General features: G+C 65.9%; 58 protein-coding genes and 3 pseudogenes (2 of these 61 cut by a window edge). 30 read left to right on the top strand and 31 right to left on the bottom strand.

What is annotated here, in order from left to right:
• The 5 genes in view from NO364_RS03280 to NO364_RS03300 are tightly spaced (at most 59 nt apart) and all read left to right on the top strand, a layout consistent with a single transcriptional unit that may run on beyond the window.
• Nucleotides 1-227, top strand: the 3' end of a protein-coding gene (locus NO364_RS03280; protein WP_257628516.1) for a 16S ribosomal RNA methyltransferase A. 622 nt of this gene lie to the left of the window's left edge; 227 of the gene's 849 nt are visible here — the last part of the coding sequence; its start codon lies off the left edge, out of view; it ends in the stop codon at nt 225-227.
• Nucleotides 220-1341, top strand: coding sequence for a mechanosensitive ion channel family protein (locus tag NO364_RS03285; RefSeq protein ID WP_257628517.1), 1122 nt, complete (start codon nt 220-222; stop codon nt 1339-1341). The genes NO364_RS03280 and NO364_RS03285 overlap by 8 nt, the downstream gene beginning before the upstream one ends.
• Nucleotides 1338-1934 (top strand): HemK2/MTQ2 family protein methyltransferase, encoded by a 597-nt coding sequence (locus NO364_RS03290; RefSeq protein WP_257628518.1) that lies wholly within the window; start codon nt 1338-1340, stop codon nt 1932-1934. The genes NO364_RS03285 and NO364_RS03290 overlap by 4 nt, the downstream gene beginning before the upstream one ends.
• Before the next feature lie 59 nt (nt 1935-1993).
• A complete protein-coding gene (locus NO364_RS03295) occupies nt 1994-2983 on the top strand; it encodes a 5-methyltetrahydropteroyltriglutamate--homocysteine methyltransferase (protein WP_157688645.1) in 990 nt (329 codons plus the stop codon).
• On the top strand, nt 2980-4038 hold the full coding sequence (locus NO364_RS03300; protein WP_157688644.1) for a methionine synthase: 1059 nt from the start codon (nt 2980-2982) through the stop codon (nt 4036-4038). Before NO364_RS03295 ends, NO364_RS03300 begins: the two co-directional genes overlap by 4 nt.
• A gap of 65 nt (nt 4039-4103) precedes the next feature.
• Here the strand turns inward: NO364_RS03300 and NO364_RS03305 are convergent, their stop codons facing one another.
• From NO364_RS03305 to NO364_RS03315, 3 genes and pseudogenes are all read right to left on the bottom strand, one after another.
• Nucleotides 4104-4844: a hypothetical protein gene (locus NO364_RS03305; RefSeq protein ID WP_157688643.1), complete on the bottom strand. Its 741-nt coding sequence runs from the start codon at nt 4842-4844 to the stop codon at nt 4104-4106.
• A 51-nt stretch (nt 4845-4895) separates the two neighbouring features.
• A pseudogene (locus NO364_RS03310) lies at nt 4896-6567 on the bottom strand (ammonium transporter).
• A 1-nt stretch (nt 6568) separates the two neighbouring features.
• Nucleotides 6569-8512, bottom strand: a complete 1944-nt coding sequence (locus tag NO364_RS03315; protein WP_157688642.1) for a primary-amine oxidase — start codon at nt 8510-8512, stop codon at nt 6569-6571.
• 230 nt (nt 8513-8742) lie between these two features.
• Between NO364_RS03315 and NO364_RS03320 the strand changes: the two genes are divergently transcribed.
• Nucleotides 8743-9528, top strand: coding sequence for a TrmB family transcriptional regulator (locus NO364_RS03320; RefSeq protein ID WP_257628519.1), 786 nt, complete (start codon nt 8743-8745; stop codon nt 9526-9528).
• Between the two features lie 126 nt (nt 9529-9654).
• Nucleotides 9655-10986 (top strand): hemolysin family protein, encoded by a 1332-nt coding sequence (locus tag NO364_RS03325; protein ID WP_257628520.1) that lies wholly within the window; start codon nt 9655-9657, stop codon nt 10984-10986.
• 68 nt (nt 10987-11054) lie between these two features.
• Here NO364_RS03325 and NO364_RS03330 read toward each other — a convergent pair whose 3' ends face one another.
• From NO364_RS03330 to NO364_RS03340, 3 genes are read right to left on the bottom strand one after another with little or no spacing between them, the layout of a single operon-like run.
• Nucleotides 11055-11771, bottom strand: a complete 717-nt coding sequence (locus tag NO364_RS03330) for a hypothetical protein (RefSeq protein ID WP_257628521.1) — start codon at nt 11769-11771, stop codon at nt 11055-11057.
• On the bottom strand, nt 11768-12085 hold the full coding sequence (locus NO364_RS03335) for a 2Fe-2S iron-sulfur cluster-binding protein (RefSeq protein WP_157688638.1): 318 nt from the start codon (nt 12083-12085) through the stop codon (nt 11768-11770). Before NO364_RS03335 ends, NO364_RS03330 begins: the two co-directional genes overlap by 4 nt.
• Nucleotides 12086-13489 carry a selenium-binding family protein gene (locus NO364_RS03340; protein ID WP_257628522.1) on the bottom strand — a complete coding sequence of 468 codons (1404 nt, stop codon included), beginning with the start codon at nt 13487-13489 and terminating at the stop codon, nt 12086-12088. It abuts the gene before it with no gap.
• Between the two features lie 151 nt (nt 13490-13640).
• On the opposite strand from NO364_RS03340, the gene NO364_RS03345 reads away from it, so the two are divergent.
• Nucleotides 13641-14357 carry a helix-turn-helix domain-containing protein gene (locus NO364_RS03345; protein ID WP_157688636.1) on the top strand — a complete coding sequence of 239 codons (717 nt, stop codon included), beginning with the start codon at nt 13641-13643 and terminating at the stop codon, nt 14355-14357.
• Here NO364_RS03345 and ndk read toward each other — a convergent pair whose 3' ends face one another.
• From ndk to NO364_RS03370, 5 genes are all read right to left on the bottom strand, one after another.
• Nucleotides 14358-14822: a nucleoside-diphosphate kinase gene (gene ndk / locus NO364_RS03350; protein WP_157688635.1), complete on the bottom strand. Its 465-nt coding sequence runs from the start codon at nt 14820-14822 to the stop codon at nt 14358-14360.
• Nucleotides 14819-15016, bottom strand: coding sequence for a 50S ribosomal protein L24e (locus tag NO364_RS03355; RefSeq protein WP_157688634.1), 198 nt, complete (start codon nt 15014-15016; stop codon nt 14819-14821). The genes ndk and NO364_RS03355 overlap by 4 nt, the downstream gene beginning before the upstream one ends.
• On the bottom strand, nt 15016-15240 hold the full coding sequence (locus NO364_RS03360) for a 30S ribosomal protein S28e (protein WP_049936843.1): 225 nt from the start codon (nt 15238-15240) through the stop codon (nt 15016-15018). Before NO364_RS03360 ends, NO364_RS03355 begins: the two co-directional genes overlap by 1 nt.
• A 6-nt stretch (nt 15241-15246) precedes the next feature.
• A complete protein-coding gene (gene rpl7ae / locus NO364_RS03365; protein ID WP_157688633.1) occupies nt 15247-15609 on the bottom strand; it encodes a 50S ribosomal protein L7Ae in 363 nt (120 codons plus the stop codon).
• A 189-nt stretch (nt 15610-15798) separates the two neighbouring features.
• The gene (locus NO364_RS03370) at nt 15799-16737 is read right to left on the bottom strand and encodes a ring-cleaving dioxygenase (RefSeq protein ID WP_257628523.1); all 939 of its coding nucleotides are present in this window, start codon (nt 16735-16737) and stop codon (nt 15799-15801) included.
• Between the two features lie 132 nt (nt 16738-16869).
• On the opposite strand from NO364_RS03370, the gene tmcA reads away from it, so the two are divergent.
• The gene (gene tmcA / locus NO364_RS03375; protein ID WP_257628524.1) at nt 16870-19119 is read left to right on the top strand and encodes a tRNA(Met) cytidine acetyltransferase TmcA; all 2250 of its coding nucleotides are present in this window, start codon (nt 16870-16872) and stop codon (nt 19117-19119) included.
• Nucleotides 19120-19126: 7 nt separating this feature from the next.
• Here tmcA and NO364_RS03380 read toward each other — a convergent pair whose 3' ends face one another.
• Nucleotides 19127-19867 (bottom strand): GNAT family N-acetyltransferase, encoded by a 741-nt coding sequence (locus NO364_RS03380; RefSeq protein WP_157688630.1) that lies wholly within the window; start codon nt 19865-19867, stop codon nt 19127-19129.
• 262 nt (nt 19868-20129) lie between these two features.
• Here NO364_RS03380 and NO364_RS03385 point away from each other — a divergent pair, with 262 nt between their 5' ends.
• A complete protein-coding gene (locus NO364_RS03385; protein WP_157688629.1) occupies nt 20130-21341 on the top strand; it encodes an outer membrane protein assembly factor BamB family protein in 1212 nt (403 codons plus the stop codon).
• 37 nt (nt 21342-21378) lie between these two features.
• Nucleotides 21379-21711, top strand: coding sequence for a DMT family transporter (locus tag NO364_RS03390; protein WP_257628525.1), 333 nt, complete (start codon nt 21379-21381; stop codon nt 21709-21711).
• Nucleotides 21712-21733: 22 nt separating this feature from the next.
• Here the strand turns inward: NO364_RS03390 and NO364_RS03395 are convergent, their stop codons facing one another.
• The 5 genes from NO364_RS03395 to NO364_RS03415 all read right to left on the bottom strand — a co-directional run bounded on the left by NO364_RS03395 (nt 21734) and on the right by NO364_RS03415 (nt 26567).
• The gene (locus tag NO364_RS03395; protein ID WP_257628526.1) at nt 21734-22036 is read right to left on the bottom strand and encodes a DUF8011 family protein; all 303 of its coding nucleotides are present in this window, start codon (nt 22034-22036) and stop codon (nt 21734-21736) included.
• A gap of 143 nt (nt 22037-22179) precedes the next feature.
• A complete protein-coding gene (locus NO364_RS03400; protein WP_257628527.1) occupies nt 22180-22425 on the bottom strand; it encodes a hypothetical protein in 246 nt (81 codons plus the stop codon).
• Between the two features lie 704 nt (nt 22426-23129).
• Nucleotides 23130-23459 (bottom strand): 4Fe-4S dicluster domain-containing protein, encoded by a 330-nt coding sequence (locus NO364_RS03405; protein WP_157688625.1) that lies wholly within the window; start codon nt 23457-23459, stop codon nt 23130-23132.
• Between the two features lie 49 nt (nt 23460-23508).
• The gene (locus tag NO364_RS03410; RefSeq protein WP_257628528.1) at nt 23509-24822 is read right to left on the bottom strand and encodes an aminotransferase family protein; all 1314 of its coding nucleotides are present in this window, start codon (nt 24820-24822) and stop codon (nt 23509-23511) included.
• 38 nt (nt 24823-24860) lie between these two features.
• Nucleotides 24861-26567, bottom strand: coding sequence for a glutamate--tRNA ligase (locus tag NO364_RS03415; protein WP_257628529.1), 1707 nt, complete (start codon nt 26565-26567; stop codon nt 24861-24863).
• A 154-nt stretch (nt 26568-26721) separates the two neighbouring features.
• On the opposite strand from NO364_RS03415, the gene NO364_RS03420 reads away from it, so the two are divergent.
• Nucleotides 26722-27444: a fumarylacetoacetate hydrolase family protein gene (locus NO364_RS03420; protein WP_257628530.1), complete on the top strand. Its 723-nt coding sequence runs from the start codon at nt 26722-26724 to the stop codon at nt 27442-27444.
• Nucleotides 27445-27462: 18 nt separating this feature from the next.
• Here the strand turns inward: NO364_RS03420 and NO364_RS03425 are convergent, their stop codons facing one another.
• Nucleotides 27463-28419 carry a D-2-hydroxyacid dehydrogenase gene (locus tag NO364_RS03425; RefSeq protein ID WP_157688621.1) on the bottom strand — a complete coding sequence of 319 codons (957 nt, stop codon included), beginning with the start codon at nt 28417-28419 and terminating at the stop codon, nt 27463-27465.
• Nucleotides 28420-28515: 96 nt separating this feature from the next.
• Here NO364_RS03425 and NO364_RS03430 point away from each other — a divergent pair, with 96 nt between their 5' ends.
• From NO364_RS03430 to NO364_RS03440, 3 genes are all read left to right on the top strand, one after another.
• Nucleotides 28516-29889 (top strand): NAD(P)/FAD-dependent oxidoreductase, encoded by a 1374-nt coding sequence (locus tag NO364_RS03430; protein WP_157688620.1) that lies wholly within the window; start codon nt 28516-28518, stop codon nt 29887-29889.
• 743 nt (nt 29890-30632) lie between these two features.
• The gene (locus NO364_RS03435) at nt 30633-31985 is read left to right on the top strand and encodes an APC family permease (protein ID WP_257628531.1); all 1353 of its coding nucleotides are present in this window, start codon (nt 30633-30635) and stop codon (nt 31983-31985) included.
• 285 nt (nt 31986-32270) lie between these two features.
• Nucleotides 32271-32906 carry an IS6 family transposase gene (locus tag NO364_RS03440; RefSeq protein WP_257628532.1) on the top strand — a complete coding sequence of 212 codons (636 nt, stop codon included), beginning with the start codon at nt 32271-32273 and terminating at the stop codon, nt 32904-32906.
• Nucleotides 32907-33133: 227 nt separating this feature from the next.
• Here the strand turns inward: NO364_RS03440 and NO364_RS03445 are convergent.
• Both NO364_RS03445 and NO364_RS03450 read right to left on the bottom strand, forming a co-directional pair.
• A pseudogene (locus tag NO364_RS03445) lies at nt 33134-34303 on the bottom strand (ISH3 family transposase).
• A gap of 127 nt (nt 34304-34430) precedes the next feature.
• On the bottom strand, nt 34431-34847 hold the full coding sequence (locus tag NO364_RS03450; protein WP_199243748.1) for a cupin domain-containing protein: 417 nt from the start codon (nt 34845-34847) through the stop codon (nt 34431-34433).
• Nucleotides 34848-35334: 487 nt separating this feature from the next.
• On the opposite strand from NO364_RS03450, the gene NO364_RS03455 reads away from it, so the two are divergent.
• A complete protein-coding gene (locus NO364_RS03455; protein WP_157688617.1) occupies nt 35335-35664 on the top strand; it encodes a hypothetical protein in 330 nt (109 codons plus the stop codon).
• Here NO364_RS03455 and NO364_RS03460 read toward each other — a convergent pair whose 3' ends face one another.
• Nucleotides 35665-36873 (bottom strand): inorganic phosphate transporter, encoded by a 1209-nt coding sequence (locus NO364_RS03460; RefSeq protein ID WP_257628533.1) that lies wholly within the window; start codon nt 36871-36873, stop codon nt 35665-35667.
• A gap of 401 nt (nt 36874-37274) precedes the next feature.
• Between NO364_RS03460 and NO364_RS03465 the strand changes: the two genes are divergently transcribed.
• The 4 genes from NO364_RS03465 to NO364_RS03480 all read left to right on the top strand — a co-directional run bounded on the left by NO364_RS03465 (nt 37275) and on the right by NO364_RS03480 (nt 38927).
• On the top strand, nt 37275-37568 hold the full coding sequence (locus NO364_RS03465; RefSeq protein WP_257628534.1) for a DUF433 domain-containing protein: 294 nt from the start codon (nt 37275-37277) through the stop codon (nt 37566-37568).
• Nucleotides 37558-37914 carry a DUF5615 family PIN-like protein gene (locus tag NO364_RS03470; protein WP_257628535.1) on the top strand — a complete coding sequence of 119 codons (357 nt, stop codon included), beginning with the start codon at nt 37558-37560 and terminating at the stop codon, nt 37912-37914. The genes NO364_RS03465 and NO364_RS03470 overlap by 11 nt, the downstream gene beginning before the upstream one ends.
• A gap of 358 nt (nt 37915-38272) precedes the next feature.
• Complete coding sequence (locus NO364_RS03475) at nt 38273-38761, top strand: type II toxin-antitoxin system death-on-curing family toxin (protein WP_157688615.1); 489 nt, start codon at nt 38273-38275, stop codon at nt 38759-38761.
• A gap of 25 nt (nt 38762-38786) precedes the next feature.
• The gene (locus NO364_RS03480) at nt 38787-38927 is read left to right on the top strand and encodes a hypothetical protein (RefSeq protein ID WP_199243746.1); all 141 of its coding nucleotides are present in this window, start codon (nt 38787-38789) and stop codon (nt 38925-38927) included.
• 41 nt (nt 38928-38968) lie between these two features.
• On the opposite strand, the gene NO364_RS03485 is transcribed toward NO364_RS03480, so the two are convergent.
• Nucleotides 38969-39211, bottom strand: coding sequence for a hypothetical protein (locus NO364_RS03485; protein ID WP_157688614.1), 243 nt, complete (start codon nt 39209-39211; stop codon nt 38969-38971).
• A 178-nt stretch (nt 39212-39389) separates the two neighbouring features.
• Nucleotides 39390-40544 (bottom strand): galactonate dehydratase, encoded by a 1155-nt coding sequence (gene dgoD, locus NO364_RS03490; protein WP_157688613.1) that lies wholly within the window; start codon nt 40542-40544, stop codon nt 39390-39392.
• Nucleotides 40545-40787: 243 nt separating this feature from the next.
• On the opposite strand from dgoD, the gene NO364_RS03495 reads away from it, so the two are divergent.
• The 3 genes from NO364_RS03495 to NO364_RS03505 all read left to right on the top strand — a co-directional run bounded on the left by NO364_RS03495 (nt 40788) and on the right by NO364_RS03505 (nt 42072).
• A complete protein-coding gene (locus NO364_RS03495) occupies nt 40788-40937 on the top strand; it encodes a hypothetical protein (RefSeq protein ID WP_157688612.1) in 150 nt (49 codons plus the stop codon).
• Between the two features lie 279 nt (nt 40938-41216).
• Nucleotides 41217-41597, top strand: a complete 381-nt coding sequence (locus NO364_RS03500) for a DUF5820 family protein (RefSeq protein ID WP_157688611.1) — start codon at nt 41217-41219, stop codon at nt 41595-41597.
• Between the two features lie 25 nt (nt 41598-41622).
• The gene (locus tag NO364_RS03505; protein WP_157688610.1) at nt 41623-42072 is read left to right on the top strand and encodes a UPF0179 family protein; all 450 of its coding nucleotides are present in this window, start codon (nt 41623-41625) and stop codon (nt 42070-42072) included.
• Here NO364_RS03505 and NO364_RS03510 read toward each other — a convergent pair.
• On the bottom strand, nt 42015-42881 hold the full coding sequence (locus NO364_RS03510; protein ID WP_257628536.1) for a M14 family metallopeptidase: 867 nt from the start codon (nt 42879-42881) through the stop codon (nt 42015-42017). The two genes, NO364_RS03505 and NO364_RS03510, sit on opposite strands and share 58 nt — an antisense overlap.
• An 89-nt stretch (nt 42882-42970) precedes the next feature.
• On the opposite strand from NO364_RS03510, the gene NO364_RS03515 reads away from it, so the two are divergent.
• Nucleotides 42971-43465, top strand: a complete 495-nt coding sequence (locus NO364_RS03515; RefSeq protein WP_257628537.1) for a DUF309 domain-containing protein — start codon at nt 42971-42973, stop codon at nt 43463-43465.
• Nucleotides 43466-44012: 547 nt separating this feature from the next.
• On the opposite strand, the pseudogene NO364_RS03520 reads toward NO364_RS03515, so the two are convergent.
• Nucleotides 44013-44432: pseudogene (locus NO364_RS03520) on the bottom strand (RraA family protein); the annotation flags it as partial.
• 62 nt (nt 44433-44494) lie between these two features.
• On the opposite strand from NO364_RS03520, the gene NO364_RS03525 reads away from it, so the two are divergent.
• Nucleotides 44495-44722 (top strand): hypothetical protein, encoded by a 228-nt coding sequence (locus NO364_RS03525; RefSeq protein WP_257629159.1) that lies wholly within the window; start codon nt 44495-44497, stop codon nt 44720-44722.
• A gap of 140 nt (nt 44723-44862) precedes the next feature.
• Here NO364_RS03525 and NO364_RS03530 read toward each other — a convergent pair whose 3' ends face one another.
• Complete coding sequence (locus tag NO364_RS03530; protein WP_157688607.1) at nt 44863-46806, bottom strand: archaea-specific SMC-related protein; 1944 nt, start codon at nt 46804-46806, stop codon at nt 44863-44865.
• Between the two features lie 81 nt (nt 46807-46887).
• Nucleotides 46888-47499 carry a rod-determining factor RdfA gene (gene rdfA, locus NO364_RS03535; protein ID WP_257628538.1) on the bottom strand — a complete coding sequence of 204 codons (612 nt, stop codon included), beginning with the start codon at nt 47497-47499 and terminating at the stop codon, nt 46888-46890.
• 197 nt (nt 47500-47696) lie between these two features.
• Here rdfA and NO364_RS03540 point away from each other — a divergent pair, with 197 nt between their 5' ends.
• Nucleotides 47697-48125, top strand: a complete 429-nt coding sequence (locus tag NO364_RS03540; protein WP_257628539.1) for a helix-turn-helix domain-containing protein — start codon at nt 47697-47699, stop codon at nt 48123-48125.
• Between the two features lie 74 nt (nt 48126-48199).
• On the opposite strand, the gene NO364_RS03545 is transcribed toward NO364_RS03540, so the two are convergent.
• The 3 genes from NO364_RS03545 to NO364_RS03555 all read right to left on the bottom strand — a co-directional run bounded on the left by NO364_RS03545 (nt 48200) and on the right by NO364_RS03555 (nt 50726).
• Complete coding sequence (locus NO364_RS03545; RefSeq protein WP_420191778.1) at nt 48200-49204, bottom strand: zinc-binding dehydrogenase; 1005 nt, start codon at nt 49202-49204, stop codon at nt 48200-48202.
• Nucleotides 49205-49295: 91 nt separating this feature from the next.
• Nucleotides 49296-50096 carry a DUF2249 domain-containing protein gene (locus NO364_RS03550; RefSeq protein ID WP_257628541.1) on the bottom strand — a complete coding sequence of 267 codons (801 nt, stop codon included), beginning with the start codon at nt 50094-50096 and terminating at the stop codon, nt 49296-49298.
• A gap of 144 nt (nt 50097-50240) precedes the next feature.
• Entirely contained in the window at nt 50241-50726 is a 486-nt protein-coding gene (locus NO364_RS03555; RefSeq protein WP_157688602.1) for a pyruvoyl-dependent arginine decarboxylase, read from the bottom strand.
• A gap of 92 nt (nt 50727-50818) precedes the next feature.
• On the opposite strand from NO364_RS03555, the gene NO364_RS03560 reads away from it, so the two are divergent.
• Nucleotides 50819-51325 (top strand): gamma carbonic anhydrase family protein, encoded by a 507-nt coding sequence (locus tag NO364_RS03560; RefSeq protein WP_157688601.1) that lies wholly within the window; start codon nt 50819-50821, stop codon nt 51323-51325.
• 65 nt (nt 51326-51390) lie between these two features.
• Here NO364_RS03560 and NO364_RS03565 read toward each other — a convergent pair whose 3' ends face one another.
• Nucleotides 51391-53004, bottom strand: coding sequence for a long-chain-fatty-acid--CoA ligase (locus NO364_RS03565; protein ID WP_257628542.1), 1614 nt, complete (start codon nt 53002-53004; stop codon nt 51391-51393).
• 104 nt (nt 53005-53108) lie between these two features.
• Here NO364_RS03565 and NO364_RS03570 point away from each other — a divergent pair, with 104 nt between their 5' ends.
• The 3 genes from NO364_RS03570 to NO364_RS03580 form a co-directional block, all read left to right on the top strand.
• Nucleotides 53109-53285 carry a DUF5786 family protein gene (locus tag NO364_RS03570; RefSeq protein WP_157688599.1) on the top strand — a complete coding sequence of 59 codons (177 nt, stop codon included), beginning with the start codon at nt 53109-53111 and terminating at the stop codon, nt 53283-53285.
• Between the two features lie 218 nt (nt 53286-53503).
• Entirely contained in the window at nt 53504-54847 is a 1344-nt protein-coding gene (locus NO364_RS03575) for a ribonuclease J (protein ID WP_157688598.1), read from the top strand.
• A gap of 102 nt (nt 54848-54949) precedes the next feature.
• Nucleotides 54950-54987: the 5' end (the start) of a DUF7524 family protein gene (locus NO364_RS03580; RefSeq protein WP_157688597.1), read on the top strand. The gene runs 544 nt beyond the window's last position; the window shows 38 of its 582 coding nt (coding positions 1-38); its start codon is at nt 54950-54952; the stop codon falls past the right edge of the window.

Raw genomic sequence — 54987 nt, forward strand, 5'->3', positions numbered from 1 at the left:
CGTTCTTCCTGCGGTTCGTGAAGGCGCTTTTCACGCAGCGTCGGAAGACGCTTCGAAACGCCGTCCGCAACACCGCCCACATCTCCGGGCTCGCGGACCCGGACGCGGTGGTCGCGGCCGCCGACGAGTCGCTCATGTCGCGCCGGGCGGGGGACGTGGCCCCCGACGAGTTCGCGGCGCTCGCGACGCTCGCCGCCGACGTGGGGCGGGGTGACGACGATGATTGACGCGCTGGCGTCCGTCGAGTCGTCGCTTTTCACCCGCCTGCTCGTGACGGCGCTGGTGGTCGTCGTCGTCCTCGGCGCGCGGTACGGCATCAACCGCTGGCGGCGCCGCGACGGCTGGAGTTCCGGGCGACGAACCGAACTCCTGCTGTCGGTGGTGCTGGCGGCCGTGACCGGCGGCGGGATCCTCGTTCTGGTCGACCTCTGGGAACTGGTCGGTCCGCTCGCGCGGTCCTACCGGAACCTGGGGCTCCAGGACCTCGCCGGTCGGATGCTGCTGGCCGTGGTGATCCTGGCGACGACCTACGCGCTGACGGATCTCGTGGGGCGGATCATCGGCGAGTTCACGGGCACCCGGTCGAGCATCAGCGAACACCAACGCGAGATCATCTACCGGCTGACACAGGTCACGCTCTACACGCTGGCGATACTCGTCGTCGTCGGGTTGTTCACTCGTGACCTCGGGAGCCTGCTGGTCGGGGCCGGCTTCCTCGGTATCGTCGTCGGGATGGCCGCCCGACAGACCCTCGGGGCGATGCTCGCCGGGTTCGTCCTCATGTTCTCCCGGCCGTTCGAGATCGGCGACTGGGTCCAGATCGGCGACCGCGAGGGCATCGTCACCGAGATCACCATCGTCACCACGCGCATCCAGACCTTCGACGGGGAGTACGTGATGCTCCCGAACGACGAGGTGAGCGGCCAGCCGATCATCAATCGGACGCGCAAGGGGCGGCTCCGCATCGAGGTGGAGGTCGGCGTCGACTACGACGCCGATCCGGAGCACGCTGCCGAGGTGGCCCGCGAGGCGGTCACGGAACTCGATCAGGTCCTCAACGTGCCGACGCCGCAGGTGGTCGGCAAGCGGTTCGGCGACTCCGCCGTCGTCCTCGGGGTCCGGGTGTGGATCGACAACCCCAGCGCCCGGCGGATGTGGCGCGCGCGCACGGCCGTCATCGAGGCGGTCACCGACGCCTACGCGGCCGAGGGGATCAAGATCCCGTTCCCGCAGCGGGAGCTCATGGGTCGCACCGAGGAGGGCGGATTCGCCGTCGCCGAGAGGCGAGAGACGCCGGCGCCGACCCCCGACGGCGGTCCGGGCGACGGGGCGGCGGAATGACCGACGACGGCCCGGACACCCTCGCGGACCTGGCGGACCGCCGAGGGGCGGAGCGGGCGGTGTACCAGCCGGCGGAGGACTCCCGCCTGCTCGCCGAGGCGGCCGTCGAGCACGCTCGCGGTCGGACGCTCGAAGTGGGGACGGGATCGGGTTGGGTCGCCGAACGGATCGCGACCGAGACGACGGCGACGGTGATCGCCAGCGACCCCAACCCCGCCGCGTGCCGGGAGGTACGCGACCGGGGGGTCCCCGCCGTCCGCGCCGACCTCGTCGCTCCGTTCCGGACCGACAGCCTCGACACCGTCGCTTTCAACCCGCCGTACCTGCCCACCGACCCCGACAACGAGTGGGACGACTGGATGGAGCGTGCCCTCTCCGGCGGCGAGTCGGGGCGGGCCGTCATCGATCCGTTCCTCGACACCGTCGGCCGCGTCCTCCGGCCCGACGGGATCGTACTCCTCCTGGTCAGCAGCCTCACCGGGTTCGAGGCCGTCGTCGACCGCGCCGAACGAAACGGCTTCGCCACGACGACGGTCCGCCAGGAGTCCTACCCGTTCGAGACGCTGTCGATCCTCCGTCTGGACTTCGAATAACCATAGGACATATTTTGGTTTAGCAAATATTAAGCGACAGCATGACCTAGTCGGTCGTGATGACCGAACTGGTCGCCACGACACCCGGACTGTATCCGTTGCCCGACTGGGCGAAAGACGAACTTGCCGAGCTGAAGGGTCACCAGAAGGGCGACCTCATCGGCGGCGACGAGGGGCCGGAAATCGTCGACGCCTACGACCGCGCGCGGGCTGAGGTCGTCGAGACGCAGGTCGACGCGGGTCTCGACCGCGTCGTCGAGGGACAGCTTCGCTGGGACGACATGCTCGCCCACCCGCTGACGATCAACGACGCCGTCGAGACCGGCGGGATCGTCCGCTACTACGACAACAACAACTTCTACCGCGACCCGCAGGTACGTGACGAACTCGTCCCCTCGGGCGACGTGGCGGCCGAACTCGGCGCGGTCGAGGCGGAGGGCGACCTGCAGGCGGTTCTCCCGGGCCCGTACTCCCTCGCCGACCTCGCCACCGACGACCACTACGGCGACGCGGCCGACTTCCTCGATGCCGTCGCCGATCTCCTCGCGGGCGAGGTGGACGCCTTCCCCGCCCACGAGACGCTGTTCCTGCTGGAGCCGTCGCTGGTCGAGGCGCCGCCGGACGACGACCGGCAGGCCCACGCGAGCGAGGCCATCGACCGCGTGGCCGCGGCGACGGACGCCGACGTGGTCGTCCACACCTACTGGGGCGCCGTGCCGGAGAAGACCTACGCACACCTCATGGACGCCGACGTGGACGCCATCGGCTTCGACTTCGTCGCCGACGCCGACGCGTCGCTCTACAACATCAACGAGTACGGCACGAAAGATCGGATCGCGATGGGGCTGGTCGACGGGCAGAACACGCTGGTCGAATCGCCCGAGACGGTCCGCGACCGGGTCGAGTGGGTCGACGAGCGAACCCACACCGACTTCGAGCGGGCCTACCTCACCTCGAACACGGAGCTGTTCTACCTGCCGGTGAACAAGTTCGAGGCCAAACTCGAAGCGCTCGGTGACGCCGCCGCGCTCGCGGAGGTGGACGCATGAACAACCGCGAGCAGTTCCGTCCCGACGACCACCCCACCGACCACTTCCTGCTCACCTCCATCGTCGGCAGCTACCCCAAGCCGAAGTGGCTCAACCGGGTGGCCGACCTCGCGGACGACCCCGACTCGAAGTTCGACGAGGACCACCTCCACGAGGCCCACGACGACGCCTGTCGCGTCATCGTCGACGAACACGAACGGGCGGGCCTCGACACCGTCTCCGACGGCGAGATGCGCCGCAACGAGATGGTCGAGTTCTTCGCGGACCGCATCGAGGGCTACGAGTTCAACGGTCCCGTGAAGGTGTGGGGCCACAACTACTTCGACAAGCCCTCCGTCGTCGACGACGTCGAGTACGCGGAGTCGTGGCTGGTCGACGAGTTCGAGTTCACCCGATCGGCCGCCTCCAAGCCGGTGAAGGTGCCGATCACCGGCCCCTACACGCTCGCGTCCTGGTCGTTCAACGAGGCCTACGACGACGACGCCGAACTCTCCTACGCGCTGGCGGACCTCGTCAACGAGGAGATCGAGGCGCTGGTCGACGCCGGCGCGCGCTACATCCAGATCGACGAACCGGCACTGGCGACGACGCCCGACGACCACGCCATCGTCGGCGAGTGTCTGGAACGCATCGTCGCCGGCGTCCCCGACGAGGTGCGTATCGGCCTCCACGTCTGTTATGGCGACTACTCGCGGATCTACCCCGAACTGCTGGAGTATCCCATCGACGAGTTCGACCTCGAACTCTGTAACGGCGACTACGAACAGATCGACGTGTTCACCGACCCCGAGTTCACGACCGACCTCGCGCTCGGTGTCGTCGACGTTCACACCACGGAGGTCGAGACCGTCGAGGAGATCAAGGAGAACATCAAGCAGGGGTTCAAGATCGTTCCCCCCGAGCGCCTCACCGTCAGCCCCGACTGCGGCGTGAAGCTCCTCCCCCGCGAGGTCGCGTACCAAAAGATCGAGAACATGGTCACGGCCACGCGGGAGATCGAAGCCGAACTCGACGCCGGCGAAATCGATCTCGGCCCGGAAGTCAGCGCGGACTAGTCGCGTTCTCGACTCTCCACCGTCGGCCCGTCGGGACGACCGCCGCACCGGAATCTCCCCGCGGATCACGCGGGCGTCGGCACCGACACCGTGTGACGGCGGTACGCCTCCCTAGCACCGACGGCGATGAGAACGCCGCCCACGAACCCCAGGACGCCCACCTCGGCGACCGGCGGGACGCTCCCCACCACGCGCCAGCCGGCGGCGACGCCGACCAGGAACCCCACCTGGACGAGCAGGATCGCGGCGAGCGTCCACGGGCGGTTCACGTCGGCGTACAGCGTGCCGACGGCGGCCGTCTCGGCCGCGGCGTGGATCGCGAACACGGCCGCCCCGATCAGTCCGAGCGTCGCGTCGGCGGCGTAGACGGTAGCGAGGACGACGCCTTCGAGGCCGCGGTGGAGCGTCACCGCGCCCAGCGTCGCGTCCGCGCAGGCGCCACAGTCCGTGAGGGCGTTCCCCCGTGTCGTGGCGACGAGCGTGGCGCCGACACCGACCGCGAGGACGGCGAACGGGCCGCCGTCGAGGGCGAGGGTCGCGGAGAGGCCACCGAGGACGAGCAGGAGGAGGGGGACGACCGCACGGACGGGGCGGCGGCCGGCGACGACGAGGACTAGACCGCCGCCGAGCAGACTCGCCCCGACGGAGGCGCCGACGGCGACGGGAAAAGCCAGTCCGACGCCGGTAGACGAGGGGGTCCCGTGAGCGGCCGCCGGCGCGGCCAGGAGGGCGATTCCGAGGACGATGCCGGCGGCTCGGACGGGGCGTCGTGCGGGTGGGGTCGATGGTGGCTCGTCGGTGGGCACGGGTACGGTGAGGAGTGTGGTCGTGGGGCGATGCGGGCGTCGCGGACGGTGTCAGACCGCCTCGTTGCCCTCCTTGCCGGTGCGGACCTGAATGGCGTCCTCGACAGGCAGGATGAAGATCTTGCCGTCGCCGGGTTCGCCGGTGTGTGCCGCGTCGCGGATCGCGTGGGCGACGTCCGAGCCGTCCACGTCGGCGACCACACACTCGACTTTGGTCTTCTGGAGGAGGTCGACGGAGTACTCCTCGCCACGCCACTGGCCTTTCTTCGCGGGCTGGGAGCCGCGGCCGGAGACGTTCGAGACGGTGATCGAGGGCGCACCGGCCTCGGCGACCGCCTGTTTCACCGCCCCGAGTTTGTCGGGACGGATGTAGGCGATCACCATCTCGACCTCAGTCATCGTCGGAGACCCCACTGCCGTCGGTCGCCGTTTCGGGCGTCCGTCCCGGCGCGGTGCCGACCGAGTTGTCGCCGAACTCGGGGTAGGTCACGATGCCGTGCTCCGAGGAGTCGAGCCCCTCGCGTTCGTGTTCGTCGCTCACCCGCGCCCAGCCCAGGGCCTTCAGCAGGCCGTAGATGACGAAGGTGATCACTCCCGCCCAGAGCGCGAGGACGACGATGCCGGCGACCTGCACGCCGAGCTGGGAAACCGAGAACGCCGACGTGGTGTCGACGAAGGGATACGCGAGCGCACTCAGCGCGCCGGCGGAGCCGTGGACCGGGAAGACGGCACAGACGTCGTCGATGCCGAACTTCTCCAGCAGGTCGAAGACGAGGACGACCTGCACGCCGGCGAGGAAGCCCACGACGAGCGTCGCCTGCCAGCTCGCCACGGCCGCGATGGAACAGACGCTGACGAGCCCCGCCAGCAGCCCGTTGGCCGTCATGAGGCTGTCGACCTTGCCGCTCCGGAGGACGCTGACCGCCGCGGCACCGATACTGCCGGTCCCCATGACCAGCGCGGTGTTGATCGCGACGCGGCCGGCGTACGCGTAGTCGGCGAGGGCGAGTTCGCCGGCGTCGGTGACTTGGAAGACGTTGACGGCGGTCCCGACGTTGAACCCGTACCAGCCGAAAGCCAGGATGAGCGTCCCGAGGATCGCGTAGGGCAGCGAGTGGCCGGGGATGACGTTCGCGGAGCCGTCGTCGTTGAACTTGTCCACCCGCGGGCCGACCATGTACGCGGCGACCAGGCCACAGACCCCGCCGGTCATGTGGACGACCGCCGCGCCGGCGAAGTCCTGGAAGCCGAGGGTGGCGAGGAAGCCACCGCCCCAGGTCAGTCCCGTCGCGACCGGGTAGATGAGCGCGCCGACGAAGACGGTGAACACGAGGTAGCCGCGGAGTTGCGCGCGCTCGGCAACGGCGCCCGAGACGATGGACGCCGCGACCATCGAGAACGCGGCACCGAAGAGGATACTCGCCCACGCCGTCGAGCCGGCACCGTAGTGGGCGAACGGCGCGGAGAAGCCGCCGCCGGAGGTGACCCCGGCGACGATGGCGGACACGCCGACGCCGACGATGAAGTACGCGAGGACGCCGATCCCCCACGTGAGAACGTTCTTCGTCAACTGGTTGGCGACGTTCTTCGAGCGCACCTGTCCCGATTCGAGCATGCCGAAGCCGGCGTGCATGAAGAACACGAGGAAGGTCGCGACCATCACCCAGAGAAGGTTGACCCCCTCGGCGATGACCTCCGGATCGGCCTGTAGTATGACCGACATCTCAGTCGTCACCTACCGACGTCAGGTCGTGTTCGGTGTGACACGGCTCCGGCGGCAGCGAGATGGAGGGGTTGCTGTCGAGGAAGCCCTCCGGTTTGAGGTGGAAGCTCGCGATCTCGACGGGCAGGACCGGCCAGTCCTCCGCACGCGTGACGTGGTTGACGCCGAGAGTGTACCAGCAGACCACGTCCTCGCCGTCGAGGTCGCGATCCTTCTCGGTCCACTCGGACAGCCCCGTCGTCTCGTCGTTCTGATTGGGGTAATCGCCGGCCGCGAACCGTTCGTCCTCGTCGTACTGGGTGGCCCAGAAGTTGTTCTGGATGAACCCGGCCCGCTTTTTGGTGCTGGAGGTGGACCTCGCGGGCGAGTTGACGTTGGTGTGTGGCTCCAGCTTGTAGCCACAGGGTCGGCCGTAGGAGTTCGTCGTCTCCGTGCTCTCGACCCGCCAGTACTTGCCGTTCAACGGGTCGATGTCGTCACGGGCCTCCATCTCGGACCCCATGATCGTCTCCTTGGCCTTGAACCCCTTCTTGCGGTCGCTGCCGACGGGTTCGTTGTGGACTTCCTTCACCCGGTTCGGCGTGTCGTCGATGTCGAAATCCAGCCGGAAGTTGAAATGGTGCTGGTGGATGGACGTCTTGACCTGCGGCGCGACGAGTTCGTACTCGCCGTTGGTGTCCGTGGCGTCCTCGTCGGCGGGCACCATCCCGTTGGAGTCGATGCCCGTGAGACGGACCTCCCCTTCGATGGAGCCGTCGGGGTAGAAGTACCAGTAGAACCCGTAGTCGTAGTTGTAGACGGTGGCGATGAAGGAGATGACGAGGCGCCGGCGCCGCCGGACCTCGGTGTGCTCTTTGCGCCACTCCGTGTGCTTCCAGAGGACGCCGTCGTCCTCCTCGTGCATACAGATGGCGTTCGGCATCGTCTTCGGATCGCCGTTGGTGTCGTTCATGGCCACGTCGAAGTAGTGCATCTCGCCGAGGCAGTCACAGCCCTCGGTCAGCACGTTCGCCATCCGCCCGACGTGGAACTCACCGATGTCGAACGCCTCCTTCCAGGAGTGGTTGGGGTCGCTGTCGCCGTAGGGGACCGCCATCTCCGAGGCGGAGGCGCGGTGGAGCACCTTCCGCTTCTCGCCCTCGTCCTCGAAGGTAACGTCGTGGAAGACGAGTCCCTCGCGGGGCGTCCAGCCGACCTGGAACTCCCAGTCGAGCCACTCGACGGTCTGACCCTCCACCTCGAAGCTCGGCCCCTCGGGCTGCACGACGTCGAGGTGTTTGAAGTCGTTCCGCGTGTCGACCCGATCCGCCCGGAAGTCGGCGTCCTCGGACGGCAGCGGGCTGTCCTCGTCGACGACGCCGTTGTCCTCGATCTTCACGACCTCCATCTCGTCGAGGTCGACGAAGGCGAACAGGCCCTCGATGGGACGGGCGTAGCCGTTGTCCTCCTCCTCGGTCCGGATCCAGGAGATGGCGCGGACGAGACGCCGGTCGTCGTACTCCTCCGGCTCGAACCCACTCGCCGGCCACGGATCCACGATGGCGAGGTCGAAGTCCTCGACGCCCCGTTTGGCCGCCGCCTCCTGCCAGTCCGGATCGTTGATCACGACCTGTTCGGCCTGGTCGACCTCCGGGGGCGTGATCGCGGGCTGAACGTCCTCGATGTGTGTCACCTCGAGCAGTTCCTCGCCGGTTATCGAGACGCTCGCCTCGTAGGTTTCACCGTCCTGCCGGACGATGAGGAACGCCTCGCGGTCGAAGTGGTCGCCCTCCTCGAAGGCTCGGACGAACTCCTTTTCGGGTTCGTCGAGGACGACGTTGTGATACACCGCGTCGTCGTCGACGTCCCACTCGGCTTCGAGGATGTCGGTGGCTGCGGCGATTTCGTCCGTCGTCAGGGGATCGAGCGGATGCGAGACGCTCGTCTCGTTGAGATCCACCGCCATTACTCGAACCTCAAACTGAGCCCGGTTTTTGGTGTTCGTACTTTTTTCTTTTTTCGGTCTTGGTAGTCGAACATGGCTTTCTCCACGGTGAAAAGCACCCGGTCTGAAGGTATTATATCTACTTCACCACTCCCCAGTGGTGAATACAAGTTATATTAACACAATTATATTCTCGATCGTCGGCGTCGCTGGGGACAACAGGCAAGTGGGTCGGGAGTCGAGTGACCCGTGTGAGCTCCGAGCCGGAGATCTACCTGCGGGAGATGGGATTGTCGGAGTACGAGGCGGCGACGTACGTGGGCCTGTTGCGCGGCGGCACGTCGACGGCCAAGGAGATTACCTCGCTCACCGGCGTCCCGCAGTCGCGCGTGTACGACGTGCTCGACTCGCTCAACGCCAAGGGGTTCGTCGTCGTCCAGGAGGGCCGCCCGAAGAAGTTCGGTCCGGTCGATCCGAACCAGGCAGTGTCGCAGTTCCGCGATTTCAAGCGCCGGGAGCACGTCCGCAAACTCGACGAGATTCAGGGGCTCGGCAACGACTTCCTTGACGCCGTCGAGGAAGCGGACTACGGACAGGAGCGCGACGACGAGGTGGACATCAGTTGGTCGTATCCGAACCGCCACCACATCCTCGAGAAGCTCGAACGGCTGGCCGACTCCGCCACCGACGAGATGCTCATGATCACGACACCGGAGAGTTTCGAGCGAATCGCCAACCACCACGCCGAACTCCTCGGCGAGAAAGCCGAGGCGGGTGTCGGGATCCGCGCACTCGTCTCGGACGAGCGCGACCTCGACCCCGCGGTCGGCGACCGGGTGGCGGGGATGATGGAACTCCGGTTCGTCCAAGACATCCGCGGACGGCTCTACACGTACGACGGCGAGAACGTCCTCCTGGCGTTCAAGGCGCCGAACGACGACGGATACGTCGGTATCTCGACGACGAGCCCCCACCTCTACGCGACGCTCTCGCAACTCTTCGACCTCCTGTGGGACGACGGCGAACCGATGTCCTGAGACGGACTGCCCTCACCGTGTCCCGGCCGTCACCGATCACGTGGCAGCGACGTTTTTAGTGACTCCCCGGGGACATGCCGGTATGGATACGCCGAACACGAACGCCGCCGGCTACCGGGACCGTCGATGGTAGAGTTCGCTCTCTCCGTCGGACGGCTCCTCGTCGCGTTGGTCCTCGTGGTGTTGAACGGGCTCTTCGTCGCCGCGGAGTTCGCCTTCGTTCGGGTTCGGGCCACGTCCGTCGAACAGCTCGTCGCCGACGGAACCCCCGGCGCGAAGGCCCTCCAGGACGTGATGACCGACCTCGACAACTACCTCGCGGTGACGCAACTCGGGATCACCCTCGCCTCGCTGGGACTCGGGTGGGCCGGCGAACCGGCCATCGCGTCGCTCATCGAGCCCGCCCTCGGGTCGGTCCTCCCCGCGACGCTCGTCCACCTCGTCGCCGTCGGTATCGGCTTCGCGATCATCACGTTCCTCCACGTCGTCTTCGGCGAACTCGCCCCGAAGACGTTCGCCATCGCCCGGACCGAGCGGCTCTCGCTGTTGCTCGCACCGCCCATGAAGTTCTTCTATCTCCTCTTTTATCCGGGCATCGTCGTCTTCAACGGGGCGGCCAACGCGTTCACGCAGTTGCTCGGCGTGCCGCCGGCTTCCGAGTCCGACGAGACGCTCGGCGAGCGCGAGATCCGACGGGTCCTCGCCCGCTCCGGCGAGGAGGGCGACATCGACGTCGAGGAGGTGGCGATGATCGAGCGCGTGTTCGAACTCGACGACACCACCGTGCGGGAGGTCATGGTTCCGCGGCCGGACGTGGTGAGCGTGCCGGCCGACGCCACGCTGTCCGACCTCCGCGAGACCGTCTTCGAGTCGGGTCACACGCGCTACCCCGTCGTCGAGGCCGACGACCCGAACCAGGTGGTCGGGTTCGTCGACGTCAAGGACGTACTGTACGCGGGCGAAGACGCCGAGGACCAGGCGGCGACGGCCGGCGACATCGCACGGGAGGTCATCGTCGTGCCCGAGACGACGGCGATCAACGACCTCCTGTTGCAGTTCCGGGGGGAGCACCGCCAGATGGCCGCCGTGATCGACGAGTGGGGATCGTTCGAGGGGATCGCGACGATCGAGGACGTCGTGGAGGCCGTCGTCGGCGACCTGCGCGACGAGTTCGACGTCGACGGGCGCGAACCGGCGATCCGCCGTCGAGGTGACGGCGGGTACGACGCCGACGGCGGCGTCGCCATCGCGACGGTCAACGACGTCCTCGACGTCGACATCGAGCACGGGGCGGTCGAAACGATCGGCGGCGTGGTACTCAGCCGAATCGACCGTGCGCCCGAAACCGGCGACCGCGTCGAGATTGCGGGACGCGTCGTCGAGGTGACCGGCGTCGACGGCACCCGGATCTCGACGGTTCGGATCCACGAACGGGACGCCGAGTCGGCCGACGAGTGAGCCGGCGGGCGCCCGCCCCAGCGACGAGCAGCGGGAACGTCTCGGAGTCGGGCGCCCTCGGCATCGACTCAGCCCGTGACGGCCGACCGCCGCCCGGCGTAGCGGAGATACCCCTCCCGAGCGCCGACGGCGAGGAGAACGCCACCGACGAGTGCTAGCAGTCCCGCCTCCAGCGCCACGGGGACGGCGTCGACGACGCCCCATCCCGCGGCTACGCCGCCGACGAATCCGACCTGGAGGAGACAGATGGCCCCGAGTGCGTACCGGCGGGTGGGAGCGTAGAGCGAGCCGATTGCGGCTGTCTCCGCTATGGCGTGGACCGCGAGGACGGCCGCACCCGCGACACCGAGGGCCGCGTCGGCGACGTAGAGGGTGGCGAGGGCGACACCTTCGAGGCCGCGGTGGAGCGTCACGGCCCCCAGCGCGGCGTCCGCACAGCTGCCACAGTCCGTGAGGGTACGCCGCCGGGCGATGGCCGCGAGTCCCACGCCGGCGGTGACGCCGAGGACCGCACTCGCCGGGACCCTGTCGAGGGCCAGCGCGACCGAGAGGCCGCCGAGGACGACGAGCAACGGGTGGACGAGACGCCGAACCGGAACGTTCCACCGACCGGCGACGGCGAGGACGAGGACGCCACCGAACAGGCTGGCGCCGACGGAGGCAGCGACGACGAGCGGGAAGTCGAGGCCCGCCGCGGCGGTCCCGACGCCGTGTGCGGCGACGGGCGTCGAGAGGGCAACGCTCGCGAGGCTGACGGCCACCACGCGACGGGGGGTGCGGTTCATTTCCACGGGTTCGGAACGAGGTCCGCCTGAATCTCGGCACCGACTTCGATTCGACAGTCCGAGCGCGGTTCGGCCACACAGAGCAGGACGTAGCCGTCGCGCCGGTGTTTGGGTTTCAATCCCCGGGGGCGTTCGACGTGAACGAGGTCGCCGTCCAGCAGCCGGCCGGTGCAGGTGCCACAGGCACCGTACAGACAGCCGTAGGGGACGCCGAGTCCCGCACGCTCGGTCGCGTCGATCACCGTCTCGCCCTCGGCGACGTCGACCGTCGCGTCCTGTCCGTCACGCCACTCCAGGGTGACCTCGTGGGACATCTACTGCCAGACGTCGCTGGTGCAGTCCCCGCCGGGCCAGCGAATCTCGTGGGCGCGGGCCGGGCCGCCCGGGGCGTCGCCGAAGTCGACGAGGAAGTCCTCGTCGAGTTCCATCCGTCCCTCGTCGGGGTAGACGTCCGCCTTCAGCATCACCGACCCCTCCTCGGCGATGTCGGGGTAGAACTGGTTGTCCCACGAGGAGAACAGGGACGTGGTCCAGTAGACGCGCTTGCCGTCGCGCGAGAGCTGGAGCATCTGGGGTGCTCCCCGGATCTCCGTCCCCTGCACCTCCTGTCGGTCGCTGAAGTTGCCGCCGGCCCAGATCCGGTCGACCAGTCGAGGGTTGCCGAAGTCGCTCACGTCGTACATCCGCATGTCGCCGTGCAGCCAGTTCGAGAAGAACAGGTACTGATCGTCGAGCGAGAGGACGATGTCCGTCACGAGACCGGGGACGGGCATGTCCCAGTCGGGGTGCTCGCGGGACTCGACGTCGATGACCTTCTCCCACTCCCAGTGGCCGTCGCTCTCCTCCCAGAAACGAAGGATGTTCGAGGAGAGCGCCGCGCCGACGTAGCCCTGCGTCTCCTCGGGGTCGTGGGGCATCCGGATCTCCAGCGGAATCTGCCCCTCCTCGCCGAAGTTCAGGGTCTGCTGGTGTTCCTTGTTCTCCCAGTCCCAGATGTGGATGCTGTCGCCGTACTTGCCCTCCTCGACGTCGTCGAGGTCGAAGCCGGGGTAGTAGGTCTTCGGCGCCGCCCACTCCGTCGAGATCATCACGTTGTGGCGGGGCTGGTACCAGTAGTCGTAGTTCATCTCCATGTCGCCGCGGTCGGCTTCCCAGTGGCCGTCGATGGAGAAGTCGCTCTGGTCCAACTGGAGGAAGCCACCGGGGAGTTCGCCGTCGGCGTCCCCGAGCATACTGATGACGACCTTCCCTCCCGGCACGCAGTGGACGGTGTGGGGTGCCGAGAGGTCGTATTCGAAGATCTCCTCGGGCTCGATGACGTTCTCGATCTCCATGTTCCGCGGATCCTCGGCGTCGAGGATGTGGATACGGGAGGACCGCTGTCCGGGGACGATGAGGTGATCACGCATCAGCCCCTCGGTGTGACACGACGACGAACAGGTGTTCCAGCCGAAGTGGTGGAGTTCGTCGCCCTTGTTCGGCATCTCGACGGTGTCGACCAGTTCGCTGTACGTGTCCGATTCGGGGTCGAGGTCGACGACGCCGATGAAGTCGGAGCCGTCGACGTCCATCCCGACACGGAGTGCGATGACGAAGGCGGTCTTCTCGCGCTCCGACTCGGTCCGCATCGCCCCAGGCGTCGGATACCCCGGTCCTTCGACCTCGTGGTGTTCGTGTCCGTGCTCCTCTGCCGTGCCGCTGGGTTCGTCAGTGCTCATGCCAGACACTATCATACACTGTACGAACATAAATAATGATTGAGTTGTCGAGCGACAACACGTGTCGGTCAGCCTTCGAGAAGTCTTATGGGCTGGCCGGCGTACCACGGGGTGTGTTAGCGGTGTCCCACGACGGCCGGGAGGGTAGATGATGCGCGAGTTCGCGTTCGATATCGTCTACGAGACGGGTGCCGATCCGGTGATGGACGTGTTCATCGAATATCCGACACTCGTCGGCGAGGCGTTGCACGGCTGCGTGACCGAGGACAGTTTCTGGCGCGTCGAGCGACTGACCGGCCCGACGGCGGCGCTCGATTCGGTCGAACGACTCCGCCTCGACGAGACGGTCCGGACGGCGTCGGTGACCGAGACGAACTGTACGGCCACGCGGACCCACGACGTGCTGGACCGCTCGGAGGACGAGCGGGTGATCTACACGCACCTCGACGGAATCGAGGACGGCGACTCCGTCCAGACGCTCTCGGCTCGATATTTACCCAGCGGGTCGCTCTTCTGTACCACACGACGGGAGGCACGACATCGCTGGCGCATCTTCCTGCAGTCGGACGAGAAGGTGGGTCTGCTCTACGACGCCCTGAGCGCGAATCTGCGATCCGGGCTCTCCTTTCACATGAGTCATCTCGGCGAGGCCGAAGAGTGGGGACACGATTCGTTGGGATCGGTCTCGCTCCCTCCGGATCAGCGACGGGCGATGCGGGCCGCTCTCGATCACGGCTACTACCGGACGCCACGCGAAATCACGCTCGACGAGCTGGCGGGGAATCTGGACGTACCGCGGTCGACGCTCTCCTACCGGCTGCGTCGGGCGGAAGAACGACTCGTCACGGGCTATCTCGGCGAGACGTAGCTACTCGTACAGCCAGGTCTCGTCGACCTTCTCGTAGTCGGCGAGTTCGTCCTCGTCGAAGAAGAGGTCGATCTCGCGCTCGTTCGCGCCCTCGTCCTCGTGGTCGGAGCCGTGGATGACGTTCCGACCGAGGTCGAGGCCGAAGTCGCCGCGGATGGTGCCCGGTGCGGACTCCGCGGGATCGGTCTCGCCCATCATGTTACGGACCTGCCGAGTGGCGTCCTGTCCCTCCCAGACCATCGCCATCACCGGGCCGGAGGTGATGAAGTCGACGAGGCCGTCGAAGAAGGGCTTGCCCTCGTGTTCGCCGTAGTGTTCGTGGGCCAGTTCGTCGGAGATCCGCATGAACTTCGCGCCGACGAGCTTGAGGCCGCGGTCCTCGAACCGCGAGATGATCTCGCCGATGAGGCCGCGCTGGACCCCGTCGGGTTTGACCATCACGAAGGTGCGCTCGGCGTCGCTCATTCCTCACCCTGGCCGCCGGCCGCCTGCCCGTCCTCGGTCCACTCGAGGTCGCGGGCCTCGCGCCCGAGGAAGTAGTTCTTCTCGGCTTTGGAGTCCACGAAATGCAGGATCGTGCCGTCCGTCCTGACGTACATGGTCCCCGTACCGGGTTCGATCTCTTCGCCCGTGTAGTCACAGGTGCGTGTATCGACCATTACTGCCCTCCGATGGAGTCGGCGTCGCGCTGTGTCTCGCGCAACTGGAGCACGTCGCCCTCGCGGACGGGGCCCAGCACGTTGCGCGTGATGATTCGACCCTGGTTCGATCCCTCCTGGATGCGACATTTGACCTGCATGGCTTCGCCGTGCATGCCGGTCTTGCCGACGATCTCGATTACCTCGGCGGGCATCGAGTCGCTGGCACTCTCTTCGGCGCTCATGGTCGCTTACCGGAGGTCCTCGACCTTGGTGCTGATGTCTTCGACCTGTTCCTCGGCGTCGCCCGCGTCGACGATGGCGGCCGCGGCGCTCCCGACCTCGAGCCCCGCCGCGTGACCGACGTCGTCCTGTGTCTCGACGAAGACGTAGGGGATGCCCTTCTCGTCGGCGAGTTCGGGCAGGTGCATCACGATCTCTTCGGGTTGGACGTCCTCCGCGATAATGACGAGGTCGGCGTTGCCGCGTTCGACCGCCTTCGTCGTCTCGTTGGTTCCTTTCTTGACACTACCGGTGTCTCGCGCTACTTCGAGCGCCTCGATGGCGCTTTCGGCGAGGTCCGCCGGAACATCGAAATTGACGTAAACTGACATGATTTGTACCTCCCACCCGTCGGCTCGCGCACCTCACCAGCCGTGGCGGCCGGCCGCCGGCCGCCGGAGTTCCCTGATGGGGAGGCGCATCATCAACCGCGGGCAGGCTGTACGAGCGATTAGCAGGGGACCCCATAAAAGCGCTTTCAAAGCCGAGAGGCAGTGTGAGGGCGGCACACGGTAGGTGGCTTACGCGAGTTCGTCCAGTTCCAGCGGCGGCAGCGACGCTTCGATTTCGTCGCGGCGCCCCTCCAGCCACTCGGGCAACACGAGACGCTCCCCCAGGTGTTCGAGGTCCTCGTCGACCGTGTATCCCGGTTCCTCCGTCGCGTACTCGAAGAGGACGCCGCCGGTCGTCCGCGTGTAGACCGACTCGAACCACTTGCGGTCGATGATCTCCGTCGGCCGCAGCCCGTGGTCCATGAGGACCTGCCGCCACTCCGGCTGGGTCGCCTGGGTCACCTGGAAGGCGACGTGGTGGACCGTCCCCGCGCCGGGCCGGCCGCTCCGCGCGTCCGGATCCTCGACGACGTCGACGACGTAGCCGAGGTCGCCGTCGGCCACGTAGCGCCGCCGGTCGCCCTCGTCGCCGGCCGCCTCGAAGCCCATCGTCTCCAGCAGCGTCGCCGTCCGGTCGGCGTCGGAAAGCGAGAGGGTGACGCCGAAAAAACCCCGGATCGCGTGGTCGGCGGGTACCGGTCCCTCGGGAGGGTCCCCCGCCGGGGCGTCGGCCCGCGCCACCAGTTCCAGCGGCAGACCGTCGGGGTCGCGAAACGGGATCACGACGTCGCCGAACCGTTCCCGCGGTTCGTCGGCGTCGACGCCTTCGGCGCCGAGTCGGTCGACCCAGTAGTCGACGGCGTCGCCCGGGATCAGGAACGCGACGGCGCTCGCCTGTCCGTTGCCCACCCGCCCGGGCCGCGCGTTCGGGTACGGGAAGACGGTCATGCTGGTCCCCGGGGAGCCGCCGTGGTCGCCGTAGAACAGGTGGTACACCGACGTGTCGTCCTGGTTCACGCTCCGCTTGACGAGGCGGAGACCGAGGGTTTCGGTGTAGAACCGTGCGTTCCGAGCGGGGTCGCTCCCGACGGCGGTGACGTGGTGGATTCCCGGGATGTCGCCTGGCATACGCCGTCGTACGTGTCGGCTGGAGTTAACGACTCCGTAACCGCGACGTCACCACGTGACACGACCGTCACCGGCCGCCCTCGACCGGCCGGGAGGGCAAGGCCCTTGGTCGCCGCCGGGGTACGGCCGGGCATGGATCTCGCGAGCGTCGTCGCTCCCCTCCGGGCCGAGGCCGAGCGGGCGAACGAGCGCCGACTGCTCACCCTGTCCGGCGACCGGACGGCCGGGCTCGACGCCGCGGCCGCGGCCGTCGCCACGCTCGGCGACGACGCCGACGTGACCGTCGTCACCGCCCGCGAGGGCGTGAGCTGGGCGGAGCGACTCGACCCGGCACACGCGTCGCGGCTCCTCGGCACCACGCGCGATGCCGTCGTCCTCGACGCCCACGCGGGCGTCTCGGCGAACGTCCTCGGGCGGGTCGTCGGGGCCGTCGACGGCGGCGGCCTCCTCGTCCTCGTCACGCCGCCGCTCGACGACTGGCCGGGTCGCCGCGACGACGCCGACGAGCGCCTCGCCGTACCGCCGTTCACCGTCTCGGACGTGACGGGCCGCTTCCGGCGCCGACTGGTCGACCTACTCTACGCCCACCCCGGCGTCGCCGTCGTCGACGTGGACGCCGGCCGGGTCGAGCGCGACGGACTGACCGATCCGCCGCCGGCGCGGCCCCGGTCGACGCCGACTACCCCCACCGACGCCGCCTTCCCCGACGCCGCCTACCGGGCGTGTCTCACGGCCGACCAGGCCGAGGCCCTGGCGGCGCTCGAACGCCTCCGGGACCCCGACGCCGCCGTCGTCGTCGAGGCCGACCGGGGGCGGGGGAAGTCCGCGACGGCCGGCCTCGCCGCCGGCTGTCTGGCCGCCGAGGGCCGGGACGTCCTCGTCACCGCGCCCGCCTACCGCAACGCAGCCGAGGTGTTCGACCGCGCGGCGGCGCTTTTCGACGCCCTCGACGTCGCGGTCGAACGCGACGACGACGGCCGCCGCCTCTCGACCGCATCCGGGCGGGTCCGGTTTCGCGACCCTGCGGCGGTCGTCGACTCCCTCGGCGTCGGTGCCGAGGGCGACGCCCCCGACGCTCTGATCGTCGACGAGGCCGCCGCCCTGCCGGTTCGACGCCTCGAAGCCTTCCTCGACGGCCCCGCCGTCGCCTTCGTCACCACCGTCCACGGCTACGAGGGGGCCGGCCGCGGCTTCGACGTGCGGTTTCGCGACCGGCTCGCGGCGAGCGACCGCGCCGTGACCGACGTCCGCCTCGACGACCCGATCCGGTACGCTGCCGGCGACCCCGTCGAGGTGTGGGCCTTCCGTGCGCTCCTCCTCGACGCCCGGCCGGCCGTGGACCAGGTCGTCGCGGGGGCGACGCCCGCCGACGCCACCTACCGAGCGCTCGACCCCGAGACGCTGCTCGCGGACGAGCACCGTCTCCGGGAGGCCTTCGGGCTCCTCGTGCTCGCCCACTACCGGACGGAGCCCGACGACCTGGCCCGCCTGCTCGACGCCCCCAACCTCACCTGCCGGGCGCTGCTGGTCGACGGTCACGTCGCCGCCGTCGCCCTGCTGGCCCGGGAGGGCGGCCTCCCCGCGTCGCGCCGCGAGGCGATGTACGAGGGCGCGCGGGTGCGAGGGAACATGATCCCGGACGTGTTGACGAGCCAGCTCCGCGACCTTGAGGCGGGGCAGCCGGTCGGCTACCGCGTGTTGCGGATCGCCACCCACCACGCGCTCCGCTCGGCGGGGTTCGGCACGCGGCTCCTGTCTGCCTGTCACGACGAGTTCGACGACGAGGTGGACTGGTTCGGCGTCGGCTACGGGGCGACGCCGCGGCTGGTCCGCTTCTGGGAGCGGAACGGCTACCGGACGATCCACTGCTCGACGACGCGCAACGCCGCCAGCGGCGAACACTCGGCGGTCATGCTGCGACCGACCGGTCCGGACGGGGAGGCGCTCCACGACCGCCACGCACGGCGGTTCTCCCGGCGGATGCGCGACGGGCTGGGGGATGCGCTCCGTTCCCTCGACCCCGACGTGGCGCGTGCAGTCCTGCGGGCCACCGACGCCGCCCCGGCGCCCGACCTCTCGCCCCACGAGTGGCGGGTCGTCGCCGCCGCGGCCTTCGGGCCGGGGCTGTACGACGCCGCGCCCGGTGCCTTCGCGGACCTGGCGCTCGCGCACCTGACGGACCCGGACGTCGACCTGTCCCCCCGGGCCGAGCGGTTGCTGGTGCGCAAACCCCTGCAGGGGTGGTCGTGGGAGCGGGTCGCGGCCGACCTCGACTACGTCTCCACCCGGGAGTGCATGCGGGCGCTCGGGGCGGCGTACCGGCCGCTGGTCGAACGGTACGGGACGGACGTCGCGCGGGCGGAGCGGCGGCGTTACGAGTGAACGCAGGTCACGCGCAGTCGAGGAACGACGCCAGCATCACCTCGTCGACGTACTCGTCGCCGATCCGGTAGTGGTCCTCCCGGACCGCCTCGGTCTCCCAGCCGTGGGCCTCGAGGAACTCGATGGCGGCCTCGTTGGTCGCGGGGACGCTGTTGTACAGTTTCTCGAAGTCGTGTTCGCACGCCCACCGGATCCCCCGGTCGAGCAGCGCGCTCCCGATGCCGTGGTCGCGGTAGGTCGGCAGGAGCCCGACCGTCAACACCGCGGTGTGGGCCAACTTCGCCGTCTCGGGCAGGTCGAGGTGGACCCACCCGACGACGTCCTCGTCGACGCAGGCGACGAACACCATCCGCGACCGCACCTCGTTGTGCCGGAGGATAACCTCCTCGTGGTCGAGCAGATCCGCAACCGTCTCCGCTTCGATGTAGGTCCCCTCCTCGGCCACCGACCGGATCACGCCGATCAACCCCGAGAGGTCCCGCTGCTGGGCCGCCCGGATGGTGTAGGTGAGGTCCGCCGCGTCGTGTTCCTCCACGTCCTCCTCCCGGTAGGCCACCCGCAGCGTCTCGCCCTCGCGGCGGATGTACCCGTCGCGGCGCAGGATGGTGACGTGGTGACCGAAGGCCTCCGGATCGAGGTTCAGCGCCCGGCGTGCCCGGTCCGCCCGGACCTCCCCGTGTGCCTCGACGTAGTCGTAGATGTCCCGGCGGTCCTCGTGGTCGAAGTTCAGTTGCTCGGTCAGTTCCATGATGACGTGTTACACACTACCGTACTTAATCGTTCGTGACGGCTCGGATCCCGTGGTCCGCCAGGTGCACCGGTGCGCTGACGCCCGTCCGGGGCTCCGTTTCGTGACCTGCAATCCGATTTGGGATATAATAGCCGGAGAGGCCATTCCCCCGTATGGACTGGGCCCTCCGGATCCGGAAAGACGTGCCATCCTGGGTACTGAAGCTCGTACTGGTCGTTTCCATCCTGACTGTCGCCGGTCTCCAGCAGTTCGACGTGATATGAACCGACGGGCGTTCCTGTCGACGACGGTCGTCGGTGCGAGCGTGCTCTCGGGCTGTCTCTCGATGCTCCCGTCCTCGGACCCGGATACGCCCCTGCCGGACGCGCCCACCGGAGCGTGGACACAGTACGGCGCCGACGGGGCGAACACGCACGCGACGAACGCATCCGGACCACCGAGGGGGAACCTGGCGTGGACGTCGGAGGCTTTCACGCGCTGGCAGCCCGCGGTCGCCGACGGGACGGTGTACACGACGAACTTCGATCCCAGCCACGACGGGAGCGCCATCGCACTCGACGCACGGGACGGCACCGAACGGTGGCGAACCACCCTCGACGCCAGCGGGGACAACGGGACCGTCGTCGTCGGCGATCGCTGTATCGTGGCGTACGACACGGACCTCGTCGCGCTCGATACCCGGACGGGCGAGCGGGTCTGGACGGAATCGACGAACGGGTTCGAACGGCTCGCCGCCGACGAAGCCACCGGGACCGTCCTGGTCACGTCCGATATCGGTATCGAAGCGTTCGGGGCCGCGAACGGGGAGAAACGGTGGGAAACCCACACGGTAGGCCGTCTCACCCACGCGCCCGCAGTCTACGACGGGCGTGTGTTCGCCGTCGGGTACGTCGACGGAGCGCCGTCGCTCGTCGCCGTCTCGCTGGCGGACGGCTCGGACCACTGGCGGCGCGAACTCGCGTCCGCACCCGAGTCCGCCGCGCCGGTCGCGACCGGGAATGGGGTGTTCGTCTCCGACGACCGAACGCTCGTCGTCCACGACGGGGAGACCGGCGACCGGGTGCGCGAACTCCGTTCGTTCGGTGATCCCGACCCCGTGGCCCCCCGGACGGTCGCCGTCGACGACGGGACCGTCTTCCTCACCGGTTCGTTCGGCGCCGCCGCGATCGACGGCGAAACCGGAGCAAAACGGTGGCGCCGCGACACGTCGGTGTCCAAGCCGGGGATCTGCGTCGGGCAGGAAACGGTCGCGTTCCCGGTCGGCGACCCCGAATTCGCCCCCGGGAAGGAGACGATCGGCGCGTTCGATCGCGACTCGGGAGAGTTGGCTTGGCACTACGCGTTCGATCCCGGATTCCACCACCAGGTGACGTCACCGCCGGTCCTGGTCGACGGGGCCGTGTTCTTCACGGCCACCCACATCGACGGTCTCGGGGCCATCGGCGACGTGCCCGCACGGGATCGACGATAGTCGAAACGACTACCGGACCGGGAACCGACCCCGTCGTATGAACCCGTACGTGGTGCTCGGAACGGCCATTCTCGCCGAGGTGATCGGGACGACGGCGCTCAAACTCTCACAGGGCTTCTCACGCCCGCTGCCGAGCCTTGGCGTCCTCCTCGGGTACGGCGTCGCGTTTTACTGTCTCTCGCTTGCGCTGGAGGATCTGCCGGTCGGTGTCGTCTACGGAACGTGGGCCGCCATCGGCATCGTCGCCATCGCGGCCATCGGCGTCGTCGCCTTCGACGAATCGGTCGACGTCGCAGGGATCGTCGGTCTCGGTCTCATCGTCGTCGGCGTGTACTGTCTCAACGTCGTCTCCGGGATGTCGGCTCACTAGTCCCGCGAACCGAGCGCGCTCCCTACCGAGAACCGAGAACGACGTCGGGGGCGAAGACGGTGAGGCCGAGCAGACCGATCAGCCAGAGAATCGCGGTGACACGCAGTCCGCCTGCGATCCGGCGGCGGTCGGTTGGAAGGGACTCGGCCAATCCGGACAGCACGAACCCCACCGCCATGACGAGCGAACTGAGGGAGGACCCACCGAGTAGAACGTCGTAGTAGAGGTAGATGCTCGACATGGCGAACGCGCCAGCGAACATCACGAGCGCATGGAGTCTACCGGAGGGTTCGCTGAAGACGACGGTTCCGACTTTGGAGGGCACGGAACCACCTACTCTCCCGACGACGTAAATATCGTCGCCCGGGTGATCCGCGGTGCTCGCCCTCTTGCATCGACTTCCGACCGGATCGATACGAGCTGAACGGTTCACGGACGAGAGCGGCGATCAACGGACGGGCCGAACGCTCAGGAACGACATCGGCCGTCCGGCCGCTCGTCGTACCGGCGGTAACGAACACCACCAGCGATCGATAGCTCCGTCGTATCCGGTGGGTTGATTGTCACGTCCGGTCGACGCCAGGGAACGAGTATGAAGCGCCGTACCGCCGGGATCTTGGTGGTGTGTCTCGGTCTCCTCTTCCCCGTCGTGTACCCGTTCACCACGGCCACCACGCCACGAACCCTCACGGTGAACGGTTCACCGTCGGACACGCGGACGCGTACAGCGCGACGGGGAGCATCGCCGTAGAGGGGGAGGTGAAACTGGCGTTCCAGGGGGTCGTTGCCTCGGACGGTGCGTGGTATCGGAAAGTCAGAGAGGACGCCGTCGTCTCGGAGGAGTGTTACGCTCCGAGGGACGGAACGCTCTATCGACGGTACACGATAACGGAAGAGGGGCGTGCCGGACAGCTTCGAGGGCGGATCACCGACGACGAGGACGGGGTGCTCGGTCGAGAGCGTCGGGAGGGGGACCGCGTGACGTTCGTCGTCGGATACGTGGACGACGGCCGTCCGTCGTCCGGGACGGTTCGCTACGAGCCACGATCCGGCTGGTACGACGGACGGCGAACGTATCGAATCACGGACGCGTCAGGCACCGTCCGAGCGACAGCCGATACGCACGTGGTGAGATCAGCGAACGTATCATAGGAGGAGACCACCCCTGCGGGGTCATACGCGGCGTACATCCTGGCTAGGTCGACCAGCGATGACCCGGCGGCTCGCCGGATCACGTACGAATTCGACCCGAGTGACGCCGACCCCGATCGACCGAATTGGGTCGACGAAACCGAGGCGGAGTAGCGGCTCGGCTCCCCGCTGGTCGGTAGTGAGACGAACGGGAACGCGTCCCCGCGTCTTCGCGGGGGCAACGGACGGTGCGCCGAGTATCTCCCTAGCCAGGACCGCCCCGTCGTTCAGACGCGGTTCTCGCGGCTCGGATCCACGTCGATGGCGTCGACCGGGCAGACATCGACACAGAGCATACAGTCGATACACTGGTCCTCGTAGGTCGGGTGGGCCTTGATTTCGCTCTCGGGGTGGTCCGGCGTGTCGACCCACTCGAAGACGTCGACGGGACAGTCCTCCAGACAGGCGCCGTCGGCGAGACAGATGTCGAAGTCGACGGCGACGTGCGTGCCGTGGATGCCGCGTTTCTCCGGCGGTTCGACGGGACCCCAGACGGCGACGCCGTCCCGCTCGTCAACCCGCTCGCGGGTCCGCTCGAAGTTCGGATCGATGGCCATACCCCGTCTCGGCGCCCGGGACGGATAAACCTACGACCGAACGCGCGACCTACTCGAAGACCGCGGCGACGGCGGCGTCGAGGGCGTCGACGGCGGTGTCGATCTGGTCGTCGGTCACCGGCAGCGGCGGCGAGACGATGATCTGCGTTCGCGGGCGACCGCCGCCGACGAGGACGCCCTGGCGTTCGGCCTCGTCGATCACGTCGTCGACGGGGTTGTCGCCCGACTCGACCCAGGGGTGATGGAAGGGCTCGTCCGTCTCGGGGTCGGTGAACTCGACGGCCCACAGCAGACCCCGTCCCCGTACGTCGCCGACGGCGTCGTAGGTCTCCAGTTCGCGGAGTCGGGATTCGAGGTGGTCGCCCCGCGCCCGCGCGTTCTCGATCAGGCCGTCGTCGTAGGCGTCCATGGCCGCCACGCCCGCCGCACACGCCACCGGGTGACCGGCGAAGGTCTGCCCGACGTCGATGCCCTCGTCGTGAAGGTGACCCGCGATCTCGGGGCTCGCCACGACGCCCGCGAGGGGGACGTACGCGCTCGTAACTCCCTTCGCGAAGGTCAGCAGGTCCGGGACGACGTCCTCGGTCTCGATGCCGAACCACTCGCCACACCGACCGAAGCCCGTGATCACCTCGTCGGCGATCAGCAGGACGTCGTAGCGATCACAGATCTCCCGCACCCGCTCCCAGTAGTCCGCCGGGGCGGGGTAGGCGCCGCTCGTCCCGCCCACCGGCTCCATCAGGACCGCCGCGACGGAGTCGGGGCCCTCGTTTTGGATGACGTACTCTAGGTGGTCGGCGGCCTGGCGCGCGATGGCCTCGGGGGTGTCGCCGTCGAACGGCGAGCGGTGGACGATAGGCGGGAGGAACTTCGCCGCGCCGCCCGTCTCGACCTGCCGCCCCATCGCGTTTCGCGTCTCGGGATCGCCCGTCAGCGACGCCGCCCCGTAGGTGGCGCCGTGGTAGGACTGATAGCGTGTGAGCACCTTCCGACCGCCCGTGTACTCCCGGGCGAACTGGACGGCCGACTCGTTGGCCTCGCTCCCGGAGACCGAGAAGAAGACGTCGCTCAGCTCGCCCGGCGCGACCTCGGCGATCCGGGTGGCGAGGATCGACCGTACGTCGCTCCCCTTCGCGGACGAGACGTAGGGGATGGTCGATGCCTGTTCGGTGATCGCCTCGACGATCCGTTCCTCACCGTGCCCGGCGTTGACACAGTAGAGTTGCGAGACGAAATCAAGATACGCGTTGTCTCGGTCGTCGTGGACGGTGACGCCGTCGCCGTCGACGAGCGTCATAACGTCGTCGTCCCCGTACCAGTGTGGGATTGCGTCGGGACGAGCCTCGGCCGTTGGCTGAGCCATACCTCACGTTCGTTAGGGGGAAAATAAACGTTCGGTCGTTACTCGTGGGCGAAGTACGCCACCGCGTCGTCGTCGAGGGCGTCGATCCGGGCGAAGCCCACCCGCTCGAACTGCACCACGTCGTCGACGGCGGCGTCGGCGAGCGCGGGTTCCGCGACGCCGATCACGTCGCCGTCCGGCGTCCGCAGTCGGAGCGGGACGCCGCCCTCGGCGGGCACCCAGTGGATCACCGGCACGTCCTCCTCCCGGACGGCGGCGATGTCGTCGCCGACGTACTCGAAGCCCTCGTCGACGCGGCGGACACAGCCGAAGCCCTTGAGCCAGACCCGCTCGCCGGCCGCGGGAACGTCGGCGGGTTCGATCAGGACCGCGCCGGGAACGGGAACCTCGCGGCGGCCGCGCTCCTCGTGTTCCGGGTGGACGGGCGGCCGGCCCGCGTCCGGCCCGCCGTCGACGGCCACCTCGACGCCGTCGCGGACGAAGAAGTGGCGGTCCGCGTCGTCGTCGATCAGGTCGCGGTTGTTCGCGTACACCGCGCTCATCGACAGCTCGACGTTGCTCGTGGAGGTGCCGAGTTCGATCATCGCGTCGACGATGGCTTGGCCGCGGATCCCCCGGCGTCGCAGGCTCGCGAGCGTCGGCGCCCGCGGGTCGTCCCAGCCGTCGAGCTTCCCGTCGTCGATCAGTTCCTTGATCGTCGACGTCGAGAGGCTCACGTCGTACTCGTCGACCTGGACGTGCCCCCAGTGGACGACTTCGGGGTACTCCCAGTCGAAGTAGTCGTAGACGAACCGCTGGCGCTTCGCGGAGTCCTGCAGGTCGATGCCGCGGATGATGTGCGTGACGCCCGTGAGGTGGTCGTCGACGCCGGACTGGAAATCGAGCATTGGCCAGCAGCGGTAGTCGGCCGCCTCCGGCCGGGGGTGCGGGCGGTCGATCATCCGGAAGGCGACCCAGTCACGCAGCGCCGGGTTCTTGTGGGTGATGTCGGTCCGCACCCGGAGGGTCATCTCGCCCGCCGAGTACTCGCCGTCGACCATCGCCTCGAACTCCTCGCGGGTCCGCTCGGGCTCTTTCCCGCGGTGGGGACAGGGCTCGCCCGCGTTCTTCAACTCGGAGAACTCCGCCCCCGGACAGGAGCAGGTGTAGGCGCCGCCCCGGTCGATCAACTCGCGGGCGTGGTCGTAGTAGGTCTCCAGGCGGTCGCTAGCGCGCAACACCGCGTCGGGTTCGAAGCCGAGGTAGTCGATGGCGTCGAGGATGGCGTCGTAGGCCTCCAGGTCCGGACGCTTCGTCTCGGGGTCGGTGTCGTCGAACCGGCAGATGAAGCGGCCGTCGTAGCGCTCCTTGTACGTCCCGATGACGGCGGGCATCCGGGCGTGTCCGAGGTGCCATGGACCGTTCGGGTTCGGGGCGGCGCGCATCACGACGCCGTCCTCGACGTTCGACAGGTCCGGAAGCGGGTGGTCGTCTCCCTCGTCCTCGCGCTCCAGTTCGTCCAGCTTCTCGGGCGCCAGGTCGGCGAGTTCGTCGCGTCGCTCAGCGTCCGAGAGCCCGTTGACCTCGCTGACGACACCCCCGACGACGCCGGGAATCTCGTCGGCGTGTTCGCGAAACTCGGGGTTCTCGCCCATGAGCGGGCCCATGACCGCGCCGACGTCCGCGTCGCTCTCGTATTTCACCGCGTTGAGGAGTGCGTGCGTCCGCGCCGCTCGTTCGACGCGGTCGCGCAGTTCGGAGTCCATTACCTCACGGTTCCGGCCGACGCGTAAAAACTGACGCGGATCGAGGGCCGCAGGTAGGGGTACGTTGGACGTTACCGATTGTCACAGTAAACGCTTTCGACGCCCACCGCCGGCGTTCCACAAGCGGTTTGTCGATCGGCCGGGACGGGAGCGTATGAAACTCGCGCGCATCGCGGTGGACGGTGAGGTACACGAGGGCGAGTACCGGGACGGTGTCGTCGCGACCGACGACGGGGAGTTCGTCGTCGGCGAGGACGGCCCCCTGGCCCCGCCGTGCGACCCCTCGGCGCTCTACTGCGTCGGGCGCAACTTCGCCGAGACGCTCGACCAGATGGAGTACGACGTGCCCGACCAACCGGCCTTCTTCATCAAGCCGCCGGCCTCGGTCGTCGCCCACGAGCGACCGGTACCCTATCCCACCTTCTCCGAGGAGGTTACCTACGCCGGCGAACTCGCGGCCGTGATCGGCGAGCGGTGTCACCGCGTCGACCCCGCGGACGTCCCCGAGGTGCTGCGGGGCTACACGATCATGAACGACCTGGACGCGCTCGATCAGCCCGGCCGCACCGCGCGGAAGGCCTTCGACGCTTCCGGTCCCCTCGGCCCGTGGATCCAGACCGACCTCGACCCGCACGGGATCGACATGCACACCGACGTGAGCGGCGAGCGTCGACAGGAGGCGAACACGGAACTCATGCTGTTCGATCCCTACGAGGTCGTCTCTTTCCTCTCCGAGCGGTTCACCTTCCGTCCGGGCGACGTGATCGCCTTCGGCAGTCCGGCCAACCCCGGCACCGTCGACCCCGGCGACGTCGTCGAGATCACCTACGAGGGCGTCGGCACGCTCCGCAACGAGATCGCGCCGCCCGAGCGCTGACGCCGGCCCGGCCGTCGCTCAGACGACTCGGTTCTCCAGGCCCTCGACCGACCCCGTCTCCTCCATCCGGCGCAGGTTCCCGGCGAGGATGTCGGCGAGGCGGTCGTAGTACTTCGGCGTGTTGCCGGCGTTGTGCGGCGTGATCCGCACGTTGTCGAACGCCCACAGCGGGTGGTCCGCGGGCAGGGGTTCGGGATCGGTCACGTCGAGTGTCGCCCCCCGGATGTCCTCGTTCCGCAGCACCGTCACCAGGTCGTCCGTGTCGACCACGGGGCCGCGCGCGACGTTGACCAGTAACGCGTCCGCGCGCATCGAGGCCAGCGCGTCGGCGTCGATCAGTCCACGTGTGGTGTCGGTCAGCGGGCACGCGAGGATCACGTAGTCCGCCCGGGCGAGGGCGTCGTGAATCCGGTCGAACCCGACCACCTCGTCGGCCGGGCCGCCCTTCTCCGGCGTGTACCGGACCCCGATAGTCTCCACGCCGAAGGGGTGGAGGCGCTCGACGAGTGCCTCCCCGATGGCGCCCAGCCCGACGACGGCCGCCGTGCTCCCCTGGAGTTCGCGGACTGGGTAGGCCTCCCAGTGGGCGCGCTCCTGGCGCTCCCGGGCGAGGCGGAACCGGCGTTCGTGAGCGATCAGCGATCCGATCACGTACTCCGAGATGTTGGGGCCGTGGACGCCGGCCGCGTTGGTGACGGCGACGCCCGCGTCGGCCAGCGCGTCCGTATCGAGGTGACCGGTGCCGGCGTAGGTGCAGGCGAAGAGGTCGAGGTTCTCCGCGACCGACAGCCACTCCGCTTCGAAGTCGATGCCGGTCACCACCCGCGCACGGGCGAGCAACTCGCGCTCCTCGTCGGGCGTGGTGGCGACGGCCACCTCGTGGTCGGGGAGGCACTCGCGGAGCCGCTCGCCGTAGGATTCGGGTGCCATGCCGTGGACCTTCTGTCGGAGGACGACGACGTCAGGATCTGTCATGGACGGCGTTGCTCGCGCCTCCGTTATAGACCCTCGGGGGACGGCACGGCCGTCGCGTTCCGGGCGTTTAATACAGTCGCCCGTCGGATGGTGGGTATGGAACACGTCGACGTAGCCGTCGTCGGCGGCGGGCCCGCCGGATCGGCCGCGGCGCACGCGGCGGCCGAAGCCGGCGCGTCCGCACGCGTCTTCGAGAAGGGCGTTCCCCGCGACGACCGATCCGGACTCGGGCCGGACTCGACGGACGCCGCCGGCATCCTCGATTACTGGGTCGACATCATGGGCATCCATCCCGACGAGTTTCCCGACGACGTCTTGCTGTCGGAACTCGACCGCGCGGAGTTCGTCGGCCCCACGGAGTCCTGTGTCCTGCACAGCACGGGCATCGACTCCTCGTACGACACCTTCGGCTACACCTTCCACCGCGCCCGCTTCGACGACTGGCTCCGGGAGCGCGCCGAGTCCGCGGGCGCCGACTACCGCGTCGGCGTCTCCGTCCGCGACGTGGAGACGACCCTGGACGACGACCCCAGACACACCGTCAGGCTGGCCGACGGCGACGAGGTGACCGCCGACTCCGTGATCCTCGCCGACGGCCCACAGCGCACCGTCACCAACCGCGTGCTGGATCGGTACCTGCCGTACCCGGTGACCGACCGCCTCGGGACGACGACGGCAAACCACATCGCGTACCAGGAACACCGACGCCTGCCCCCGGCCGTCGCCGAGGACCTCCGCGGCGCCATCGCGTTCTGGTGGGGGTATATCCCCGGACACACCGCCTACCCGTGGATCTTCCCCAACGACGACGACGTCGCCCGGATCGGGCTCACGATGCCGATCGGTCTCGACCTGGACGCGGTGACCGACCCCGAGTCGTACGCCCTGCTCCGCCCCGACGACGAGACGGTCCCCGGCGGGAGCGAGTACCTCCGGCGCCTCCTCGAACACGAGTACGGCGACGAGTACGACGTCCCCGGGGACTTCCCGCTGGTCGAGGACCGGGGCAAGTCCGGCGGCACCGAAACCTACCCCATCTCCTCGACCCGACCGATCGACTCCCCGGTCGAGGCGGGCATCGCCGTCGTCGGCGGGGCGATGGGCACCACCTCGGCTTTCCACGAGGGGGGCGACCACGTCGCCGTCCGAACCGGTTCCATCGCGGGCGATCTGGCGGCGCGGGGCGACCTCTCGCGGTACAACGACGCCTGGAAGGACGCCATCGAGGACGAGATTCTGCGGAACGTGACGATGGCGGACATGGTCGCCGACTACGACCCGGACGACTGGGACCGCATCTTCCGCACCGGCCGCAAGATGCTCGCCAGCGAGAGCGGCTACCGGATGTTCGAACGGAAGTTCGGTGCCGGGTGGAACGCCATCAAACTACTCGTGGGCTATCGGTGGCGGAAGCGGCGCCTCCGGCGGGGCGGCTACGTCAACGTCCCCGCGGCCGACTACGTCTACTGACGCCGTGCCGCAAGAGGTTACCCGCTGGGCGCCCTCCTTCCACGTGCGTGCCTTCAGTCCCCGCCCGAGCATACCCACCAGGGCGCGATGACCGCGCGGCGAACCCGGGCACGCGACACGGGCTGCCGTCGCACAGCCGACCCAACCCCGCGACCGCCCGGCACGAGGGTTAGCCGGCCGACTCGGCACGCCGCCAGGGATGAGGCCGGACGTTAGTGTTCCGGGCGTACATCGACCTTTTGCAGCGCTCGCTCCGCTCGCTTGCAAAAGCTCGATCAAAAGCCTGCGTCAGTGGCTTCGCCCCTTCCTTGGCCTCGCGCTCGCATTCGCTCGCGCGAGTGAACTGGCGTCTTTGCGAGCGTAGCGAGCAAAGGCTCGGGAGACGACCGAAGGGAAGTCTCCCGGCGACCTACCGGACTCTACGAGCCACTCGGTCGCCAGATGCTGGTGCTCCAGTCCATTTTACTCGTTGAGGCAGGTTCTTCTTTATTGACGGCCCCGTTCTCGCCGAATTTCGGAAATTATCGATGGTGACCGGGCAGGAATGAGGTCTGGCGGGAGTTCTCAGGACTATCAAGTCGGAATGTTCATCCTGGATACAGTGCGGAGTTCAGAAGTCCCCGTATATCGCTGTATGTCGATGAACAAGAACTTGCGTGCAGTATCACTAACTAGTCCACAATCTTTTCGCTACCCCGCTTGTTACAGTCTAACGGTACGTTTTAATCGAGGTCATGATCTCTATGAAAACACTCCGCTCTCTCCTGACTCGCAGTCGTCCTGGGAAACTCGGACTCATCGAGGTCATAGCGATGGGTGTCGGCGGAATGGTCTCGGGCGGGATCTACGCCGTCCTCGGCGTTGCAATGCAGCAAGCCGGTAATGCAGTCCCGTTGTCGTATCTCATTGCGGGCGTCATCACTCTCCTCACTGCCTATTCCTATCTTCAACTCACGCTGCACTTCGGGGAACACGGTGGCGTCTTTTCATTCGCCGAGCACATCGTCGACAACCCGACTATCGCCGCGTACGTCGGGTGGGTTCTCGTCATCGGATACGTGGGTGTAATGGCGATGTACGCGTTCGCCTTCGGTGCCTACACGCTCACTGCCGCGAGAGCTATCGCAGGGATCGAACTCCCGCAACTCCTGCGGCCGATTATCTCGACCCTGGTCGTCGCTGCGTTCGTCGGTCTCAACCTCCGGGGCGTCCACGAGACTGGCCTCTTTGAAGATATCGCAGTGTACATCAAAATCATTATTTTGCTGTCGCTCGCAACCCTTGGAGTGATTTTTTATGATGGGAATGTGGCAGCACTCGACTTCTTCAGCAAAGGCGTCGTCAGCCCAATCGCAGGATTTGCCATCATATTCGTCTCCTACGAGGGCTTTCAACTTCTGGTCTATGACTACGAAGACATCGAGAACGTAGAACGAGTGTTGCCGATCGGGATGTACGTCGCCATCGCTATTTCGATACTGATCTACGTCTCAGTGTCGTTCATGGCGACACTTCACCTTACGCCAGAGCAACTTCTCGCCCATCAGGAAGTTGCACTCGCCGAGGCCGTCTCCAACATCCCCGTTCTCGGGGGTACTGGATTTGTTCTCGTCATCCTTTCGGCAATGAAAAGCACCTCGTCGGGTATCAACGCGACCTTGTTCGGTACCTCGCGGCTTGTCCATGAGATTGCGACAGAAGGTGCCCTCCCGCGCGTGTTTTCGTTCCGGAACCGAGAGGGAATCCCCGTCTACTCGTTGCTGATTATCGGTAGTCTGACGGCAGCACTCGCAGCCTTGGGAACTCTCAAACAGATCACTGAGTTCGGATCAGTGGCGTTTTTGATCTCGTTTGCAGTCACGAATTACACGAACATCGTGCTCGCCGACGAGACGGGGTCGAACCGCCTCATTCCAGTACTCGGTCTGGTCGGCACGGGAGTTGCGCTTCCGGTTGTTCTCTATCACCTCTATCAGTCTGACGTGGAGATTCTGCTCTGGATCGTGGGGATATTCGCGGTAGTCTTCCTCATTGAGTTCCTCTATATCGAGCGGAGTTCGTTTACGCCCGATTTAGACAGTGGGGGGAGAGACTGATCTAAACGATGGGATTTCAAAATGGCGGGACGACATCGTTCAGTATGGACTCACACCTTCACTTCCACCGAGCCTACTAGTAGAAACTCGGTCGGTAGTGTTCCGGTCGTACATTTTGAGTATACTATTAGCATTATTTGTGAATAATATGAATAACATCAACTACAGTCTATTATCGAAACCGGATTTCTCGCGGAGAGTCCCTTCGTCGCTGTATTTTCATGGAAACAGTCGATGAGGTAGCGTTGCGATAAGGAACGAGGCGGTCAAAGATTTGAGTGGATTATGCTCTCGTTCGACCGCCTCAGTGGCGATAGCGGTTGCATCGAGTTAGAATTTCCGGAGCGAGAGGCGACACCCGAGCCGGCGATGAAGCTCGGTATCCGACTCCATTTGGCTGGACTATCACTTTCGGATACAGTCTTGATTCTTGAGATGTTGGGTGTCGATCGTCATCGAAGCACCGTGCATCGATGGGTGCAGAAGGCCGATTTACAGCCGACAGGTGGTGCTGAGCCGAATCACGTTGCGGTCGATGAGACTGTGATTCAACTCAATGATGAGCGATATTGGCTGTACGCTGCTGTCGATCCCGATACCAACCGCCTGCTTCATGTTCGGCTCTATCCGACGAGAACCACTGCGATCACCTCGATGTTTCTCTCAGAATCACGTGAGAAACATCAGGTAGACGACGCAGTTTTTCTCGTCAACGGTGCACCGTGGTTGCAGGCAGCCTGTCACCGACACGGGCTACGATTCCAGCATGTTACACATGGGAATCGGAATGCCGTCGAACGTGTCTTCCGAGAAATCAAACAACGAACTAACCAATTTTCAAATACGTTTAGTCACGTCGAACCGAGTACCGCTGAAAACTGGTTACAAGCGTTTGCCTTCGCATGGAACCAGCTTATCTAGACACTACCCGATGATAGCGGCCCTAGAATGATGTCTGTCGGGAGTGCTATGTTCAGTACCTCACAAAGCATCGCCAGTTAGCGTGACCGGAGCCACCTGTTCTGTTGTGGTGAGTCATCGATTGCGGTTGAGCACCGCTGATCGAAGGCGGAGCTGTCGCTGTCGGCGGCGGTCAGCCGCCGACGCGACAGCGTTGCTACTTGCGATGACGCTTGCTCGGTCAGTGACTACCGGTAGAACCGGTCGTCAGGAGGTCGGTTCGCGGGGACGGCCCGACGCACCGAGAGGGCCGTCCACGCAGCCCCCCGAACCATATTGACGAACTCCTTGTACGGCCACCACCAGAGGCGACGCTCGCCCCGGCGGGGCGTCGCCACAAACTCGTAGTGCAGATACCGCCAAACGTTCTGTAGCAGTAGGTTCACTACGACGTACAGCAGTCTGACCGTCGCGTCTCGTGTCGTTGTCGTCGCTATCGCTTGCTCGGACAAGCGATAGCTCGACTCGATACCGAAGCGTTTCGAGTAGTGGTATCGAGCGTCGCGTGGTGTCTCGATGAACGGCGCGTCAGTGGCGTAGCCGTGACGCGCCACGCCGTTCTCGTCGTATCGTCCATTCAGATACGTACAGTCGATGTAGACGGGAAACTCGACGGTCCAGCTGTGACCGGCGAGTTTCCCTGTCAGGTCGTGTCGGATGACGCGACTCCACCCCTCCGAGAGTTCCTGCTGAATCGCCTCATCCCACCGAATGATCGGGACAACGTACGCGTAGGTGTGCGCTTGAAGCAACGTGAGACACTTGCTATCGTAGAATCCGCGATTGAGGTGACGGCCTTGACTTCGGTGTCAAGGTCGTCGAAAACGCCAAGGAACTCAGCGAGAACGCTGCTGGCGGTGTCGCTGTCTTCGAGACGGCGCACCGCCAGCGTGTAGCGTTTGCTCCGCACGCGTGCGTAGAGTGTCAGCGTAAGCGTGGAACGCAGTGGTTCCCCGCTTCGCTTCCGAGTGATAGAGGTGGTCTGTGTCTTCTTCGTCACCGTAGTAGGGCCGCAGGTGGAGGTCTGCGCAGACCTCCACCTGCTCGGGGAGTAGTTCGACGATGTCTCGGCGAAGAAGCCTGTTAGCGACTCGTTCGAGCCGTTCCGGCTCGAACTTCGTCCGGAGGTGGTAGAGAATCGTGTTCGCCGATGGCGAGTCTTCGCTGGAGTTGCACAGTGTCGAGATCGAGGTCCCGTCGGCGGTCGCGCCGACGAGGACCTCGTAGATGTCCTCAGCGTTGAGTTCAGCATTGTTCGCAAGACCGAGAGAAATTTCTTCGTCAAGCCGGTTGACGAGGAACTTAAGGAGCTTGTCTTCGTGTATTCCACTGTCTGCTTGCTGCTGTTTGCTAGGCACATTCGTAGCAAGCAGACATCTCAACTAACCGGCTTTGTGAGATACTGATGTTTCCTGTCAGGTGGTGATGTTTGTGCTGCATACAGAGCGCGAATCTAGCACGGTTCGATGGCACGTTTCCTGCCTTTTATTCACGAAGACTATACGAACTCGGGTTATCAGACCCGACGAAGATAGTCAGCGCAGTAATCTCCTCGTCAATATTGAAAAAGTCGTGTTCAAGTCCCTGTTCGACGAAAACCACATCGCCGCTCTCGACAGAATGTGTTTTATCTCCAATACGAATCATCCCCGACCCAGAGATAATGTAGTAGACTTCATTCTCTGTGTGAGGGTTCTTTGGCGACGCGGTTGGATATTTTCCTACCTCGATTGTTACGGACTCTTTGCTTAACACCTCTGCGACCTGTGCATCTTCCTCTTTGAGTCCCGTTATCAACTCTTCCGTGGAAACGCGAGTCATATCTGTTATTACCCTCTCGAAAGCTTCAAACTTCGCTTGGTTGGTCCGGGAGCGGCGGACGTGAAACCGCAGATCTTGCATTCAGCCGCCCACCAGCACACAGGTAGATACCGTCGTTTCGTCGTGTCTAGTGCGAGTTTTGATGAATTTCACGTATTACCTTGTTTGGGAACATCTGAAATAATCGGAGTCGTCCTGCTGAACTCATCCTCTGAGTCTTGCACAGCTGTTACTGACACATCGCGTATAGGTCGGGGTGAGGCGTGCAAGATGGAAGGCGCATATCTTGCACACGTTTCTTTTGTTCATCCGACTTGATCCAATTAATACAGACACCACACTTTTTGATTTGGCGAGGGCGATCTTGAGTATCCTGTGCCTGGAGCCGACCCAATACAGTGTCCATTTTGTGGGTGGACTGGTGACGAGGCTGAACTCGAACAGACAAATAATGGGCCCGCCTGCCCTGCTTGCGGGGAAACTGTAATGATCGAGTAACCGTACAGCAAGACGCTATCAAACTCGTCCCGCCACCGCACTTAGGTGGCTTGAAATATGAACACGATGTATGGTTCTTGACTCGGATGTCAGGACCCACGATTCACTGCAGACAAACCTCAAAAACGCAATCGAACGGGCACTCACACTGGAGACGTGGGTCTCCAGTTCCCGCGAGCGGATTGCCTCGAAATCGTTCATCAGTCGCCACACGCAGTTTGGTTCGGTGGACGAGTTCTGTGTGGCCAGCCCGTGTGACGATGACACTATTGGCGGCGTCCAACAGCTCTCGGCCGATGAACGCGACGCATTCGTAGCGCGGACAACTGATTTCGAGACATGGGCAGAAATGAAGGAAAGCGCAGCTGTCGAAGATCTCGTCACGCTTCAGAATATCTAATTACCCGAGTCCCGGAAGCGCAGCGAGCGTGTGATAGAGCGCGAAGCTAATTACGGTCCCGCCGACCATCGAGCCGACCCACGCCCCGACAGTGTAGACCGTCTTTGTGGTCGATATCCCGGCGGAGTCCGACGACCCGCCGACAAGTCCGGCCCCGACGATGCTAGAAATCATCACTTTGTTGAACGAGATGGGATAGCCGAGCGCGATTGCTGCCTGCGCGACGAGAAACGCAGGAATGAACGCTGCAATCGACCGCTTCGGCCCGAGTGAGGCATACTCGCGGGCCACAGCCTGGATGAGGCGTGGCGAACGGAACCATCCCCCGAGGAGAATTCCAAGGCCCCCGAGTGCGAGCAGGTACAGCGAGGGAAGGCCGAGCGACGATTCAAAGACGGCTTCCAGTGGCCCGGTGGCCAGTCCGACCTGCGACCCGCCGCTGGTGAACACGACGACGAGGGCGAGCGCGACCAGCATTCTGTTGATTCCGGTCGTCACGTCACGCCGGAGTTGCCAGTAGACCACTGTGAGCGTGAGAAGTCCGAGTACAACCCCAACGAGTACGATTCCGGCCTCGCCGAGCCCTATCGATGCGACGTTAAATTGACGGGTGATAACGCCCGCAATCGATCCTTGCTCGCTCTGGGGGGCCGGGAGAAACGATAGCTGGACGTTGGCGAGTGTGTAGCCGACGCCGGCGGCGAGCAGCGGAATGCTTAGCGTATCCGAGACCGTCTCATCCAGTAACAGCCACGCGAGACCGTACGCGAGGACGCCCTCGACGACCGGAATCGCAAACCAAAATCCCAGAATCTTAGCGTACGTCATGACCGCAAAGCCACCGCCAAGAGCGACACCCGCACCGATCGCTGCACCGGTGACCGTGAACGCTGAGGGAATAGGGTAACCGCGGGAGTTCCCGATCGTGATGAGTGTGGCTGCCGTGAGCAGCGTCGCAGTGGCTGCTAGTGGCGTGATCGTCACGCCGGTCACCAGCCCGTGACCAATCGTCTCGGAGATACTGCCACCCTGCGCAATGGCACCGAGACCGGCGACGAGGCCGACCAGTAGTGCCCCCCGAAGGGTGGACAACGCGTTCGCTCCGACGGCTGGCGCAATCGGGGCGGAGTTGCTGTTTGCCCCGACGGTAAATGACATAAAAAGCGATGCCACGAGCGCGACAGAGACTATTCCGATTACTGAGGACATAGGTGTCCAGGTTCAGACGGTGCTGTGACTCGGAGTAGGAGCCCGATACGCCACACTCTTGAACAGACACGTATGATTCTGTTGGTAGCGTTCGCGCGTCTCGTGGAACTGATCACAGCCCCCGTCTATTTGACTCTCCTCATCGTTCGACCCGAGTCTGCTACCGCGCCGCCTGGTCGATGAATATCAACGGATTCCGGTGAAACCCGATACGGAATGCGGAAGTAGGAATATTTTGGATCTGAGGTTCCTTAGAATGGGATAACACATTCACCGAGCCTACTAGTAGTTTCTCGCCCGGTAGTGTTCCGGGCGTACATTTCACAGACACTCTCTGAGCGGGAGCTCTCGCCAGCCCAGTCAGCAGTATGATTTTGCGGGAGTAGCAGCAACGTGTAGGTATGTCCGAGGGAGAATCCCGGCGGATCGCACACGAGCTGAAGAGCGAGCCGCACATTCGTGGCCGCCGGGTCAGCGTCCGTCAGGTGTATGCCCTCGTCGAAGAACGTGGTGAAGACCCCGAGGCTGTTGCCGATCGGTACGACCTCGACGTCGCTGACGTGTATCACGCGCTGGCTTACTATCACGATCATCCGCGAGAGATGCGTGACGTAGAAGAGGAGCGCGACGATGCGATAGCGGACTTCCGCGAGTCGATCAACCGTCCCGAAGGCGTCGATCCCGATGCCGCCTGAGATGAGCGGGTGGCGCTTTCTCCTCGATGAGAACATCGATCCAAAGACAGCCACGTACTTATCGAAAGAAGAAATTCACGCCGAGCACGTCCGTGACGCGCTCCGGCAAGGAGCCGATGACGAAGCGGATGTCTTACCGTACGCCCGAGAACACGAACTGATCGTCGTGACGAGCGACGTGAAAGATTTCGGTGGGTTACCATCCGACGCTCATGCTGGTGTCGTCCTGCTCTATGAGGATACGATGCCGGCGTATCAGGTCGCGTCTGGTCCAATTACGATGACCGACGCGTATCCGAATCGAGATTCGTTCGGTGGCCGCGAGGAACTCGATCCGTGGGTTTGATCCGGGATGCTGATTTTACGATCTTGAGGCCTTCAAATCAGCCAAGACACTTCCACCTACCTTACTAGTAGAAATTCGTCCGGTAGTGTTCCGGGCACGCATTTCGAGTATACTATCGAAAGTATATGCAAATAATACAGATAGCCTCAGTCGGAATCTATCATTGAATGAGATTCACCCGTAGTAGCCTCTCTTTCTCGCCGGATCACGGAAACAGTCGATGATGACGAGCCTGGAATAAGGTTTGCCCGCTCTCTACGACGCTCGCCGCCGTTACGCTCGGGAGGAGTGACCCCAACGGCAAGAGTCGGTCGTTCGGAGAGAAAACGATAGGTTAGTCGGATGTGAATCTCCGACAATGACCGACTCGTTTTGGTATCCGTCGGTCGAAGATGTACTCGACATCCACGAGGACATCGTCTCGGAGTACCCAGACACCAGCTCGGGCGTCCGGAGTCGCGGAGATATCGAATTCGCACTGGAGTACGTCAGCGAAGGGAGCTTCGGGTCGGTTCCGAAGACGATTCACGAGAAGTCATTTCATCTGCTTCGGCTCCTCGTCGCCAACCACCCGTTCGTGGACGGTAACAAGCGCACCGCACTCAACACGACGACGGTATTCTATCTGCTCAACGGTCGCCGGTTCGAATACGACAACGAAACCAGAGGGATACTGGCGAAGTTCGGTACCGACGAGAAGGCTGTCGATGAGGACGACGTACTCGAATATCTCCGAACACACACGACCGAAGTCGATTTGCACGAAGTGGTCGAACGATGGCGAGGCGACCTCGTCGAGTACGGACTTGCTCAGCTGTCCGATGAATCGTTGGACCCGAACGATTAACCGAACTCGTGGTCAAGATGTGGACATGGCGACGGAAGAGCAGCCAGGCGACCGAACGCCACTCGACGATGTGATGGAAGACATTCGCCGAGAGCTTGTGTTGCGCGTTGCCAAGGCTGATCGGGACGAACATCGCGAGATCTACGACGCCCTCGAAAACGAGTAGCGGTTTCACGTCCATCTGTTCTCGATTCGCAGAAACGTGAGTTACACTCCCGGCGAGCCTGCTAGTAGCTTCTCGCCCGGTAGCGTTCCGGGCACGCATTTCGGATCCACCCCGGTAACCACGCTCTCCAAGGATCCCCCAGCCGACGACGGACGCTCGCGTCGGTCGGACCGGAGCCGGGCTGAGTGCCGTCGAGATCCAACCTCGGAATCGATTGCCGCCGCTGTGACGATGGGTGCCGACGACTCGATCACGGCCGTCGATCCGACCGTCGTCGACGCCATCCGATCCGGATCGCGCTCCTGGAGTTCAGCTTCGGTCCCGGCGGTCTCCCCCGGGCAACCGGTCGCCTTCGAGGGGGAATTTTTCGGATGCCATCCCGCGACCCCGATCCGTCACGCCCGGGACCCGACACTCGTCGACACGGCGAATCCGCGTACTGCGCCGATCTCGGACTCCGGATCACCACTCTGCGAGTACACCGTCGTCGGTTCGCCATAGTGGTGGAGACCACTCCGAGCTGTCTTCGCTACGTGATCTCACTCTCTCTTCGTCGATTTCGACTCCTAACCCGGGACCGCTCGGGAGTTCCATCGTTCCGCCCTCGTAATCGAGAACGTGGGGATTGGACAGGTACTCCCGGAGCCCCCCTCGGTCGTTATACTGCATATTCAGACTTTGTTCCTGAATGAACGCGTTGGACACTGTCGCGTCGACCTGTACGGAGGACGCGAGGGCGATCGGCCCAAGTGGACAGTGGGGGGCGACGCTGATATCGTAGGCTTCGGCCATCGTCGCGATTTTTCGCACTTCGGTGATGCCACCGGCGTGCGAGAGATCGGGTTGGATGATGTCGACATGCCCCGCTTCAAACAAGGGCTTGTAATCCCACCGGGAAAAGAGACGCTCGCCAGTCGCGATGGGAATCGTCGTGTGTCTGGCTATCTCTCCGATCGCATCCGAATGCTCGGGGACCACTGGTTCCTCGATGAACATCGGGTTAAGCGGCTCGAGCTCCGTGACGAGCTGTTTAGCGACCGTTTTCGTGGTCCGACCGTGCAGGTCAACACCGATATCCACCTCGGGTCCGACGGCTTCCCTGACCGCGGCCACTCGATCACGGGCCTTTCGAATCTGTGCGGGCGATTCTACCCGTTCGAGGCCCTCGGTAGCCAACATCTTCACCGCGGTAAAGCCCTCCTCGACCTTCTCGACGGCCGCCTGTGTCACCTCGTCGACCGTCTCGCCGGTCACCCATTGATACACACGCATCCGGTCACGGACGGGTCCGCCCAGAAGCTCGTAGACGGGTTTACCCATCCGTTTTCCTTTTATGTCCCAGAGAGCCTGGTCGATACCTGCGATCGCACTCATCAAGATCGGACCACCCCGGTAGAAGTCCCCCCTGTACAGCACCTGCCAATGTTCCTCGATCGGTGCTGGATCTTCGCCCAACAAATGCCGGTCTACGAGCTGGCGGACGGCGGCGGCAACAGGTCCTGCTTTCCCCTCGATCACGGGTTCCCCCCATCCGACTGTGCCGTCACTCGTCTCTAGCTTGAGAAACAACCAGCGGGGTGGTACCCGATAGAGTTCGTAGTCGATGATCTCCGTCATACGATTCAGTCAAAGAGGGCATTCCAGTCCTATTTATAAATTTGCCACCACTTCCGAGAAACCGAACGGCCGTCGGGAGTAGCGCCGACGACCCGTCGATGACCGTCGAGTCCCGGTGGGATGCCCCGAACCCAAGGGATATATCCGCGCGTCCGGTAGATTCCACCGAGATGAACCACCGAAGCGTGCCGGAGACACACTGGGGGCCCGCGACCGATTCCGTCCGAACCGGGGGCCGGTAGCGTGCCCTGGGGCGTCAACACGGAGTTCACCGAGGACGAGCCACAGGACGTGGAGATCGAAGAGGACGGAGAGAAAGTCGACCGCAGCGAGGAGGGGTCCGAGACCACCGAGGACTTCGACATCGACGAGGCGATTTCGAACCTGGACTGATACGGATTAGTGTAACTGTTCACCGGTGGTTCGCCGGACTGTCCTGGCGAACCACCGGTGCTGACTTACAATAAACAGTATGAACGGCTCGCCCGTATCGGACTCCGACGGCCGGGTCCCCGGGGCCGCACTGGTCCGCGTGTCACGAACGGGAGAACTCGAACCCACGACTAGCCGTGTGGACGTCTCGGACGGAGGGGGCGACGAGTGGCCGATCCGTCGCCGGCACGCGTCGCCGCGGACCGCGAAGTATAGGGTCGTCGGCACGAAGTAGGGGGCGTGACATTCGACGCGCTTCCCGACGGCTGGACGGTCTGGCACGAGGAGTCCGAGGGGCGGGCGATCCTGGCCTACCGTCCCGACGTGTTCGACACCGAGGCCTTCCCTGCGCCCTGTCTCCCGACTGTCTACCTCTCCCCGGGGTCGCCCCGGCGTCGGCCCGGGAGCGGGGAAAGCGACGGATGGACCGTCACGCTGTATCTCGAACCCGAAGTCGAGGCGCGGGTCGAGTCGGCGGACGACCGGCCGGCTGCCGTCGAGACGGCGGTCGAGTTCGCCCGCGCGTTCGCCGCCGGCGATGTCGACTACCGCGAGGTCTACCAGGTCCCACGGGAGGCGTACTTCGAGCGCCTCGACGAACTGCTCGGTCGCGAGGCTTAACCGACCGGGTCGTGAACGTTCGGGTATGTCGGAGGTCACGCTCATCGGAACGCGCCTCGCAGAGGTGGGCCGCGAGTTCGTCTTCCGCGGCGAATCCAGCGCCTGCGAGGGCTGTCCCTACCGCGGTCAGTGTCTCGACCTCTCTCCAGGGACCCGGTACCGGATCACGGGCGTTCGCGAGGGCGCTCAAACGCTCGACTGTGCCGTCCACGACGGCGGCGTTCGCGCCGTCGAGGTCGAACCGGCATCCATCCCCGCGAACGTGCCATCGAAGGGAGCCTACGCCGGCAGCAAGACGGAGTTGGCCGGGTCGTGTCCGTACACCGACTGTCCGAGTCACACCTACTGTGTCCCCGACGGCGCGGAACTCGGCGCGGAGTACCGCATCGACGAGGTGGTGGGCGACCCACCCCACGACTACTGTATGCTGGACCGTGACCTCACGCTGGTCGAACTCGCGCCCCGCGAGGAGTGACCGTCCGCCGGGTCCGCGACGTCGGCCAGTCGGCCGACTCGCTCGCCCGCGTACCCGAACACGCTCTCGTACCCCTCGGCCGACATCAGGATTGGATAGAAGGGCTCGTCGGCCACCCGGTCGTCGCCGTCGGCCGCCGCGAACGGGACGCCGGCGGGCACTCGCTCGAAGTTCTCGACGAACACTTCGTGTTCGGTCGCCGGCGCCTTCGGCACGCGTCCGGTGAGACGGAAGATCGGCACGTCGCCATCGGCCGTCTCCAGACCGGCCTCCGACGGCAGCACGCCCGCCGCGGCGAGGAACGCGTCGATCACCAGTCGGGCGTTCTCGGCAGCCCCGTCGGACCACTGCAGTCCACACTCCACCTCGACGGTGCCGGGGTAGTCGATCAGCCGACCCCCGGCGTACGCGTCCGTCTCGACGACCGCGTCGATGGGGAGGTGCGCACAGAGCGACGCCGTCTCCGGATCGACCGTGTCGACCAGGGCGAAGGGGTCGGCGTACGACTGCGTGGAGTGAAGCGCGAGCGTCGTACAGTCCTCCACTTCGGCCAGCAGCCGCGGTGCCAGTCGCCGCTCGTGGCTCTCCGCGTTCTCGTCGCCGGGGAACGCCCGGTTCAGGTCGTCGTCCAGATATCGCACGTCGCGGTCCAGGGCACCCTCGTTGGCGACGACGAACTTCACCGGCCGCCGGAACGACGGCGGGTCGGAAAGCAGTTCGTCGACCGCGCGGGGGCCGCAGGGTTCGTCGCCGTGGACCGCCGCGACGACCGCCACCTGGGGGTCGTCGCCGAACTCTCGTATCCTCATTGTACACACCTGGTCCCGGGCGTTGAAGTGCGTTTCCGTCCCGTCGTCCCCACCGCAGGTGTTAGGCCGGTGGACCGACTGGGTTCGGTATGGACGACCACACCCGGGACTACGAGGTGGGACCGCCGGTGTCGGGCGATCCGACCGGGTGGAGTGCGGACCGCGCCCCGTCGAACGGGTGGGAACACGGAACCCTCCGCCGCGCGGTGATCCACGGCGTCCGCCTCTACAACGCCGGCGCGTTCCACGAGTCACACGACTGCTTCGAGGACGAGTGGTACAACTACGGGAGCGGGACCACCGAGAGCGCCTTCCTCCACGGGATGGTACAGGTCGCGGCGGGCGCGTACAAGCACTTCGACTTCGAGAACGACGACGGAATGTGTAGTCTCTTCGAGACGGCGCTCCAGTACCTCGGCGGCATCCCCGACGACTACTACGGCGTCGACCTCGTCGACGTGCGGACGACGCTCACGGACGCGTGCGACGACCCGACCACTCTCCACGGGTGGCGGATCGCCCTCGACGGATCGACCCCCGAAGCGACGGACGTCGACTTCTCGTACGCCGAACGGCTGGAGTGAGTCGAGCCGGGGTTCGGCGCCGCCGCCGGCTCCCCTCCGGCGCCTAGCGGAAGGTCAATCGGCCTTCGGCGACGCTCGATCGCCTCAATATTATTTGAAATCGCAGAAATTATATTTTCAACCAAAAATATTATATAACTCGGCCGTGCGGAGCTTCGCTCACGAGCCACGGAATCGAAATCGTCGTTGCCGGTGGAATATAGATCGATTAACGACCCTGAAATGTCCTTTGAACTGCTGAGAGTTTCTCCTTGGCGTCGAGACCGTGACCGGAATCGTACGCGGGAATCCGATCCGTTCGAGTGGCAATTAGACGTCGATATATCGTCTTTGAGACGCTGAAAGACCGTATAGGCTTCCAACCAGGTGCGATACGGTTCGGATCGACGTCTTCACGCCCGGCCTGGGTTCGATCGCGACGTTTCTCGCAAACATACAATATTTATAGAATATATCGAAATATTATAAGAAGCGTGTCCGGCCATCGGATCTCGTCGGTAACGGATCCCGTGCCCCGGGCGTCTTCCCCGTGTACGAACCGGGCGGGCTACGCCATTCCGGCCTCTTCGAGCGCCCGTTCGAGCGACAGTCCCTCGTGAATCAGGCTCTCGACGTTCCGCTCCGTCTCGGCGGTCGCGGTGACGTCCTCGACCGCGTCGCGTTCGATCACGACGACGCCGGATTCGTCGGCGACGACGACGTCGCCCGGCTCGATCGGCGCGCCGCCGACTGTCACCGGGACGTTCCGATCGATCTCCTCGGTCCCACTCGGCCCACGGGGTGTGAGGGCCCGGGCGAAGACGGGGGACCCGAGGTCCCGGATGCCGTCGAGGTCCCGGACCGCCCCGTTCGTGACGACCCCGTTCACCCCGACCTTCGACGCGTACGTCGAGGGATCTTCAGCCCGAGCGGCGTCGAACTGCTCCCTGCGGCCGTCGGCGTCCTGCACGCCGGGAACGGGGACGACCCCAACCGCGCCATCTTCGAGGCGGCCAGCTTCGGGCGGGACGCGGACACCACGGCAGCCTCGTGGGCAACGTCGTCGGCACCCTCCACGGCGCGAGCAGTCTCGACGACGAGTGGATCGAAGACTGCGAGGCGGCGAACAAGGAGTTCTTCCGCGAACTACACGGCGATCCGGACCACGGGTTCCGCACGATGGCCGACCGCCTGGTCGACGCCCTCCGTGACGAACGCCGCCGAGCCGAACGGCGCGCCGAGTTCCTGGACGAGGGACTGAACGCGGACCCCCGGTGACCGTCGGGCGCCGTCTCCGGGTTCGTTCCGACGGGTCTCCGGTCCTCCCTTCGATGGTGCGCCCGGACCGCGATACCGTCTCCGGCGGTTTTGATAACAAAAGTACTTTTGTGACGGTTATCGCGTCGTCGGTCCGCCGATCAGATCGACTCGACGTAGTGGTGGTCGTCCGGTACCGGGTTCGCGTCCTCCGGGAGCAGGGCCACGACGAGGTACTGCGTGTACCCCTCGAGATATTCGAGCAGCGTCGCGATCCGGTTGGCGTCGATCGCCTCCATCGAGTCGAGGAGCATGAACGGGACCGTTTCGTACACCTCGTGGGCGAGAAAGCCCGCCAGCGCGAAGACGAAGCCGGTCACTTCCCGTTCGCTCTCCGACAGGTGTCCGATCCGGTCCTCGTAGGACGTCCCGCCGTCCGTCCGCCGGACGACGTGCAGTTCGAAGGCCGTCTTGGACACCTTCTCCCGCCCGTCACGGACCCGGGTTTCGGTGCGCTCGATCCAGATCCGTTCCAGGTTCTCGTAGTCGAGCAGGTCGAGCACCGTGTCCATGTGGTCGTTGAACTCGGTGATCGCCTCCCGCTCGATGCGGGCGATCCGGGTCCGCAGCGACTCGATCTCGTCCCCGAGTTCCTCCCGTCGCGCACGGAGTTCGGACTCCTCGTCCAGTCGCTCCTCGATCGTCGCGATGTTCTCCTCGACCCGTTCGAGGTCGTTCTCGAGGGATCCCAGGTCGTATTCGAGCTGGTTGGCCTCCTTGTGGAGGTCGAGGACATCCTCGTAGGTGTCGTCCTCGAGCGTCGCGATCTGTCGTTCGATCCCCTCCATCTCGTCCCGGAGCTCGTCGCGCCGCTCCGCGAGCTCGGCGGCCCGCTCCTCGGTCCGTTCGATCTTCGCGTCGAGTTCCCGACGCTCGCGCTCGAGCTGCTCGCGGCGACGTTGCTCCGCTTCGAGTTCGTCGCGTCGCTCCTTCAGTTCGGCGAGTTCGTCGTCGATGTCGCCGATCTCCCCGACCGCCCGCTGGTTCAGGTCGCGCAGCGTGTCGACGGTCTCCTCGATCTGTTCGGCGTCGACGTCGCTTCCACACGTCCAGCACGTGACCGTCTTCCCCGGCACCAGCCCGTCCGTTATCTCGCCGCCCTCGCGGTCGTCGCTCAGGACGTCGACGACGTCGCCGGTCCCCTCCTCCAACATCTCCTCGTTGAACTGGATGATGCTTCGGACGTCGGTCACCTCGGTTTCGAGGCGCTGTTTTCGATCACGGAGCCGGTCGATCCGGGATTCGAGGTCCTCGAGTTCCCCCGCGGGCGTTTCCGAGAGGTCGTCGTACTCGTCGGCTCGCTCCGCCCGTTCGGACCGGAGCGATTCGAGGCTGTTCCGCTCGGTTTCGAGGTCGTAGCGAACCGTCTCGAGGGACGACCGTTTGTCGCGGAGTTTCTCGAGTTTCTCCTCGAGTTCCGCCCGCTCCTCGCGGCTCTGTTCGACGTCGGCGTCGGTGGACTCGATCCGCGCTTCGACGTCCCGAAGTTCGCCTTCGGTCTCCTCGATGTCGGCTTTCAATCCCGTGCGCTTCTCCTCTAACGCGGGGAGCCGTGCCTTGAGGTCGTCCAACTCGTCGAGTTCCCGTGTAATCTCCCGCCGTTGGTCGACCAGTCGGTCGATTTCCGACTGGATCTCGTCGGTGTCGATCGGCCGCATGATGATATCGCGGAGGTCCGCATCCGTCGTGACGGCGCGCCGTGCCTCGTTCGATTCGAGGAGGAACGCGAAGAGGTCGGCCAGCGTCGGATCGTCGAGGTACGGGGTTCCGCTCGGCCGAACGTGCCCGTTTCGTCGCTCAAGCGTGCGCGTGAACGTCTCGCCGTCGAGTGCCAGCTCGACGCGGGCCTCGTCGGCGTCGGCCTTCATCGAGACGTCCTCGCTCCCCAGGGCGGCCATGATCGCCTGCAGGAACGAGGTCCTGTTGGTCGCGTTTCGACCGGTCAACACGGTCACGCCCGGTTCGAGCGTCACCGCCGTCTCGTCGATCCCCCCGATATTCCGTACGGTTACGTGTGTCTCCCCGGTCGCCTGTTCCGTGCTCATACGGATCACACGTGCGGTTGCCTATTTAATTCTGTGCCCGCGGACACCGCTCGAGCGGACGGACGGGTCGGCATCCGTCCCTCAGTCGGCGCAGTCGCAGCCGCCGCGTTCGAGCAGGGCTCCGACCTCGAACTGCCGATCACAGTCGGGACAGTAGACGCGGACGTCGACGGTCACCTGTGCGTCGCCGAGCGTGATCTCGTCCCCGGCGTCGAGCTGTGTGAGCTTGTCCCCGGTGACGGTCGCGGTCCGACTTCTGAGCCGCTGGACGCTGCGGTCGACGCTCTCGACCCGATCCGTCCGCTGGGACTCGTACTCCACCTCCCGGTGTTCCGTGAGATACGTCCGGATCGCCTGATACGAGGCGAACGCCGACCGGATCCCGTCGACGTCGACCCCGTCCCGTTCGAGTCGCCGCTCCATCCGGATACGGTCGTCGGCACTCACGTCGTCGTCGGTCAGCAACCGGTAGATGTTCTCGCCCTCCCCGTCGACCGTCTGGACGTTCCGTTCGGCAAGCGCCGCCTCGACGAGCCGCCGGTTGAAGTAGTCCGCGAGGTCACGGAGGCTGCGGCGTTCGTCCGGGTCGTCGGCCGTCCAGAGATCCTCCAGTTCCTCGCCCACCCCTTCGAGGCCGTACTCCTCGACGAGGCGCACCACCTTGCTCGGCCGCCCCCGGCTGTCGTCGCCCATGACCCCCCTTTCGAACTCACACGGATAGGTCTTGCTCAGGCGTCGCGTGCGGAATTCGATCGCGTTACCGGTTCCGCGATGGAGGCTCGCGGTAGCGAGCGACGCCCGAGGAACCTGGACCGGACGAACGTTCGTCCGTCCGCGCGGCCCGCGTCGAAATAATTAATTACACAGACAAACGAGTACGGGCGAGAACCATGCCGACCCTCGATTCCGTCTCCGTCGAGACGCTGCGCGACGAGTTGCGGCGCGTCGACTCGTCGAAGGCCGCACAGCGGCTGATGATCGCCATCGCGCACAAGGACGGCGTGTCACAGACGACGCTCGCCCGACGGTACGGCTACTCCCGGAAGACGGTCTACAACTGGCTCACTCGCCTCGAACGGGAGTCCCTCTCGGCGGCCCTCGAGGACGACCCGAAGCCCGGACGTCCGTCGCGGCTCGACGACGCGGAGCGTCGCCGACTGGAGGCACATCTCCGGATGGATCCCGCTGCGTTCGAGTACGACCACTCCGAGTGGACGCCCGAGCTGGTCCGACGACATCTCTCGGATGCGTTCGACGTCTCCTACACGCTGCGGTCGGCCCGGACGATGTTAAACGAGGCCACGTCCGAGGAGCGATGATCCGGGCGCTGTACGGGCCGACAAAATATGCAATTACTTATTTCGAACGTTTCGCCGACTCGGGGTTCCGACCCTCACTCGTCGACGAGCAACAGTTTGCCGACGAAGTCGCCACGCTCGGCGCGGCGGTGGGCCTCCGCGACGTCGTCGAACGCGTACCGCTCGTCGACGTGCGGGGCGAGGACGCCCTTGTCGACGAGCGTCGCGATGGTCTCCAGTTCCGCGCCGATCCGTTCCTGTCCCCGCCCTGCCAGTACCGGGTAGATGACGAGTACGACCCCGAGTTCGAGCGAGGTGGCGTGCATCGGCGCGAGGTCTACGTCCGTCGCCTCGCTGGATTCGGTCGTGACGACGGAGCCGTAGGGACGGACCGCCTCGAACGCCGTGTCGAGGTGGTCGTCGCCGACGGGGTCGAAGACGACGTCGAAGCCGGCGCCGGCCGTGTGCTCGTCGACGTACGTCCCGACGTCGGCCTGGGTGTAGTCGACCGTGGCGTCGGCTCCCAGGTCCCGGGCGAGGGCGCGTTTCTCCTCGCTCGACCCCGTCGCGGTGACGGTCGCCCCGAACCAGTCGGCCAACTGGACGCCGACGTGGCCGACGCCCCCCGTCGCGCCGTAGACCAGGACGTCGTCGCCGACGTCGACGGTGGCCTTGTCGGCGAGCATCTCCCACGCGGTCAGGGCGACGACCGGGAGCGCGGCGCTGTCCGCGAGCGGGATCGACTCGGGAGCGTGCGCGAACGTGCCCGCGTGCCCGACGACGTAGTCCGCGAGCGCGCCCTGCCGGCCCACGCCGCCGGGCATGCCGTACACCTCGTCGCCCGCCTCGAACGCCTCGACGTTCTCGCCGGCCGCGTCGACGACGCCGGCCACGTCACAGTGGAGCGTCGCCGGGAAATCCGGCGTGAAATCGGGGATATACCCCTGTCGGACCTTGTAGTCGACCGGGTTGACGCTGGAGGCGACGACCTCGACGCGGACCTCGTCGGGCCCCGGTTCGGGTACCGCGGTCGTCGTCCGCTCGAACACGTCCGGGCCGCCGAACTCCTCGATCGTGTAGGCGTTCATCTCGGAAGACATTTCGAACCGGGGTTGGGGACTCGGACGGGTATACCCGGTGTTCGCGGAGAGGCGGGTGGGCGTTCGACGGCCGGCCGCCGGCTGGAGCCCCTCAGAACGGGGTACTCGGTCCCTCGTCGGTCGCCCCGTCGGCCGCCGTCTCGGCCCGGCCGATCAGCACCCTGAACTCCCCGGGGTCGCGTGCCCGGTACTCCCAGCGGAACGCCGGTCCGGCCTCGGCGTCGAACTGGTGATAGAGCGGCTTGGGGTCGTGGTCGTTCACCAGGACGACCCCCGTCCCCGGGTCGAGCGCGTCGTAGGCGTCGAAGATCCGCTCGTGGCGCTGGGCTGGCGGCAGGTCCCGGACGTCGAGTTCCTCGATCACGTCGATGGACTCGTCGTCCGCGGGCGCGGCCGAGACGCCGTCCGCGTCGGCATCGGACGCCTCGGTCTTGACGACCTCGACGCGCCACTCGCCCCCGCCACGGCTCGCGTACTCCCACTCGACGACGTCGCCGTGCATCGATTCGAGTTCGTGATACAGCGGCTTTGGATCGTGGTCGTTCACTAGGACGAACCCCTCGCCCGCCCCCAGCTCGTCGAAGGTTTCGAGGAGGACCCGGTGTCGCCGCCGGGGTTTCAGATCGCGGACGTCGACCGTCCCGCGGGCGTCATCGAGGGGGTCGCCGACGGTCACCCGCAGTTCCCGCGGCTCCGCGTCGGGGTCCGCGTACGTCCAGTCCAGTGCCCGCCCGCGCTCGATCACGTAGCGAACCAGGTGTGGATCGACGTCCCGCTCGGCCACGACGGCGACCTCGTCGCCGGCGTCGGCCGCCGCCAGCACCTCGAAGAGTCGGGCACGGTGCTCCCCGCCCGGCCGCTCCCGCAGATCGATCTCCGCTGTCGGCTCCATACCTGTGGATACCGAGGCGGACGTATGGTCACTTCGTCGAAGTGGTTCGGGACCCGTGGAAAACGTGTTCGCGACCGACCCTATCCCGCCGGGGACGCGACCCGACGACGTGGCGTGGCGTCGTCGACGGGTGTCCCTCGAGAGTCACCGCCCGCCTACCGCCCCGTGGGCGACCGGGCCGTAGACGGCCGCGACGACCACCGCACCGGTCCGGTCGACGGTGTGTTCGTGGACCGCGAGTTCCGCGTCGCCGTCCCACTCCCAGTCGCGGAGTCGTCGGGCGTCCGCGAGTTTCTCCCGGAGATCCGCCCGCACGGCCGCCGCCGACGCCGCGGAACTCTCCATCAACACGCCACCCTCACGGGCGCGGATCCAGCCCAGACCGGCGGCGACCGTCTCGTCCGGCCGCGTGGCCTCCGCCTCCGCGAGGACTACCCCGACCGACGTGCCGACACCGTACTCGGCCTCGACGCGACCCACCTTCGAGACCGACCGCTCGGGCGGGACGACCGACGAGTAGGTGACGAGGTTGTAGTTGTGGATGCCGGCCCCTGCCAGCGCGGCGTCGAACGCACTCAGGGGCGTTCCGGCCTCACCGTGCCCCCACACGACCGCGATGTCGTCGCTCATGCCGACGCTTCGCGGGCGAGGGCGAAAGGGGGTTCGGTCGCGGCCGGTCGACGGACGGGGGAACTTTATCCGAGCCCTACGGACGCGTACGCATGGTACTCAGAGCGGTCGACGGCGTCGAACCGACGGTCCACGAGGACGCCTACGTCGACGACGCGGCGGTCGTCGTCGGCGACGTGACCGTCGAGCGCGACGCCTCGGTCTGGCCGAACGCGACGCTCCGCGGCGACCAACCGATCCGGATCCGCGAGGGGGCGAACGTCCAGGACAACGCCGTCTGCCACGAGGACGCGGTCGTCGGCCCGTACGCCACCGTCGGCCACACCGCCATCGTCCACGCGGCGACGGTGGAGGAACGGGCGCTGGTGGGGATGGGGGCGGTCGTCCTCGACGACGCGACGATCGGCACGGGCGCCATCGTCGCCGCCGGCAGCGTCGTCACCGAGGGGACGGACGTCCCCCCCGAGACGCTGGTCGCCGGGACGCCCGCCGAGGTCGTCAAGGAGGTGCCGGACTCCTCGTGGCGAGCCGCCGCCGACCGGTACGTCGAGAAGGCCGACCTGTACGCCGAGACGTCGACGGTCGTCGAGGAGGAATAGGGAGTCCCGTAACTGTCCACCGATTCTCGCCGGATCGTCCCGGCGAGAACCCCCGACGATCCCGATCACCCCTCCCCGATCATCCGCTCCTCGTCCTCCCACTCCCGGGAGCGGAGCTCGTACTTCTGGACCTTACCGGTCGCCGTCGTCGGGAGGGTGTCGACGAACTCGACGCGCTTGACGGTCTTGAACCCCGCGAGACGGTCGCGGGTGAACTCGATCAGTTCCTCGGCGGTGACGCCCGGAGCCGCGGGGTCGCCGCTCTCCGGGACCACGAAGGCCTTGGGCTCCTCGCCCCACCGATCGCTCGGCGCCGGAACGACCGCCACGCTTGACACCGCCGGATGCTCGAACAGCGTGTCCTCCAGTTCGATGCTGGAGACGTTCTCCCCGCCGGTGACGATGATGTCCTTCTTGCGGTCCTGGATGGCGATCATGCCGTTCTCGTCGACCGTCGCCAGGTCGCCCATGTGGTAGTAGCCCTCGGCCCGTTCGGTGAAGGCCGCCTCGGTGGCCTCGGGTTTCTCCCAGTACCCCTCCATCACCTGGTTGCCGCGGACGACCACCTCACCGATCGTCTCGTCGTCTTGGGGCACGTCCTCGCCGTCCTCGTCGACGACGCGGACCTCGGTGCCGAGAAAGCCGAGCCCCTGTCGCTTCTTGACGGCGAAGCGGTCGGCGCTGTCGTCCGCGAATCGGCGGCGGGCGTCGGAGGTGGTGACCAGCGGCCCCGTCTCGGTGGCGCCGTAGACGTGTGTGAGATACCAGCCGAACTCGTCCTCGACGGTGCGGATGGTGGCCTCCGGCGGCGCCGACCCCGCGGTGGCGATGCGCACGTCGTTCGCCCCGCTCGTGGGGACGTCGTGCTCGCGGTAGTGGTCGATCAGTAGGTTCAACACCGTCGGCGCGCCACAGAGGTAGGAGACGTCCTCGGCGACGACCGTCTCGAGGATCCACTCGGCGTCGACCCCGCGGGTGCAGACGTGTTTCGCACCCATGCCCGTGACCGCGAAGATGTGACCCCAGCCGTTGACGTGGAACATCGGGAGCGTCCAGAGGTAGACGTCGTCGTCCGAGATTTCCTGGTGGATCGTCACGAGGTAGGCGTGGAGCGTCTCACAGCGGTGACTGCGCATCACGCCCTTCGGGTCGCCGGTGGTCCCCGAAGTGTAGTTGATCGTGATCACCTCGTCCTCGCTCATCCCGGGGCGGTCGTAGTCGGTCCCCGCGTCGTCGAGCAGCGCGTCGAACCCCTCCCAGTCGCCGTCGACGGCCGCCGGGTCGTTCGTGACGAACGTCTCCGTCGGCACGCCGTCCCGGACCGCCTCCACTTTGGCCGCGTACTCGTGGTCGGCGTAGATGGCGTCGACGCCCGCGTCCGCGAGGATGTACTCGAAGTCCTCGGGCGTCAGCCGATAGTTGAGCGGCGTGTGGACCGCCCCGAGTTGCATGCTCCCGTAGGCCGCCTCCAGGTGGTAGTGGGTGTTCGGATCCAGCACCGCCACCCGGTCGCCCTTCCCGATCCCCCGGGCCTGGAGCGCGGCCGAGAACCGATCCGCCCGCTCGCCCAGTTCGTCGTACGTGTACCGATCGCCCGTCGTCGCGACGACCGCCTCGCTGTCGCCGTAATACTCCCGGGCCCTGTCGAGGAAGTCCGTCACTAGGAGCGGCTTCTGCATGACGACCCGAACGTGTCCGCCCGATTCTATAATTGTTTTTGTTGAACGACCGGCGCCGCGGGGGAACCGAGCCACTTTAACCCCCGTCAGTCCCACCCTCGGGTATGGGCTTCGGGAGCTACGACGAGTCAGAGCAGCAGAACCAAGAGATCGACGACGACGACGGGTCCGAGGGCGTCGCCGTCCACGAGAACGACCACGAGGGGGAGGTCAGCTTCGAGACGGACGCCTCGACCGACGACCTCGTCGACCAGCTGGCCGAGATCAAGGACGACGAGTAGGCGGCCGCGACGATCCGTTCTCCGACCCCCGAGCCGTTCCACGGGGTATTTACGTGGGGGCGACCAAGCTCACGATAACCGAAAGACGCGTTGTCCCCGGGACGGTCGTGGGCGTCGCCGTCGGCGGTCGTTCCGGCCGGCGCGCGCCGATCACGTCCGAACCTCCTTCGCACGGCGAACTCCGACGAGTTCTGGGACCGCTCTGATCGGCTCCCACCATGGAAATCGAAATCGCAACCATCGGCGGCTACGAGGAGGTCGGGCGACAGATGACTGCGGTCCGTGCCGGGGACGACATCGTCGTCTTCGACATGGGGCTCAACCTCTCGCAGGTACTGGTTCACGACAACCTCCAGACGGAGGAGATGCACAGTCTCGATCTGATCGACATGGGCGCCATCCCGGACGACCGGGTGATGAGCGACCTCGAGGGTGACGTCAAGGCCATCGTTCCGACCCACGGCCACCTGGATCACATCGGCGCCATCTCGAAACTCGCCCACCGCTACGACGCCCCCATCGTCGCCACGCCCTTCACGCTCGAACTCGTCGAGGAGGAGGTCCACGACGAGGGCAAGTTCGTCGTCGACAACGACCTGGTCGAGATGGAGGCCGGCGAGACCATGTCCATCGGCGAGCGGTGCGAACTCGAGTTCGTGAACGTGACCCACTCGATCATCGATGCGATCAACCCCGTCCTCCACACGCCGGAGGGCGCGGTGGTCTACGGACTGGACAAGCGGATGGACCACTCGCCGGTGATCGGCGATCCGATCGACATGAAGCGGTTCCGCGAGATCGGTCGCGAGGGCGAGGGCGTCCTCTGTTACATCGAGGACTGCACCAACGCGAACAAGAAGGGCCGCACGCCGAGCGAGTCCGTCGCCCGGAAACACCTCCGCGACGTGATGTACTCGGTCGAGGATTACGACGGGGGTATCGTCGCCACGACGTTCAGCTCCCACATCGCCCGCGTCACCAGCCTCGTCGAGTTCGCGAAGGACATCGGGCGTGAACCGATCCTGCTCGGGCGCTCGATGGAGAAGTACTCGGGCACCGCCGAGCGCATCGGCGCCGCGACGTTCCCGGACGACCTGGGGATGTACGGCCACCGGAAGTCCGTCGACCGCGCGTTCAACCGCATCATGGAGGAAGGCAAGGAGAACTTCCTACCGGTCGTGACGGGCCACCAGGGCGAGCCGCGGGCGATGCTCACCCGGATGGGTCGCGGCGAGACCCCTTACGACCTCGAAGACGGTGACAAGGTGCTGTTCTCGGCCCGCGTCATTCCGGAGCCGACCAACGAGGGCCAGCGCTACCAGTCCGAGCGTCTGCTCCGCATGCAGGGCGCCCGCATCTACGACGACATCCACGTCTCCGGCCACCTCCGTCAGGAGGGCCACTACGAGATGCTCGACGCCCTCCAGCCCCAGCACGTTATCCCCGCACACCAGGACATGGGCGGTTTCTCCGGCTACGTCGACCTCGCGTCGGGACAGGGCTACGAACTGGGTCGCGACCTGCACGTCACCGCGAACGGCAACGTGATCCAGCTGGTGTGACCGTGGCCGCGAACCGGTGCCGTCGGAGCGAACGACCGCGACGGCCGCACGACGAGCCGAACGGCCTGAAGTTTTTTCGTCCCCGGGTGTGACCCTCGGCCTGTGACTCCGGTGTTGCTCGTCGAGTTGAACCGTGGGGA

It is taken from the genome of Haloplanus salinarum (assembly GCF_024498175.1).
Classification (GTDB): domain Archaea; phylum Halobacteriota; class Halobacteria; order Halobacteriales; family Haloferacaceae; genus Haloplanus; species Haloplanus salinarum.

What these genes read in the sequence shown, in the direction of transcription:
- NO364_RS03285 (WP_257628517.1), top strand. Translation starts at nt 220, where the DNA reads ATGATTGACGCGCTGGCGTCCGTCGAGTCGTCGCTTTTCACCCGCCTG.
- NO364_RS03290 (WP_257628518.1), top strand. Translation starts at nt 1,338, where the DNA reads ATGACCGACGACGGCCCGGACACCCTCGCGGACCTGGCGGACCGCCGA.
- NO364_RS03295 (WP_157688645.1), top strand. Translation starts at nt 1,994, where the DNA reads ATGACCGAACTGGTCGCCACGACACCCGGACTGTATCCGTTGCCCGAC.
- NO364_RS03300 (WP_157688644.1), top strand. Translation starts at nt 2,980, where the DNA reads ATGAACAACCGCGAGCAGTTCCGTCCCGACGACCACCCCACCGACCAC.
- NO364_RS03315 (WP_157688642.1), bottom strand. Translation starts at nt 8,512, where the DNA reads ATGGCGGTGGATCTCAACGAGACGAGCGTCTCGCATCCGCTCGATCCC.
- NO364_RS03325 (WP_257628520.1), top strand. Translation starts at nt 9,655, where the DNA reads ATGGTAGAGTTCGCTCTCTCCGTCGGACGGCTCCTCGTCGCGTTGGTC.
- NO364_RS03330 (WP_257628521.1), bottom strand. Translation starts at nt 11,771, where the DNA reads ATGAACCGCACCCCCCGTCGCGTGGTGGCCGTCAGCCTCGCGAGCGTT.
- NO364_RS03335 (WP_157688638.1), bottom strand. Translation starts at nt 12,085, where the DNA reads ATGTCCCACGAGGTCACCCTGGAGTGGCGTGACGGACAGGACGCGACG.
- NO364_RS03340 (WP_257628522.1), bottom strand. Translation starts at nt 13,489, where the DNA reads ATGAGCACTGACGAACCCAGCGGCACGGCAGAGGAGCACGGACACGAA.
- NO364_RS03345 (WP_157688636.1), top strand. Translation starts at nt 13,641, where the DNA reads ATGCGCGAGTTCGCGTTCGATATCGTCTACGAGACGGGTGCCGATCCG.
- ndk (WP_157688635.1), bottom strand. Translation starts at nt 14,822, where the DNA reads ATGAGCGACGCCGAGCGCACCTTCGTGATGGTCAAACCCGACGGGGTC.
- NO364_RS03355 (WP_157688634.1), bottom strand. Translation starts at nt 15,016, where the DNA reads ATGGTCGATACACGCACCTGTGACTACACGGGCGAAGAGATCGAACCC.
- NO364_RS03360 (WP_049936843.1), bottom strand. Translation starts at nt 15,240, where the DNA reads ATGAGCGCCGAAGAGAGTGCCAGCGACTCGATGCCCGCCGAGGTAATC.
- rpl7ae (WP_157688633.1), bottom strand. Translation starts at nt 15,609, where the DNA reads ATGTCAGTTTACGTCAATTTCGATGTTCCGGCGGACCTCGCCGAAAGC.
- NO364_RS03370 (WP_257628523.1), bottom strand. Translation starts at nt 16,737, where the DNA reads ATGCCAGGCGACATCCCGGGAATCCACCACGTCACCGCCGTCGGGAGC.
- tmcA (WP_257628524.1), top strand. Translation starts at nt 16,870, where the DNA reads ATGGATCTCGCGAGCGTCGTCGCTCCCCTCCGGGCCGAGGCCGAGCGG.
- NO364_RS03380 (WP_157688630.1), bottom strand. Translation starts at nt 19,867, where the DNA reads ATGGAACTGACCGAGCAACTGAACTTCGACCACGAGGACCGCCGGGAC.
- NO364_RS03385 (WP_157688629.1), top strand. Translation starts at nt 20,130, where the DNA reads ATGAACCGACGGGCGTTCCTGTCGACGACGGTCGTCGGTGCGAGCGTG.
- NO364_RS03390 (WP_257628525.1), top strand. Translation starts at nt 21,379, where the DNA reads ATGAACCCGTACGTGGTGCTCGGAACGGCCATTCTCGCCGAGGTGATC.
- NO364_RS03405 (WP_157688625.1), bottom strand. Translation starts at nt 23,459, where the DNA reads ATGGCCATCGATCCGAACTTCGAGCGGACCCGCGAGCGGGTTGACGAG.
- NO364_RS03410 (WP_257628528.1), bottom strand. Translation starts at nt 24,822, where the DNA reads ATGGCTCAGCCAACGGCCGAGGCTCGTCCCGACGCAATCCCACACTGG.
- NO364_RS03415 (WP_257628529.1), bottom strand. Translation starts at nt 26,567, where the DNA reads ATGGACTCCGAACTGCGCGACCGCGTCGAACGAGCGGCGCGGACGCAC.
- NO364_RS03420 (WP_257628530.1), top strand. Translation starts at nt 26,722, where the DNA reads ATGAAACTCGCGCGCATCGCGGTGGACGGTGAGGTACACGAGGGCGAG.
- NO364_RS03425 (WP_157688621.1), bottom strand. Translation starts at nt 28,419, where the DNA reads ATGACAGATCCTGACGTCGTCGTCCTCCGACAGAAGGTCCACGGCATG.
- NO364_RS03430 (WP_157688620.1), top strand. Translation starts at nt 28,516, where the DNA reads ATGGAACACGTCGACGTAGCCGTCGTCGGCGGCGGGCCCGCCGGATCG.
- NO364_RS03435 (WP_257628531.1), top strand. Translation starts at nt 30,633, where the DNA reads ATGAAAACACTCCGCTCTCTCCTGACTCGCAGTCGTCCTGGGAAACTC.
- NO364_RS03440 (WP_257628532.1), top strand. Translation starts at nt 32,271, where the DNA reads ATGCTCTCGTTCGACCGCCTCAGTGGCGATAGCGGTTGCATCGAGTTA.
- NO364_RS03450 (WP_199243748.1), bottom strand. Translation starts at nt 34,847, where the DNA reads ATGCAAGATCTGCGGTTTCACGTCCGCCGCTCCCGGACCAACCAAGCG.
- NO364_RS03455 (WP_157688617.1), top strand. Translation starts at nt 35,335, where the DNA reads ATGGTTCTTGACTCGGATGTCAGGACCCACGATTCACTGCAGACAAAC.
- NO364_RS03460 (WP_257628533.1), bottom strand. Translation starts at nt 36,873, where the DNA reads ATGTCCTCAGTAATCGGAATAGTCTCTGTCGCGCTCGTGGCATCGCTT.
- NO364_RS03465 (WP_257628534.1), top strand. Translation starts at nt 37,275, where the DNA reads ATGTCCGAGGGAGAATCCCGGCGGATCGCACACGAGCTGAAGAGCGAG.
- NO364_RS03470 (WP_257628535.1), top strand. Translation starts at nt 37,558, where the DNA reads ATGCCGCCTGAGATGAGCGGGTGGCGCTTTCTCCTCGATGAGAACATC.
- NO364_RS03475 (WP_157688615.1), top strand. Translation starts at nt 38,273, where the DNA reads ATGACCGACTCGTTTTGGTATCCGTCGGTCGAAGATGTACTCGACATC.
- NO364_RS03480 (WP_199243746.1), top strand. Translation starts at nt 38,787, where the DNA reads ATGGCGACGGAAGAGCAGCCAGGCGACCGAACGCCACTCGACGATGTG.
- NO364_RS03485 (WP_157688614.1), bottom strand. Translation starts at nt 39,211, where the DNA reads ATGGCGTCGACGACGGTCGGATCGACGGCCGTGATCGAGTCGTCGGCA.
- dgoD (WP_157688613.1), bottom strand. Translation starts at nt 40,544, where the DNA reads ATGACGGAGATCATCGACTACGAACTCTATCGGGTACCACCCCGCTGG.
- NO364_RS03505 (WP_157688610.1), top strand. Translation starts at nt 41,623, where the DNA reads ATGTCGGAGGTCACGCTCATCGGAACGCGCCTCGCAGAGGTGGGCCGC.
- NO364_RS03510 (WP_257628536.1), bottom strand. Translation starts at nt 42,881, where the DNA reads ATGAGGATACGAGAGTTCGGCGACGACCCCCAGGTGGCGGTCGTCGCG.
- NO364_RS03515 (WP_257628537.1), top strand. Translation starts at nt 42,971, where the DNA reads ATGGACGACCACACCCGGGACTACGAGGTGGGACCGCCGGTGTCGGGC.
- NO364_RS03530 (WP_157688607.1), bottom strand. Translation starts at nt 46,806, where the DNA reads ATGAGCACGGAACAGGCGACCGGGGAGACACACGTAACCGTACGGAAT.
- rdfA (WP_257628538.1), bottom strand. Translation starts at nt 47,499, where the DNA reads ATGGGCGACGACAGCCGGGGGCGGCCGAGCAAGGTGGTGCGCCTCGTC.
- NO364_RS03540 (WP_257628539.1), top strand. Translation starts at nt 47,697, where the DNA reads ATGCCGACCCTCGATTCCGTCTCCGTCGAGACGCTGCGCGACGAGTTG.
- NO364_RS03545 (WP_420191778.1), bottom strand. Translation starts at nt 49,204, where the DNA reads ATGTCTTCCGAGATGAACGCCTACACGATCGAGGAGTTCGGCGGCCCG.
- NO364_RS03550 (WP_257628541.1), bottom strand. Translation starts at nt 50,096, where the DNA reads ATGGAGCCGACAGCGGAGATCGATCTGCGGGAGCGGCCGGGCGGGGAG.
- NO364_RS03555 (WP_157688602.1), bottom strand. Translation starts at nt 50,726, where the DNA reads ATGAGCGACGACATCGCGGTCGTGTGGGGGCACGGTGAGGCCGGAACG.
- NO364_RS03560 (WP_157688601.1), top strand. Translation starts at nt 50,819, where the DNA reads ATGGTACTCAGAGCGGTCGACGGCGTCGAACCGACGGTCCACGAGGAC.
- NO364_RS03565 (WP_257628542.1), bottom strand. Translation starts at nt 53,004, where the DNA reads ATGCAGAAGCCGCTCCTAGTGACGGACTTCCTCGACAGGGCCCGGGAG.
- NO364_RS03570 (WP_157688599.1), top strand. Translation starts at nt 53,109, where the DNA reads ATGGGCTTCGGGAGCTACGACGAGTCAGAGCAGCAGAACCAAGAGATC.
- NO364_RS03575 (WP_157688598.1), top strand. Translation starts at nt 53,504, where the DNA reads ATGGAAATCGAAATCGCAACCATCGGCGGCTACGAGGAGGTCGGGCGA.